This window comes from Microcoleus sp. B4-C1 (genome assembly GCF_036705285.1).
In the GTDB taxonomy this organism is placed as follows: Bacteria; Cyanobacteriota; Cyanobacteriia; order Cyanobacteriales; family Microcoleaceae; genus Microcoleus.
In genome coordinates, this window is record NZ_JAUBUC010000062.1 from 1 (window position 1) to 41,638 (window position 41,638).

The window sequence follows — 41,638 nt, forward strand, 5'->3', positions numbered from 1 at the left end:
TCCCCAACAGAATCCCGTTGAAGATATTTGGCTACAAGCTAAAAACTTTTTAAGAAAGTATTGGTATTTATGTAGATCTTTTAAGATTGTCAAGTTTTTGTTTGAGTTTTTTACTAACGAACATAAATTTGATTTCCCCAAAATACGTCAATATACTTACACAAAGAAAATCATTTAGGATTGATCTAGATAGAGAAAATCATTTAGGATTGCTATAGATGACAAATAAACAAGCTGATGAGTATTGCTGGCAAAAAGATTAAATTGAATCTATAGGGGGTAGGGGCTCACAAAATCAGATTCTTAGTGTGATCAAGGCATTCAACAGCGGACGTAGGGTGCAATAGCAACGTCCGGCAAGAAATTTCGTACTGAGCCAACTTTTTGAAAGGTACCGAATGATTTGGGAGGACAGTGGGTGCAGTTAGCTGTCTTCCAAGTCAAAGCGAGTGATCTACGAACACAACAGCAATAGCATAATTCACCTATTGCTTAACAAAATTATCCAACAATAGCAACGTGCCTAAATTGGCTGCGATTGGAACTGAAATGAGCATTGATTAGACCCCTGCCAATTGACCACACAAATTATTTAATGACCAGGATTATGACCATTCTTAACTACAACGAAAGCACCTATCCGCCAGAAAATCCAGGGGTGGTGGAAGCCGTAGCTTCAGGCATTATTCCCAACAAGTTCTAGCATTGGATAAGGTTTAACTTGATTGGATAAAAAAATTCCCGGATATTCCTGTTAGCCGTTGTAAACCTCTTATACCGAGGGCGGTATCCTGTTCTCCGTTTCTTTGCTGGATTGGGCGTTACGCCTAGGTTTTCTCATTTAGCTTTCCTCAAACTTACGCATTTATACTCGGTTAGGGCAAGCCACCAAATTGCTACTACAAAATTGCCCTCAATGTGACGCTCGCTCTCAGAACTCTCTTATTTGTAATTAAACTTAGACACATGGTAGCTCCTTTAAATAAATCAGAAATTTCAGCATTTAATCCAGAACAGCAACTTAGAAGCGAAGAAACTTTAACAGACGCCGAACGGTATAAGTTATTAGTCGAGTGGAATAACACTACAAGAGAATATCCCCAAGATAAGTGCATCCACCAGCTATTTGAGGAACAGGTAGAACGGACACCTGATGCCATAGCGGTTGTTTTTGAAAGTCAGCAACTCACATACTTAGAATTGAATGCTAAGGCAAACCAACTGGCCCATTATCTACAAGAGTTAGGTGTAGGGCCAGAAGTTTTGGTGGGAATTTGTGTTGAACGCTCCATCGATATGATAGTGGGACTTCTGGGGATTCTCAAAGCTGGGGGCGCATACGTTCCACTCGATGCCGCATACCCGTCTGAGCGCTTGGCCTTCATGCTACAGGACTCTTCTGTGTCGGTGCTGCTCACTCAGTCGAAGCTAATCGAGAAACTTCCTCCACATTCTGCGTATGTCGTCTACTTGGACAAAGACTGGGAAGAAATTGTCCAACAAAGCAAGGAAAATCCTAGTAGCAGTGTAACGCCTGATAACCTAGCCTACGTTATCTACACCTCTGGCTCTACAGGTAGACCAAAAGGAGTTTGTTGCTGTCATACCGGAGTTGTTAACCTATACACAGATTTCCAGAGCAAACAGCCTCTTTCTGTCGGGGATAGGTGTAGTTTATGGACGGGAATTAGTTTTGATGTTTCTGTCTATGAAATATTTTCAGCGTTATTAGCCGGAGGAACGCTCTATATAGTTTCAAACAATGTACGCTCAGACACTCAGACATTTCTTGACTGGTTAAATTTTCATCAAATTCACAGTGCTTACATTCCTCCGTTCATGCTCAATCAGCTTTCTGAAAGAGTTTTGCAAGGAACGCATAAGGTTTCTTTGCGTAGATTGCTCGTAGGAGTAGAACCCATTCCCACTCGGTTGTTGACATCGCTAAGCAAGGAAATTCCGGGATTGTACATTATTAACGGTTACGGGCCAACAGAAGCTACAATTTGTGCCACTCTGTATTCTGTTAGCTCTTTTGAAGTGAGAAGCGGCAATACGCCAATTGGTAAGCCTGTACTGAATACAAAAATCTATTTGCTTAACGAGCAGATGCAACCTGTACCAATTGGCGTTCCGGGAGAACTCCATATCGGGGGTGTTGGTCTAGCAAGAGGATATCTCAACCGTCCCAATTTGACTAAAGAGAAATTTATCTCCAACTCCTTTAGCAATGAACCAGGTGATCGCCTTTATAAAACTGGCGACTTAGCTCGTTATCTCCCAGATGGCAACATCGAATTTATTGGTCGCATCGATAATCAAGTAAAAATTCGCGGATTCCGTATCGAACTCGGCGAAATTGAGGCAGTGTTGTCTCAACACCCAGCAGTTTTAGAAACTGTGGTCGTGGCGCGACAAGATGTTTCAGACCGCAAATATCTGGCAGCCTACATTGTCCCTAGGGACGCTAGGGCGATTTCTCGCAGCAATCTGTGCAGTTTTCTCAAAGAGAAACTGCCCGTTCACATGATTCCAGGAGTGTTCGTGATGTTAGATGCCCTGCCATTAACACCGAATGGCAAGGTAGATCGTCACGCGCTACATGAATATGGTGAAACGATGGAGCTAAATCCATCACAAACTAATATATCTAATCTAAAAATGGATATTAATTCCCCAGCTAAACACAGAGATACCGGATTAAAAACTACACCCTCAGATAGCATTCGCTCAACCTTACGTTCTTTGGTAGCGAAGTTGCTTCAAATAGAAAGCGATGAAATAGATGCCACTGCCACTTTTTTAGAACTGGGGACGGATTCACTCCTTCTTTTAGAAATAATGCAAAGCATTAAAAGTAATTTTGGGGTCAAGGTGGAAGTTCAACAGTTTTTTGAAGAATTAGAAACTATTGAGACTCTAGCTAATTATATCGAGAAAAATGGGTTGGAAGACTCGGAATCATCAACTTTCCCAAATTTTGAATTAAAATTCCTTGATACAATCGAAGAACTCACTTCCAGTAAATCCCCCCAAGAACTAGCTCAAGCCCAAACATTAGATGTAGCAGTAGCCGTCCCCCAATATAAAACAATGAAAAAAGCAAATGAAAATGTAGAATCTGAGACGAGTGTAGAAAGAATTATCGCGCAACAGCTTCAATTAATGTCTCAACAGCTTGAACTTTTACGCAACGATAAGTCACACAAGGATCTTAAGCCTTTAGAAAAAAGAACAGTCACTGAATTCGCCTCCCCCAAGTCATTCGATCGCTCCGCCACAGTTACTAACCCATCTCCCGTGTGTTCTTACAATGAATGGGACCCACTTGAGGAAGTTATTGTTGGCATCGTCGATGGAGCGATGGTTCCCTCCTGGCATACCATTCATCGCGCTACCGTGCTTCCCGGTCAAGAGAAACAAATGGAGAGCTTAGCCAAGCGGACGGAGAAACAGCCGCTCCCCTACCCAGAGTGGCTCGTTCAGGCTGCTACCAAGTGTGTCGATGGATTTGCTCATATTCTTGAATCCGAAGGAGTTATTGTCCGTCGCCCAGATATTGTTGATTACTCTGCCTCTTTCCGCACACCAGATTGGGAAGTCATGAATGGCTTTTGTTCAGCAAATCCCCGCGACGTTTTCTTGGTAATTGGGAATGAAATTATTGAAGCTCCAATGGCCGATCGCAGTCGTTATTTCGAGTCGTGGGCTTACCGCTCCCTACTCAAAGAATACTTAAAGGGAGGAGCCAAGTGGGTCGCTGCACCAAAACCGCAGCTACTCGATACACAATACGACCCAGATTACAAAACTCCCGCTCCAGGTGAGGAAAGGCGCTTTGTAATCACTGAGTTTGAGCCAACGTTTGATGCCGCAGACTTTGTACGCTTTGGACGGGATATTTTTGTACAGAAAAGTCACGTCACTAACAGTCTTGGGATCGAATGGGTGCGCCGACACCTGGGCGATAAATATCGAGTTCACGAGCTTCAGTCACTTTGCCCACAAGCCTTGCATATTGACACCACTCTAGTTCCCCTAGCTCCTGGAAAAGTGTTAGTAAATCCGCTTTTCATAGATGTTGACAATTTGCCTGACTACTTCAAATCTTGGGATATCCTGCTGGCACCTAAACCAAACCGAACGCCGATGACACTTTATGACACAAAAGTGATCAGTCAGTGGGTCAATATGAATGTACTCAGTCTCGATGAAGAGCGAGTAATCGTGGAAAAATCACAGGAATCTACGATTCAAGCATTAAAAGACTGGGGGTTTAAACCGATTCCTTGCGAGTTTGAAAGTTACTATCCTTTCATGGGTTCTTTCCATTGCGCGACGCTGGATGTCCGCAGACGTGGCGAACTACGTTCCTATGAGATGGAGGAGGGCGCACTATGAACCTCAATCAATTTTTAGCTGAACTTGCCGAACGCGGTGTCAAATTGTGGCTAGAGGGCGATACGTTGCGCTTTCGCGCTCCCAAGGGGGTAATGACATCAGAAGATCGGGAATTATTAGTATTGCATAAAGCAAAAGTTATCTCGTTGCTGTCCCAAAGCAACACAAGCGCGAACGATACTAAACAAACCCTTGTACCCGTCTCAGAAAAACGGGACATACCTTTATCTTTTCCCCAAGAACAACTATGGTTTTTGAGCCAGTTAGACCCAAATAACGTTTCTTACAACGAACTATTTGCTTTACGATTCTTGGGCGTACTGAACATCGTTGCACTAGAGCAAAGCCTGAACAAGATCGTCGCTCGCCATGCAGCTTTACGCACAAACTTTACGGTGGTTAATGGGCAGCCAGTTCAGATCATTGCTGAAAGTTTGACTTTGACAGTACCAGTCGTAGACTTAAGCAATCTACCTGCTAGTGACCGAGAAATAGAATTTCAGCGATTAGCAACGGAACAAGCCCACAAGCCCTTTGACTTAGTTAGCGAGCCTTTAATCCAAGGAACTGTACTTAAGCTAACAAAAACAGAACATATATTCTTGCTGAGAACTCACCACATTGTCTGGGATGGTTGGTCATTAGGCATCATGTGGCGGGAGTTAGCAGCTTTCTACAATGACTTATCCCAAGACTTACCTCCACTGCCGGCTGAGTATCCAGACTTTGCGGTTTGGCAGAGGCAATACTTGACAGGTGAGGTATTAGATTCCCTACAAACCTATTGGAAAGAAAAACTATTAGATGCACCACCTTTATTAGAACTACCCACTGACCGAGCGCGAGGAATTACACAAACCTTTGGAGGAAAACATTATAGATTTGTCATTTCAAAGTCACTCACCGAGGCTCTGATCGGTTTAAGTCGGAGGCAAAAAGTGACTATTTTTATGACGCTGTTAGCGGCGTTTCAAACCTTACTTTACCGTTATACTGGGCAAACCGATCTTTGTGTAGGTTCGCCCATTGCGAATCGCGATCGTCCCGAATTTAAAGATTTAATTGGATATTTTGTTAATACGCTAGTATTACGCACTTGTTTGGCAGGAAACCCAAGTTTTGAGGATTTACTGTCCAGGGTGCGAAAAGTAACGCTCGGAGCATACGCTAATCGAGACCTACCCTTTGAAAAATTAGTAGAGATATTGCAGCCAGAACGCTCTTTGAGTTACACACCACTGTTCCAGGTGATGTTTATGCTGCTCGACGAATTACCCGAAATCCAGATGGAAGGCTTAAGAGTAAGTCCATTAGCAGTAGAAACTGGCATAACACACTTTGATTTGGCTTTGTTTATAGAGAAGACTTCATCGGGACTAATTGGAGAATGGGAATACAATACCGACTTGTTTGATGATGCCACGATCGCTCGGATGACAGGCCATTTCCAGATATTACTGGAAGCGATCGCAGTCAATCCTATTCAACCAATTTCAGAATTGCCCCTACTGACACAACCAGAGCGCTACCAGCTATTAATTGAGTGGAATAATACAACGATTGACTATCCCCAGGATAAGTGTATCCATCAGTTATTTGAAGAGCAGGTGGCTCTAACACCTGATGCGGTGGCACTGGTATTTAAAGGGGAACAACTCACATATGGGGAATTAAACCGACGCGCCAACAAATTAGCTCACTACCTGCAAAGCTTGGGAGTAGGGCCAGAAGTGCTAGTGGGGATCTGCGTAGAGCGTTCCTTTGAGATGATTGTGGGAATCTTAGGCGTCCTCAAAGCTGGTGGTGCTTATGTCCCCCTCGACCCAACTTACCCACAAGAACGGTTGGCCTTCATGCTGGAGGACTCCTCGGTGCCGGTGCTGCTCAGCCAGACGCAACTGGTTGAATTGCTTCCCCCAAACTCTGCGCGTGTTGTCTGTGTGGATGGGGACATAGAAAAAAGTGCTTTCCACAGTTCGGAGAACCCCAGCAGCACAGTAACGCCGGATAACCTGGCTTACGTTATCTACACATCAGGGTCTACAGGCAAGCCCAAGGGCGTCTTATTGGCCCACTCTGGACTGTGCAACTTAACCACAGCACAGATCCAGCTATTCAACATACACTCAGACAGTCGAATTCTTCAGTTTGCTTCCATTAGCTTTGACGCTTCTATCTGGGAAATTATCATGGCTCTTTGTGCGGGGGGCAAGCTCTGTCTTGGAACACGAGAACAATTACAATCAGGGCTAACATTGCTCCAGCTATTGAGGGAGCAAAAAATTACCCACGCTAACTTGGTGCCATCTGTGCTAGCGGCTTTGCCTGATGAGGAATTACCCACTTTAGAGAATATTGTCGTAGGGGGAGAGGAGTGTCCTCCTTCCTCGGTTGAACGATGGGCAAATGGACGGCGTTTTTTCAATCTCTACGGGCCAACAGAAGCCACTGTCTGCGCCACCGTTGCCCTTTGCAGTGACGGAAATCAGAAACCGCCCATTGGGCGTCCGATCGCTAACACAAAAATCTATATTCTCGACCCTCACAACCAACCCGTTCCCATCGGTGTTCCCGGAGAACTCCACATTGCGGGTGTGGGACTTGCCAAAGGTTACCTCAACCGTCCCGAGTTGACTGATAAGAAATTCATTCCCAACCCCTTTAGCAATGAACCGGGTTCGCGCCTTTACAAAACAGGGGACTTAGCCCGCTACCTGACCGACGGCAATATCGAATATCTCGGTCGGATAGATGACCAAGTGAAGGTTCGTGGTTTTCGGATCGAACTCGGAGAAATTGAAGCAGCACTGAGTCAACATCCAAACTTACTCTCTGTTGCAGTCGTGCTTCGAGAAGATATTCCCAGCCAAAAGAGTTTAGTCGCTTACGCTGTCCCTCTTCAGAAACCTGCGCCCACCGTTGGTGACCTGCGGCATTTTCTGAAAGAGCGACTACCAGACTATATGGTGCCTAGTGCTTTTGTAACTTTGGAGTCCTTACCGCTGACCCCCAATGGCAAAGTAGACCGCAAATTATTACCAGCACCAGACCTCAATAGTTTAATTCACAAAGGAGATTTTGTAGCTCCTCGGACTCCTACAGAAGAATTACTAGCGTCCATCTGGGCTAAGGTCTTGGGAGTAGAGAAAGTGAGTATAAATGACAATTTTTTTGAATCAGGTGGGCATTCCTTACTGGCAACTCAACTTCTCTCAAAAGTGAGTCATACCTTTGGACTAAATCTGCCTTTATCGAAGTTGTTTGAAGCTCCAACTGTAGCGGATATTTCTAGCTACATTGAAGCAATTTCTTGGGCGACTCAAAATAGCGAAACGAGCAACACAACTATTAATAACCGAGAAGAGGTGGAATTTTGATGAATACAATTGAGTTTATTAATAATCTACGCAAGCTGGATATCAACCTATTTATGGAAGGCGATCGCCTGCGTTGCAACGCTCCTGAAGGGACACTCACCCCTGCTCTCAAGTCAGAAATTAATGGGCGTAAAGCAGAGATAATCTCCTTTTTACACCAAGCCAATAATCAGAAGAATGCTAGTGCGCTCGCTCCTATATCCAGAACAGAAAACAACACCTTCCCTCTTTCTTTTGCCCAACAGCGTCTTTGGTTCCTAAACCAATTGCAGCCGAACAGCGCGTTCTATAATATTCCTCTTGGCTTGCATTTTAGCGGTCAACTCAATATTGCGGCTTTAGAGTCAAGCTTGCAATTACTCATCAATCGCCATGAAATCTTACGCACTAACTTTATTGCTGTAGACGGAGAACCCGTTCAGGCGATCGCTGCCACTAGAGATTTTACGCTGCCAGTCGTGGATTTTCGTCCTCTGCCAGCAAGTGAACGAGAGCTTGAGTATGATAAATTAGCTTCTCAGTCAGTAATGTATGTGTTTAATCTCGCCCAAGAGCCTCTACTCCGAGCACAGTTAGTTCAGCTTACTCCAACAGAAAATGTTCTACTGCTAACAGTTCACCACATTATCTTTGATGGTTGGTCTGTCAATATCTTTGTTCAAGAGTTAACCACAATTTACTCAGCTTTAGTTGAGCATCATACACTAACTCTGCCTGAAATCCACCTTCAATATGTAGACTTTGCTGTGTGGCAACAGCAGTGGTTACAGGGAGAAATTTTACAGTCTCAACTCGCTTACTGGCAACAAAAACTAGCAGGGATGCCAGCGCTGTTAGAAGTGCCAGCCGACCGTCCCCGACCTGCTGTACAATCCTTTCGCGGAGAAACTCAAGTTTTTACCCTTGAGCAAGATATAAGTGAAGCACTCGTAAGTTTGAGTCAGCAGCAGGGGGTCACGCTCTTTATGTTGCTCCTCACAGCATTTAAAATATTACTTTATCGCTACACTAATCAGCCCGATATTGCTGTTGGTTCGAGCGTTGCTAATCGTCAGTACCCTCAAATTCAAGGAATGATTGGATTTTTTGTTAATAATTTAGTGCTACGTACAGATTTATCACAAAACCCTACCTTTCTTCAGTTATTACAACAAGTTAAACAAGTTGTCTTAGAAGCTTACGATCATCAAGACTTACCGTTTGATAAGTTAGTAGAATCACTACACCCAGAGCGTCACTTAAGCTACTCGCCCTTGTTTCAAATAAGTTTCGATATGGAGCATGAATCAACGTCTGATATTACTCTCAAAGATTTAAAACTTAACATATCTGAACCAGGAAGCAATGATACGGCTAAGTTTGATTTAAGCTTATCTTTACAGAAAACCAAGCAGGGATTAACAGGAGCTTTTGAATATAGTACAGACCTCTTTGATACCGCGACCATTGCTCGAATGATAGAGCATTGGCAAACGCTATTGGCAGGTATTGTAGCGAATCCAGAACAAAGACTATCAGATTTACCCATTTTGACAGCAATTGAACAATCCAAGTTATTAGTCGAGTGGAATCAAACTCAACAAGACTATCCTCAGAATCTATGTATTCATCAATTATTTGAAGTGCAGGTAGAACAAACACCAGATGCAGTAGCAGTAATCTTTAAAGAGGAGCACCTAACTTACCGAGAACTAAATGCCAAGGCCAACCAACTAGCACATTATTTACAAACATTAGGACTAAAACCAGAAACACTGGTAGGCATTTGTGTAGAGCGTTCTCTTGAGATGATAGTAGGACTCTTAGGCATCCTCAAAGCGGGCGGTGCTTATGTCCCCATAGATCCTGCCTATCCGTCTGAGCGAAAAACTTTTATGCTCAAAGACTCCTCTGTGCCAGTGCTGCTTACCCAGTTCCGGTTTGTTGAGTCTCTTCCTGAACATCAGGCACGAGTTGTTTGCCTAGACTTTGATTGGGAAGAAATTTCCCGCTCCAGCGAGGAAAACCCTACTAGCAACGTAACGCCCCATAATCTAGCCTATGCCATCTATACATCAGGGTCTACGGGGCAGCCAAAAGGAGTTCTGATTTCGCATCAGGCCTTAGTCAACCACAGCGTCTCCATTGCCAAGCACTATGATTTGCAAGCAACAGATAGGGTTTTACAGTTTACTTCCATTAGCTTTGATGTAGCAGCAGAAGAAGTATTTCCTACTTGGATCGGTGGGGGTACTGTCGTTCTCCGACCAGGTTCAATTTCTCCAACTATTGCAGAGTTTCAAGAATTAATAAACCGGGAAAAGCTGACTGTTCTTAACCTGCCTGCCTCTTACTGGCATGAGTGGGTATCTGTTCTGGAGAGTTCAGAGATTCAATTGCCTGCTTCGTTAAGATTAGTTGTGGTTGGTAATGAGAAAGTTTTACCAGACAAATTGATGGATTGGCAGAAAATAGTAGGGAATCACATCCGTTGGCTCAATGCTTATGGACTGACTGAAACTACAATTACATCTACAATTTATGAACCTGATCTCTGGAAAGAGAAGAACTTGGCAGATGTTAAAGCTGTACCTATAGGTCGTCCTATTGCCAACACGCAAGTATATGTGCTAGACACTCATCTACAGCCTGTTCCTATTGGTGTTCCGGGTGAACTGTATACTGGTGGTGATGGTCTAGCACGAGGCTATTTAAACCGTCCCGATCTAACTCAACAGCGGTTTATTTGCAACCCTTTTAACAATCAACCAGGTTCTTACCTCTACAAAACCGGAGATTTAGTTCGCTACCTGCCCGATGGCAATCTCGAATTAGTGGGTCGTACTGATAATCAGGTAAAAATTCGTGGTTTTCGTATTGAGCTAGGGGAAATTGAGTCAGTTTTGAACCAGCATCTTAACGTGCGAGAAGCTGTGGTCATCGATAGAGAAGATGTGCCGACCAACAAGAATTTAGTAGCTTATATAGTATCTAACCTTTTTCCAGAACGAGTACCTTATCAAATTGAGTGTTTAGTAGAACTGAGTAATGGTACTCAACTTCTATTGCAAACTAGAGATATTTCTTTTGGTGGTGTTGGTTTAATAGGGAAATTAGATGCCACGCCCGGTCAAGAAATCCACTTGCAACTCCAACTACCAAATAATTTGCTACAGTCACCCTTAAAAGGGAGAATTGCTTGGCATCAAGAACAACAAACAGGCGTGCAACTAATACTGACACCCGAAACCCAATCTCTTTGGCATCAAAATTACCAAGATTTACTCGAAAGTAGCGGTATGGTGAAAAGCTTACAAAGAATACTCGCAGGTAATCTCCGTGATTTTATCAAAAAAAAACTACCATCTTACATGGTGCCATCTAGCTTTGTGCTGTTAGAGGCTATGCCATTAACACCCAATGGAAAAGTAGATCGTCGCAAGCTACCAGTACCTACAGGAAATACGAGTGAGATGATAGAGCCTAAGAACATTCCTTGTACTCCTACGGAAATTCTTGTATCCCATATTTTGGCAGGATTACTGGGTTTGAAGCAAGTAGGAGTTAACGATAACTTCTTTGAACTCGGTGGAAATTCTTTATTAGTTATTCGGCTGCTGTCTCAGTTACATGAAGTCTGTGGCATAGATATACCAATACATCGCTTGTTTGAATTTCCGACTGTGGCTGGTATTGCCCAACTTATTGACAAGATTCACCAGGTAGGAACAATCGATAATCTGACCGACAATATTCTCGATTTAAGTGCTGAAGTCTTTCTTGACAAGGAAATCCAGCCTCACTCGCTAGCGTTCAATCCAATTAGCGAACCAAAATGTATTTTTCTAACAGACGCAACAGGATTTTGCGGAAGTTATTTACTCTATGAATTGCTTCTGCAAACGACCGCTGATATATATTGTTTGGTTAATGCCTCTAATTCGGATGAGGGAAAAAACAAGTTGCAAACTCAACTTGCATTTTACACTCTCTGGCAGTCAAGCTTCAGTTCCAGAATTATTCCTGTCATTGGAGATTTATCTCAATCCCGTTTAGGTATTAGCGCAGCGGAGTTTCAAAATTTAGCCCATCGTATTGATGTTATTTATCACAATGGGGAATCCAATAATATTATCTATCCCTACTCTGCCTTAAAAGCAGTTAATGTTACGGCAACTCAAGACGTTCTCAGGTTAGCTAGCCAAATCAAAATCAAGCCTGTACATTTTATTTCTACTCTTGGTGTATTCTATTCACCTCACTATTTTCAGCGTCAGCTAATTGCCGAATCAGACCCTCTCGATAGTAATCAAGGGTTGACTAGCGGCTATGGTCAAAGCAAATGGGTAGCAGAAAAATTAATGAATATCGCTCGTGAAAGGGGAATTCCTGTGTGCATATACAGGCTAGGTCGTTTTGCTGGACACAGCCAGACAGGTGCGGTGGCTACAGATGATTGGCTGTTTAGGACGATTAAAGGTTGTATCCAACTTGGAATGTTCCCTGAGTTAGAAATGATGGTAGAAATGATTCCTGTAGACTATGTGAGCAAAGCTATTGTTTGCATATCACAAGCAAATTCATCCTTGGGACAGGCTTTTCATATCACCAATCATCATCAGATATCTTGGGAATATCTAATTAATTGGATACAAAGCTTTGGTTATCCAGTTAAACAAGTTTCAATTGGAAAGTGGCGTCAAGAACTGATTCATCATCTTAATTATTTCCCCGAAAATGCTCTGCATTCTCTATTACCCATGTTTTCTGAAGAGGCTGACTCTCAAAAAATTGAATTTAAATTTGACAACCAAAATACGCGCGAAGCTTTGTCTGGAACTGAAATTTGTTGCCCGCCTCTCAATGCAGAGTTACTCAATATCTATTTTTCTTATTTCCTGAATATAGGATTTTTGAGTGCACCAGAGCCAACTACTATTGTATAACTATGCGATTCGGTATATTCTACAAAATGCGCGTTTTTCTTCTTGTCTGGTTCGGACAACTGGTATCCCTCATCGGATCAGGTCTGACGAGCTTTGCATTGGGAGTTTGGGTGTACCAGCGTACAGGATCAGTCACCCAATTCTCTCTGATTTTGCTATCGGCCATGCTGCCCAGTATCCTGATTTCCCCGGTAGCAGGTGCCTTAGTTGACCGATGGAACAGACGGTGGTGCATAATTCTATCTGACTCCGGCGCGGCGATAACTACAGTGGCGATGGCCCTATTACTCACCACCGGAAACCTTCAAATCTGGCACATCTACCTAGCTGTCAGCCTCAGTTCCGTCTGCAAAGCGTTTCAGTTGCCCGCTTACACTGCTTCGGCCTCTTCATTAGTGCCGAAAGAATTTCTCCCTCGTGCTAGTGGTATGGTTCAATCAGCAGAAGCGTGCGCCCAGCTAATTTCACCGCTGCTAGCAGGAATCTTGCTAGGAATTATTCAACTTGAAGGTGTCATTATAATTGACTTTGCCACCTTCCTGTTTGCCCTCACCACCCTATTGCTGGTTCGCTTTCCTGACGCTAAGACTGCTGCGGTTCCAGTTAATGGAAAAGCCTCTCTCTGGCGCGAGGCACTTGAAGGCTGGACTTATATTACTGTTAGACCCGGACTTTTAGCTTTGCTAATTGTTTTCGCTATCAATAATTTTGTTTTTGGACTGATTGAAGTTTTATTCCCGCCACTGGTACTTTCTTTTACTTCTGTTACTGTTCTCGGAACCATTCAATCCCTCGGCGGTGCCGGGATGCTGCTGGGTAGTGTAGTTATGAGTATTTGGGGAGGTCCCAGAACTTTAATTCGTGGCGTATTTGGTTTTGCGTTTCTCAGTCAACTGTGCATTTTAGCATTGGGATTACGCGCCGATGCCGCCCTTTTTGCTCTGGCTTTCTTCTTGTTTTTCTTCAGCTTACCTTTCATCAATGGCTGGTGCGATGCCATCTTACTCCGAAAAGTGGCTCCCGATATTCAAGGCCGAGTCTTTGCCACAATTAATATGATTTGTTTCTCGTGCATCCCCCTCGCCTATGTTGTGGCTGGCCCTCTAGCCGAACGAATCTTTGAACCTCTAATGGCGGCTGATGGTTTATTAGCTGGAAGCATCGGTCAAATCATTGGTGTGGGGCCGGGCCGCGGTATTGGCTTGCTATTTATTACGATGCAAATTCTAGTTATAGGTGTGACAGTTGCAGTTTACCGATATCCGCGCTTGCGGTTTGTGGAACGCGAATTACCAGATGCGATTTAGCGCGGCTTGTAAATCTTAATTGATAACAGTAGAAACCATATTTTTTGGGAGATATCCTATGCCAACACTTCCCTTAATCATGTCTGACGAAACCCTCCGAGATGGTGAACAACAAGCTGGGCTTTTCTTTCCTTATGAAACTAAAAGAACTTTAGCCAAACTCATCAGCCAAGCTGGAATCCACCAAATAGCAATAATGCCAGCCGTTCACGAAACCGAAGAACATTTACTAAAAACCTTGGTAGCAGAAGGCTTAGGCAGCACCATGACGGCTTCCACAATGCTTGGTAAACAATTTATCGATCGAGCTAAAGCTTGCGGAATAGAACGAATTATCCTCTTCTATGCCGTTTCAGATCGCCTTTTACTTTTAAGAGATGCAGAAGTCCGCAATTTAACAGCGCACCCAGAGAAAATAGAGGATGACAATCTCCCTAATGCACTTGTCTGCCGCGTCCGTCAGAACATGATTAATAAAGTTGTGGAAAATCTGCGCTATGCTACGAGTGCAGAAGTCGGTTTAAAAGTAGAGTTTGCTGCCGAAGATGCCAGCCGCGCTGATTTTAACTTTTTAGTTCAGTGCATTCGCGAATTTCAACCCTACATCGAACACTTTGTCCTCTGCGACACAATGGGCATCCTCACTCCAGAGAAAACTTATGTATGGGTTCGCGACATTCTAGAATTGGTCAACAATGCAGCTTTAGGAGTGCATTTTCACAATGACTTAGGCATGGCTCTCGAAAATACCCTCCAAGCTGTCATCGCGGGAGCTTCTATGATTTCAGGCACATTCCGAGGCATTGGCGAACGGGCGGGTAATATCCCACTAGAGCAAGTCTTAAATGGACTTAGATTGCGCTTTGGGATAGAAGTAGAGGGCATTAATTATGAAGCCCTCTCCCAAGTCACAGACTACCTCGATTCACTAGGAGTTCGTCCTGCTTCCCCTTACTCCCAAGCTGCCCTTCGTCACGAAAGCGGCATTCACGTTAACGGCTTCTTACGCGACCCAGATAGCTACCATATTTTTCCTCACGCCGCGCCAGAAATTTGGTTTGGCAAATGCAGCGGTTCTAGCAATTTTCAGTACCTGTTTGAAAAGCAACTCAACAAACCGCTTACTCCAGAAGATTACAACCGAATGCGAGACAAAATCAAATCCCTTTCCATTCAAGAGCAGCGGTGCTTTTCCCCAGAAGAAGTTGTCGAGTTATTCGAGGGAGGATTTTTCAATGACTGAGCCGTATCGCGTCGTAGCTCTCCCTGGCGAAGGGATCGGGCCAGAAGTGGTAGACGCTTCCTTAAAAGTTCTCGTGTATTTAGCAAAATTAGAAGGGTTTTCTCTAGTTATAGACTATGCCTTAATTGGACAACCTGCCTTCAATGAATTTGGAAAATTCTTCCCCGACCAAACCGCCAAACTATGCGAAGGTGCTGATGGAATTTTATTCGGAGCCGTCACGAGAGGCGGGATTCTCGAACTTCGCCAACACTTCGACTTTTTTATCAATTTTCGTCCCGTGCGTCCCTTTGAAACTTTATTGGATAAATCCAGCCTTCAGTCGCACAAGATTCAAGGAGCCGATATATTATTTGTTCGAGAGCTCGTAAGCGGAATTTATTTTGGACCATCAGGACGAACAGAAGACGACAGTGGCTATTATGGCTTTCATACAATGAAATACTACGACTGGCAAATCCGCCGCATCGCTAAAGTAGCTCTAGGCAAAGCAAAAGAGCGCCGAGGTTTGCTTACCGTTGCCCATAAAGAAAATGCTCTGCCACAAATCCCTTGGAGCCGTTTAGTGCAGGAGGAAGCCGAACATTTCCCTGATGTTATAGTAGAGCCAATGCTAGTGGATAACTTAGCCATGCAACTCGTGCGGGAGCCTAAGCGATTTGATGTGATTCTAGCAGGAAATTTATTTGGGGATATCCTCAGCGATATCGGAGGAGCATTAGTAGGTTCCATCGGGTTATTACCCTCTGCCAGTCTCAACGAGCGCGGGTTCGGTCTTTATGAAGCCATACACGGCACAGCACCAGATATTGCCGGGAAGGGTATTGCCAATCCTCTAGGAACGATGGGGGCAGTTGTTTTAATGCTTCAGCAGTGGGGGGAAACTCATGCGGCTATCAAGCTAATTCAAGCCATCGAAAAAGTTTTAGCCCTGGGCTACCGCACGGCAGACTTAGCTCCCCAGGGTCAAGAAATCTTAGTCAACGCGGAAACTTTAACCGAGTTGATAGTCCAACAACTCGGTAGTTAACTTTGATAAACAAGCAGTAGGGAGAACTTATGACAACCGAACCGAAAGTGTTGATTTTTGGAGATGATATCAATACAGACGATATTATTCCGGCAAAACGGTGTACTACTGCCGACCCAGAGTATTTAAAGCAGTATGCTTTTGAACATCTGATTGGTGAAGGAAACCTTGTAGGCTATGAAGAAATTGAAGCCGGACGCAATTTCGGCTGCGGTTCTAGCCGAGAAAATGCACCTATTGCCATAAAAGCTGCTGGCATAAAAAAAATACGCGCCCTGTCTTTTGCCGAAATATTTTACCGAAATAGCATCAATATTGGTCTGACTTTAGAAGTTTACTCCCAGCCTAATAATAATCCCGTCGTCGAAGCTATTGTGAGGGCAGGCGGCTTAATTCCCTTTAACCAAAAGCGGCAGAAAGGTGAAATTTCTGTTCCCCAGAGTTCAACTTATGCTAGGGCGATGACTCTGACAGAAAAACTTTTGGCACGGGCGTCTGGCAATGCTTACGTTCAGCCGGGAGAGATGGTTTTTGCTAAAGTCGATTTAGCCATGTCTCACGATGCCGTAGCCGCACCTGTTGCTGATGTCTTTTACCAGAATTTTGGAGAAGAAGCAAAACTTTGGGATGCCAGTCGCGTTGTTTTAGTAGCCGATCACTTTATTCAAGTCAACGACGTGCGAGTAGACCCTAAAGCCACTTCATTATACTCAGAAATGGTGCAGTTTGCCCGCTCGCAAGGCTGCCATTTGTTCGATATGGTTTCCCCAGGAGAAGCTGCTGGCATTTGTCACGTTCTGCTGCCAGAAAAGGGCTTCATTCATCCAGGTACAATTGTAGCGGGTACAGACTCTCACACTTGCACTTACGGAGCCTTTGGATGTTTTTCCACTGGAGTGGGAACAACGGATATGGCGAATATTTTTGCGATGGGGGATATGTGGGTGCGGGTTCCCCCTACCCTACTTTTTAGACTTGAAGGAACTTTGCCCAAATATATTGCTGCCAAAGACATCATCCTATTTATTCTCAGCAAAATTGGCTGTGACGGCGCTGCGGGAAAAGTCATGGAATTCCGAGGCAGTATTATCGACCAGATGCCAATGGAAGAACGCATGACACTCTCGAACATGGCGATTGAGTGCGGTGCAATGTGCGGGGTAATTGCTCCTGATGAAACAACTCGCCAATATCTCCAAAACTGCGGTCAAGATTTATTTGAGGACGTTGGTAGCGACTCCGAGGCATCTTATGAACAAATCTATGAGTTTGATTTGAGCGATTTAGAACCGCAGGTCGCTCGTCCCCCCAAACCAGACCAAGTAATTGGTATTAGCAAGTTAGGAGAAATTCCTATTACCAAGGCTTTTATTGGTTCTTGCACCGGGGGAAAACTTTTCGATCTCGCTCAAGCTGCCGAGGTGCTTGAAGGTCGCCGTATAGCTCCGGGTGTCAGCCTTTTTATCGTACCAGCTTCTTTTGAGGTGCGTCAAAATGCTGAGAATTTAGGGTATATGCAAATATTTGAAGCGGCGGGAGCCACAATTCTCAAATCAGGCTGTGGCGCTTGTATTAATGCCGGACTTGGGATACTCGCTCAAGAAGAGACAGGGGTTTATGCGACCAACCGCAATTTCAAAGGGCGAAGCGGCGATCCAACGGCGAAGAACTATTTAGCTTCTCCCCGCGTGGTAGCTATTTCGGCAGTTGAGGGAAAAATTAGCGATCGCCTTAGCGATGCAAGCGAATGAGGCTCTTTAGGGTTTGATGCTATATTCAGCAGGTAAGAAATAAAAGCTTCTGTCCTTTTTGTACAGCGCTATTCGCGCCTGGGAAAAGCAGTGCAGTTTCGATGCTATTTCCCAGGGGGCGATCGCCTCTGAAAAACTGTTGAGGTTTTCACTTTCCTGCCGGTGATGAGGATGAGAGCGATCGCCAGTTATGTGATCGGCGAAGATTAATGATGCCACGGCCCTTGCCGGTTGAAACGGCTGAGTCCCCACCGCCTCATTTATCTGATACTCTCAAAAAACTATTCCATCACTAGGGCAAGATTTGGGGATACCGTTTAGGGCAACAGTTGGGGTGCGGGCCGTCAGGAGGGCGATCGCTTGTTGAGTGAGCTTGCAGAAAGCGACCTGTAGCTTGCAGCCGTTGGGGGCATAAAGCGATCGTACCTCTGTCACCACTTAAATGCACCCCGAATTCTGGAACTGGCGTTCTTACTTCCTGCGGTAAGCGATCGCAAGACGCTTCAGACGGTATTGTTTGCGAATAGGCGTTAAATTTTTACAGTCTGTAGATTTTCTTAATATAAATAACCAAAAAAATGGGTAAGACCCCCTTGACAAGCATCTATCTAAAGAAATATAGTTTTTATATCGAAAGATAGAAGACAGTTAGCTGGTTCCCAACTAACCGATAAAAGTATTGCCTCTGTCAGCAGGTATTTCATCATTACCAGGTTGAGGATAAAAAATTGAATTCTCACGCATCTATTTTTTCAGAAGGCTGCGATTGCCTGCGGCATAGCTACGCTTACCGCACTTCAAATATGAGCCAAATATTTTGGCAGCACTGACTGTAGGAGCGAGATTATCTTTATCGTTGCTGCATAAAATGGATGGGCAACTCAACTGATGTTGTAAGCGTTGGGTGGCGCGAGCCATAGATGCGCTTTCACGAGCGATGCTCAAGGCTTGGGAAAAGGTGCAAAAGTACGAGGCAGGGGAAATCGCTAATTTGACGGCGTAAGAGGAAGGTTAGATTAATTACGTTCATTACCTAGCTCATATTTCCACCTTTATTCCATACCCCTTATGTGTTTCCAACGAGAAGCTGTTCAGACATAATTTGGAGGTAAATAGTGCATACAGTAAGAATTTTATCGATTGATGGCGGTGGGATTAGAGGTATTATTCCGTTAAAAGTTTTGGCATATATCGAAGAAACAACTGGCAAGAAAACCCACGAATTATTTAACCTAATTGGTGGGACATCAACGGGAGGAATTATTGCACTGGCTTTGAACTCTTATAAACCGGGAACTCAAGAGATATACAAAGCAGAGGACGTGTTAAAATTTTACACAGAGGATGCCGATAAAATCTTTGATTCATGGAACTCTGGAAGTGGTTCAGGAATATTTTCATCTCAGTATTCTCCTCAACATATTGAGGATTATCTCAAAAATAAATTTGGGGAAAATATATCTCTGCATGAGTTGCCGACAACACCAAATTGTGATGTAACAGTATACAGCTATGACCTTCTAAGCAATAAGCCATTTTATTTCAATAATCGGGATAAAGTTAGTGGCTTTCTTTCAGTCTGGCAAGCAGCTAGAGTTACGTCAGCAGCACCAACTTTCTTTCCTGCTTTCAAGTTAAAACATGAAAAAATAGGTTCATTGTTATTAACAGATGGAGGAGTCTACATTAACAACCCAGTAGTGAATCTCCTCATTCGGGCAAGAAAACTTTACCCTCACATTAAGAAACAGAGCCAATTGATCGTTTCTCTTGGAACTGGTCAATTTAGCCCATCTAGAGAAGATTTAGAAAATGTTGGTGTGGTAAATGGGTGGGCCAAAGCTATTTTTAATATAGCTTCAATGGGAACTTCTGCTGAATCTGAGGATCAAATAAATGAACTCCTAGAATACTTAGATCCTATGATATCCCACGACGAACAAGAGTATGAGCAACGATATTACCGTTTTCAGAAGAAGTTTGAGAACGATGTGCCTATGGATGGAAAGAAAACTGAGCAAATTAACCGTCTCAAGCAGCTAGGAGATAAGCTCGTTGAAGAAAGAAAAGATGAGCTAAATCGGTTATGTAAAATTTTAACAACACCTATTGGCAACCATATAGATTCAAGTGAAGTAATTCACTAAAGTTGCCCATAATACTGGGCTGCATGGCAGGAGCCGGATGAGTTTGGTAACTCTCACGTCCGGTTCTAAATAGGAGGAGAGGAAGTGATTTCTCCCTTGACCTTACCTGGAGGGCAGTTGATACTTTCCTATGAAAAGACCTTTGTATTCTCTTGATGGCAGGACGCATTTTTTTATCCGTAGTTCATCTTACAGATGGCTAGAGTTATGGATTTTTGCTTCCCAGTTCCAAGGCGTTAGAGTCGCTTGTAAAACACATTATTATGAAAAAACATATTAGGTTAAAATTAAATAAAAGTTTATCAACGGTGGCAGTCCCTCATTGGCAGGATTTTCTGTCAGACGAAGTGACTGCGCCCAGTAATATACATCCTCATATCGATGCGGTTTTAGCTAAATACAATATTCCTGTCTGGGTAACTAAGGAATATAAGTTCGACGGGGTTGACTGGAAACAGGAAGAATTAGAGAGTGGACTTAATAGAGTCTATCGACTAATTGTTCAGAAAAATATTCCCATTCCTGAGCAAACAATCCTAGAAATTTCTATACTTCCTATCGTAGAAACTATAGAAATTGGTCAACTTGTTGAATCTAATTTACCTGATATTTATGCGAGTGAGATGAGCATGACTATCAATTGTCATGCTCGACAAGCAATTGGTTTAGATATTGCTCACCAGTTATTTACTCGTGGCGATCCGCAGATTATCATTGCAGTTCTGGATACTGGTGTTGAATTAGATCATCCTGAATTAACAGATGCTTTGCTTGCAGGAGATGACTTCGTTCATATTATTGATGGGGCTGGGCAATTTATCGGAAAGCACTTGGGTTACGATCGCTGTCCTGATGATGAAGTTGGTCACGGAACTCATGTAACAGGTATTATCGCTGCTAAGGGAGCAACGGCTCCAGTCGGAATTGTCCCTCAATGTCGAATTTTGCCAGTGCGGGTATTGGGAACGATGAAGTCCGGCAATAAACGGGTGGGGGCGGGGTTGATTGATAACATTAATGCTGGATTGAAATGGGCGATCGACCAAGGGGCCGATGTGATTAATATGAGTCTGGGAATCAAGCACACAGGTGGCGCATTTCCTCATCAAGAAATTGTGGATTATGCCCAGCGCAAAGATGTAACTATTGTTGCCGCATCAGGCAATGACGGTCTTGAAGAGTCATACTACCCCGGTGCTTTCCCCCATGTCATTACTGTGGGTGCAGTTGACGAACGTGGGGAAATAGCCAATTTTTCTAACTACAGCAAAGTGGATATTGTAGCACCAGGAACTAATGTCTTTAGCACTTGGGTAGAAAAAAAATATGCTTTTTCTACCGGGACTTCTCAAGCCGCTCCGTTTGTTACCGGGGCAGTTGCTATGCTAAAATCTTACGCATTGCAAAAGTGGAAACACCGCTTATCTGATAGCCAAGTAAAGCATATTTTGCAGCACACGGCTGACAAAATCGATCCGAAATTTAAGCATCAAAAGGCTGGTTTTGGCAGGTTGAATTTGCCCGATGCTTTACAAATGCTTAATTACAAATTTAATTGATGGAGAACTTCGATGCCAAAAACAGATAAAAGCCAAGGTAATCAGGTACAAAAGCATAGCAACGAGCAGATTCTTTTCCAGAATCTAAGTGAGTTAGAAGCTTCCGATATCAACCCAAATCCAACACCAAAGAAAATAATAGATACAGATGAATCTCAGCGTAAGTCTCAGGAGATTGCACCTGCGATATATATGGGTTCACCTCAAATCAACCAGATAATTACTGAAGGTAGTTTTGTTGTATTAGCTAATTCCCAGCAAGGGACTTATTTTCAAAATTTTTCATCAGGTTCAAGAAAAGTGAGATTTAATGCTCAAGGTAATTGGATTATTGCCTCTAGTAAGTTTTCAGCAAAAGGATCGGGAACTGTTTTCGTAAACGATAGCCCAGTGGGATGCTTATTAATTAGGCGATTCATTATTAATGATAATAGATCAAGACACAGCCTAGAAATCGTAGAGTTTTGTGATAATTCATCTGGTAATGACGATGGTAAAATAGAGAAAGATATCCTATTAAGTCCGATGGAAACGCTTTGTTTTTTTCCTAATTGTGAACAGGGCAACAAAGATAATCAAGGTTATCTCGTAGTTGATTGGACTCTTGTGGAGTAAATTCTTTGAGTGACATTTTCCCAAACAATGTAAATTCAAGGCAATTTTTTTGATAGTAGCTAGGAGCAAAATTTATGAATCTAAATTCTCGGATCGAGACTAATGGCTTGGTATTGGGAACTAATAAACCACTGGAAGAAATTGACAGAATAGCTTTTGAAGCTTTGCAAAATACTGAAAAAGAAATTCAAGATGAATATCCAAACGCCTTAAAGATAATTCGTGCTACTGAGGGATTATCTAGACAAACTAATTTAGTTTCACACCGCCTTAACAGTAACAAGAACCTCGATGCTATTGACCGCCTATTACTTTCTAGAGAAGCTATTTATTCAGCGGTTATTCAATTGGCTAGAGAAAAAGATAAAGTTATTGATGTTGATAGCCTTTATGAGTCAGTTTTAGACCAAGTTCGAGATTTACCGAGAAAAAAATTCTTGCTAAAATTGGCTGCATCTGTTTTTGATAAACAACTCATAAACTTAAATAGTATAACAAGCCAAACTCGTATCAAACGCCTCGTAGACTTGATAGTAAGGGGGAATATTTCTATTAAAAGCGGCGAACTAATTCCTTCTTTTATGAAGCTATTCGAGACTTTCAAAAAAGAAGGAAATATTCCAGAGTATGTCGAACAGTATCTTGAAAAAACTAAATCATCAAATGTGCATAGACCTGTAGTTAAACAGGTAATGATTGATTATCTAATCAAACTAAATTTACCCATTGATAGTGAAAACGAAGTCCAAGATTTTTCCCAGTCAATCTATAGCCCTTATTTGGCTATTGCTTACCAAGAAGCGATAAATTCTGTTAAACCTCCTAACACTAACGATCCTCTAGATATAGCGTTTTGTAATGGGATCATTCCCAAATCTAATTTTGTAGTAGATACTTTTGATGAAGTCGAACATCAAGGGATTATACAGGATAATATCCGTGCAGCGGGAATGCTGGATTATATTTACTACATAGGTGAGTGCTTGCACGTATTTGATGCAACAAATTTACTTATCCTAAAATGGGCAACTGGGGTTTTGGATATTCCTGAAGGTGAGACGGCACAAAAACTTTATCGTTTCCACAAACGACGTGAAAATCGCAGTAGCCCAGAAGAGAGAGCCATATTTTATAAGCGAGTCCTGAATAAAGGTGATGGGCAGGTACTCCAGAACATGGTTGTTAATGAAGCATTCCCCATCTACTGGGAGCAGTTGATGGTGGAAGTTGTTCAGTACATTCAAAAGTCAGAAAATAAATCTCATTGGGACTCGTTAAACAATAATGGGGTTTCCAAAGCTCGGCTTTATCAATTGACTAGAAATTTACAGCAAAATTTGACTGAACACATGACTGGTATGGCGCACTTGCAAGTTCAAGAAGACTATGCCCACTTGCGAGAAGCTATAGAGATTATCAAGAGTGAGGAAATTCGTAACTACTTTGGTGGTCGTCGCCAAAGCTTGTGGGACATTATCGAACGAATTGTTAAGGAAGAATTTGGGGTTCCTATTCAAACCCAAGCCATTAAAACTCTAGCAATTCAAGGAAATAAAATCTTTGAGTGGATTGCTCAGTTTGATGAAGAGACGGTTACGGGAGAGCAGTTTAATGAATTTCGCAAGGCAGCGGAGGCTTGGATTATTGCTCAGGCTTCTCTTTCTTCTGGTCAGCTTGCCTTTGCTCCTATTAGCAGACTGTCTGCCCACAGTCAAACCACTCCCTCTAACAACGGCAGGGGTCTAGCTGGGGCGGGTTCTGTGGATAACGATTTTGACGATTGGTAAATCAGGACAATACTCATCGAAGTTCATCAAGTTTTAGGGAGGAAAAGTACCAATGCCGACAGAGAGAGAAATGGAAGACCAAGCTCGCCAACAAGCTCGCGAGGTGTTAAGCAAACAGCCAAATTTTAGCCAATTAGACCGCGAGCAACAATTTGAACAGTACAAAAATTTAGTTAACACTCTCTATAACCAGTTGGTTGAGCAGGAACGAGCCAAAAAAATACAAAGCCTGGATGGACAATTGGCTGCCCAACAAAGCTTTTCTGGAGCGATGGCAGCAGGTGACATGATTAATGACAACCGCCACTTGAACCGGCGAATTGAACAACAGGGAGAACTGGCTGGTAACACACTGCGGCAAATTGATTTTCCTAAGTTTGTTAAAGATTTGCTCAAGTCGGTTTTCGATGCTAACCTCCAGGTCACCCAAGACCAAATGAATTCCTATGTGGAGTTAGTTAAACAACTGACTAAGCCAGTTTCTGAGTTGATAAAGACTATTGATGACGAATCTGCCAAGCTGTTTTTAGCTGAAAAGTTCAGTGATAAATTCCAGATATTAGCTAGTTCTACTAATTCCGGTGTGATAGGCTTTGATGAAGGGAATAGTGGAAAGATGCAATTGGCTGATAAGGATGGAAATGAAATAGACAAAGCAGAACTTGAAGGCGAGATTGCTAGAGCTAAGTTAGAGATTGTGCGGCAGAATCAACGCTTGCTAGAAGAAATGCTGTTAATGGGCGTGAACCGCATGGTCGTAGAGAACGGTAAAATTAAAGCTTCTGTTGATTTCAATATCACGGCAAAGGAAAACATTAGAAAGTCGGATAACGCCCACGAGCAAAATATTCATTCACAAGGTAGAACTGACAATTATGGAGGAGGTGTTTCATTTCTTTCTTGGTTGGGAGTCAGATTTGATGCTGGGACTCAAACCACTGACACCCACACTAATATTGCTATTTCAACGGCTAATGCAAACAGTACCTCTACAACAGATTCATCCACTAAGGTACATGGGGAAGTAGAAATTAATTTCAAATCCGACTACTTCAAACTTGATAACTTTAAAGATATTTTGCAACCATCAGGGCAGCGGAACCAAGACAAAAAATCGCCCGGAGGTAGCAACGCTGATGGTCAAGCATCAGAATCGGCTGAAACCGTTAGTTGATGGAGTTGCAAGCGATGGCATTAGCGTTTTTGCAATTTCAAAGTAGTGATGAAATTCACAACCGCTTTCAAGTGGATCTGGGTACAAACACATTTTATTTCTATACCATTGGGGACGGGGAATTAGTTCATGCTAAAGGGCTGACGCTGATAAAAAATCCTAAATCTACTTCTCCTTTGATTGGCCCTCTGCCAGAAAGTAATTTAGGACGGACTGTTCTCGAAGTACCAAAAAAAGACTTCGATTGCCAAAACAGATTTATTCAAATCACTTCTTTTAGAACCCAGACGCAAGAGGGACCTGCCGTTTCTGATATTGTGGAAGTGTTGGCAACTAACCCCCCTAATAATGATGATTTGCCTATTATGTCTTCCAGTGAGACTGCTGTGATGGAAACACCAACTGTTACTGATTCCGATCGACGAACAAATCCGCCCGTTGTGGAAACTGTGCCATTTGCTTATCAGGAGCAGACTCCTGTTAGCGAGGCCATGTTTTTGGGTACGCTAGCTAGTGTAGTCTCTGGAGTGGCTAGCAGACTTTTACCTACAGTCGCAAAAGCTTTGCCCCATGTTCTTCCGGCTATTGGCAGCTTTTTAGGTGGGGGGTCTAGCAACGGTAGTGCAGCGGCTCAAACAAATGGTGCTGATAATGGAACGGCTATTTTAGCTAAATTGCTTTCTGACCAGGAAACAATCAAGCAACTGACAAGCTTGTTGCAGAAAAAAGCCAAGAAATCTAAAAGCGATGATTCCGTAACTGAAACCTTAGCTAAATTGCTCAAACAAGCTGCCCAAGTTGCCCAGGGACAATCAGCGGATGCGGATAGCGAAACCGCCGGGGCGATGAGTCTGGATATCAGCGAACAACAGGGGTTGGTTGATGTAGTCCGAGCATTTACGGTTGAGTCGGGGAGTAAATGGGAGGATGCTAACCATCCCCTGCTGCAAAGTTTCTCAGCAATGACCAATTTGATGCTGGAAAACCCTAAATTACTGTCAATGGCGGCTTCATTGGATAGCAACGGGACAAGGACTGTCCATCACAGCGCCCGCCATTTCAGTCAGGGGTTAGCTGCGCCTACCCAAGTGCCGGATTTTGAACGGGTGGATGGGGTGCGGTTGCAATTTGCGGATCTCAGACCTCAGATGATTCGGGGGCGATTGAAGGCGCTGTATCGCTGCGACGCGGATGTGGCATTTCCTTTGATTGTGAATACGCCTCGGACGATTAGCAGAGGGGAACTGCACCTGTTAGTTACCGATGCGACGACTTTGCAAATTTTGATTGAGGATAGATATCAGGTTGAGAATGTTACTTCTGGCAGGTTAGCGGCAGTACCGAGGCTGAGTTGGCGGCAGTTGTCCAGGCTGAAGCCGCATGAAGATTATATTGTTTCTGTGGCTTTGGTGTGGGTGGCGAAATCGAAAACCAGTCAGGTGCAAAAGCAATTGGGCAGCAATGCGACGCAATTGGTTAACTTTACCAGGGAATATTGCTTTGACCGCATGGGCAATGCTGGGGAGGTGATTCCCCTCAACGATGTGGAACAGCACCGCGCCTACTGGCACAAGGTTTGGCACGGCAATTTTACGGAAAATATGCGGCGGATAACCTGGGATTGCAAGTATTACTTTGCCCTGGAACCAGAACGCAACAGCAACGCCAGGATGGAAACAGTCAGCATTATTGACGACCAAGATTTTACCCGTCAATCGGGGCGGATGAAAACGGGGTTAATTATGAGTCCCTATGAATTGAACGATTTAATCGGGAAAATTTCCAGCTATCCCCAACTGGAAGAAGCGGAATTGGCGGCGCTGATATCTTCGGAATTTAAGGATAGTTTTAGTCAAGTGGCACAAAACAAAGTACAATTTGAAGGGCATCGGGGGGATGCGGTGGCACTGTGGGCGTACCCGGAAATGAAGTTGCAGCAAGTGGTACTGAAAAAAGTGGAACAGACAGATGGGAATGGGCAGGTGATGCAATTGTCGGAGCATTTGGTTTATTTTCCTGTTCCTACGGTGGCTCACTTTATTGGAGTGGGTGCATAAAACAAAACTGGTGGTTTATCAAAAATTATATCAGTTAGCTATTTCGTTAACGACTACTAATGATAAGTAATAGGAGGCAGTATGGGTTATCTTTCAGTTCAATTTATTGCATACGAAATTAATACATCACCCAAACATGAATATGACTCAAATATGATAGCTATTGTGCGAAATTCTTATGAGGCATATTTTACAACTCAATTGAGTCAAACCAACAGTTTACACTTACTAGATTTCTATGTAAATTCTTGGACTAATTACTGGTTTCAGTTATATGGTCATTTATATATCAAAAAAAATTATGCAGGATTATCAAATTTACAAGATGACATTCAGGCAAGAATTGCTTTAATTAAGCGAGCTTTAGAGATTGCTTTTTCAAAAGCAAGTACAGATAAATCTGTCCTCAAGGTATTTATGGTTCCTGAATTTTTTTTTCGAGGTTCAGAAGGTGCATATTTAGTAGATAATGTAGAATTAATAGCTAGCAAATTGTCAACATTAGTTGAGGACTCGCAATGGCAAGATTGGTTATTTGTCTTTGGTACAATTCTTGGTTTTTGCGAACAATATAATTCTACAGACAAAATAGTCTTTAACTATTCCCTGATTCAAAAGGGAGGATTGAAAGTGTTTAAAAAAAATTTGCCAAACCTTCAATCACGACTAGGCTCAAACGAAAAAGTATTACGAGAAAATGAGAAAACATTGGAAGGAATTAATAAGCAACTAACAAAAACTATAGAAGAAAAAAATAATAAAAAAATTAAAATATCTAGAAAAACAAGTCTTGAACAAGAAATAAAGCAAATCAATCACTCAATTAAAAATCTTGAGAGGGAAATAAAAAGATATAAAAAATTAGTTTCTTCTGATAAAGAACAAATAAAGCTTATTGACAATAGGTTTAGCCTTATTGTACAAAAAGAATTTAAATCACCTATTGATTTTATACAAAAGAATGAACTTAATTCAAATTCAATAAATAAGCTGAACCATGATGATGTAGTACACGACGACATCTCTTTAGCAGAAGCAAAGCCTCGTTCAGAAGACAAAAAAGTGCCTTACGACCCTTTTTCCGTATTTCAGTACAATAATATCTGTTTTAATGGTACACCCAAACCAATTGTCTTTGGATTAGAGGTTTGTCTAGATCATGCTAAAGGGCGCTTAAAAAACTCACAGCATTCTGCAATTGATATTCACTTAATCACATCCTGTGGCATGACAATTTATGAAAATTCCATCGCCTCTAAATCGGGTGGCTACGTCTTCTTATGCGATGGTGGTGATTACGGTGGCGTTCAAATTACTAAATATAATCCAAGCACTAAGAACTGGGAAAATTTTCTCCGTACAAAGTCCGTCTCCACGAATAATGGGACTACAACCTTTCTAGAAAATATTCCTCAAGGTCTTCAGCCCGAAAATGTGGATCTAAGCCCGCTGACACTGGATGGTTCAAGCAAAAAAGTAGATATTAGAGACATCTACGCCAATGGTGCAGGAAAAGTTTGGATTTGTTTGCCACTGTTTCTTGATGTGCCTCAACCAGTTCAGTCGTTTGGCATCATGCAAAGTTTATTTCCTTATGTAGCATCTAGCTTAACTGTAGCCTTCTCCGACGAACCCATCCTCCTCAACGGTATGAAAGTCCTCTTCGACAACCCCACACCAACCACCCCCGTCACCCTACAACCCAAGCAAAGGGGAACGAACAATGGACACTGAGACAATTGCAAATACCCCACCAGAACCGATCGCTCCTTTAGGTGCAGATTACTCTTTAGGCAGCAGGAAAGCAGGGGAGCAGGAGAGCAGGGGAAGCGAAGAGAGTAACAATATCCTCACCCCCTTAGCCCAGGTCATCGACAAACTGGTAGACTACGGCGACCCCCTAGAAGACCCAATCACCGGACAGGCACTCAAAATTAGCGAAGTCAAAGTCGCCATGCCTCTAGAATTGCGGGTGGAACCCAAAGCAGCCGCAGGAGTTGCCCTCAAAGCCTCCGCACCCACGCAAAAAACCGAGACAACAATCATGCCCGTGTTTCATCGCCTGACATTGCGGATTGTAATTAACGATCGTGAATCCTAAAAATCGCCCCTGGAATTTAAATTCCTTCCTCGATTCCCTGATTGAGGAACTAGAAGACGCTCACGAGATGCTGTCAGTCAAAGGACTCAATCGCAAACTCAGTTACATGGTGCAAGATGTAGCGCTAGATTTGCAACTGTTTCCTGAATTTGACGGCGATAAAGTCTATTTTACCACCGCTAAACCAGGAGAAACCGGAGCAGCAAAACTCTCAGTCAAGCTAGGTTCCATCCGCGACCATCAAATTCGGGAAATGGCAGAACTTGAATACGATGATGGATTCCACATCGATCGCGTCAATTTGCCAGAACCCACTAAAAAAGAACTGAAAAAAATTGGCATTCAATCTGTACGCGAACTGCGGGACACAATTGAAAATCGCCAAGTGAAACTTGACTCAGCTTTGAAACAAACTGTCGATTACCAGCAACTGGCCGCAGCAGTTAATAAATTTTATCGCGGACAACAACCGCCCGCAGTTTCTAAAGCTAGTTTGACCAGGGGGAACGGCAAAGCAGTGATTACTTTGCAAGGGGAAAATTTAGCAGACGTACCGCAATCTATAAAAAATTTAGCAACGGCACAATCTCTAAAGCAGTTTCCCACCGCCACTTTAGACGGGGAAAAAGTCGAGGTGATTTCTGCCAATATTAATGAATTAAAACTGCAACTGGAGGAAAACCAAATTAAAGGCAAAACTCAACAGCTAAAAGTTGCTCTTGACCCTTACGCCGTCATCTCCATGAATCTGAAATCCTGAACGTAAGCCTCTATGCCAGACTTCGATGTTAGCAGCGATCGCCCACCAGCACTCTCTCAAGAGTCGCTAGAGCGATCGCGCCCATCCCTGTCTGATAGCAGCTACCCCCTTCAGTACCGGGGAAACAACCGACTCCTCGCCCTAGAAGCCGAGTTGCGCCAAAAACGACAGGCAATTCAAGATCCGGTTGGTCACTTAACTGATGGGTTTGACTCCTCGCCAACCCCTCCCCTGAGACGAGAGGGGCTTTCCGGCTACTCTTTCCCTGCGAAGGAAGCGGGCTGGGGGGTTAGGGTTTCCGACAGACAAAATTTCCCTCAAGCACAACCAGCAAATCCACCTCAGTACCAGCCAACAGGACGCAATCGGTGGCTGGAATTGGAAAGAGAGTTGCAATCTCGCCGGCAAAATAACAGTCTACCGCAGAGCGATCGCCCCTCCATCCCCGCGCCTCCCAGCCCAAAACCCGCCATCCAAAGACAGGTTTTCGACTACAACGAACCGATTCGCCTGCAATATCATTCCAACAGTTTTCCCCGCGCCGATCCTCCCACTAGCGATCGCGCCCCGCCCCCTCAAGAAGTCCCTGCTGTCAGCCCCACCTGGCAAGTCGCAAATTCTCAGGATGAAGTAAACTCTGAAGCGATATCTACCCTACGGGAACCTCTTCGAGGAACGGTAAGCTTCGCTAACGCGCCTCCTCCAGACAACCAACAGCCCCCAGCCGTCCCAGATACCGAGAAACCGCCCGCCCCCAAATCGCCCACCTTGGAGGAATTAGCCGCTGCATTACTAGAGATTATCAACCAGCAAACCCGCCCACCCGTCGAAGTTTCCACCAGTTCCGCCAGTCCTTCACCCCCCCAACCGGAGATAAATGCTAATTCACGCAACGCTGTTAGTCAACAAATGGGCACAGATATGCCCTATGCTACCGTGTTTGACTTGGGAACGGTTGAATTGGAATTGGAGCAACTGTTTGATACATTCGATCGGGAAATCGAAGAGACAGAACAAGCAAACGTTGTCGATTTGGAACAGCGATTTGATGAATTCGATCGCGCTTTGGACGCACAACAGTCAGACAGCCCGGTTAAATCTAAACCCGCCAGTCAAACTAAGCGATCGGGTTTGGGCTTTGCCCCCAAAAAACCGTAAATATGAAGATAGTTTTGTAAATTTTATGGCATCTGCTTAGACAATATAGAGAGCCAATAAAACTCTCAAAAAAATTACTTTAATTTGAAGACGTTAGAAACTTTAATGGAGGTGCTGTGATGGTGAAATCTAATAAAAAACCTAATCGCCTAGCTGAATTAGCAAAGGAACTGAAAGAGCAACCCGCGCAGCAACAGCCTCCTCCAATATCTGAGCCACAACAACCCTCTACTTCTGGGGGGTTGTTTGGATTGGCTCAACGGCTGGCAGGGCAAACCAAGACACAACCCCAGGCATCGCACCCCGAACCCAGCCAAGCTCTATCTTCTGCCAAGACAAGCAAATTGTTTGCACTAGATAAGCAGTTACACGGCAAGCCAAACCAGCCAGATTCACAACCGCAACCTCAATCTGAAGTCTCTCAAGCCCAAAGCTTCGATCGGAACGAGCCAATTGTAGTGCAGTCTCGCGATCGAGAAACTGTCGAAGCTTTCGATTGGAACGAGCCAATCGTCTTGGAATCTCCCCATCAAGAATCTGCCGAAGCTTTTGATTGGAACGAGCCAATTGTATTGGAATCTCCCAGTCAAGAACCTGATTTATCGGAACTGTCTACCGCCCAAGCTGTTCAACGTTTGCCTCTGGGCAGCTATCTATTAGAAAGTCTGGAAAATCCCACCCAGGCTTTTGCTGTGGAGCCATTTGAATCATTCCAACCTCCTGTTACCTTTGCTGTAGAAACTCAGTTTGGTGCTGAAACTGTCCCTGTCGCTTCACCGTCTGCCCAACCAGAGACAACATCAGAGCCACCTCCATCCCCTCCCTTAACCCACACTCAAGTCACTGAGCCCAAACCGGCTTCTTCTGAGCCAGTGACAAAAGTTTCTCCACCTCCAGAGTCTCCGCAGACTGACGCTAATGCGGTAAGCGTTAGCGAAGTCTGGGGCGATAGCACTATAGCGATGCCGAAGGCGATCGCTCAAAAACCCGTGACGCCAGACAGCGAGGAGCCACAACCGCCAATAGATGCGAAAGCTTTGGCAGTTGAGCTACTCAACCTACTTCAGACTAAACAGGCAAGTCAGGCACAAAACCAATCACCAGCGGCTGCTTTGGGGCTAGAAATGCAGGATTCTATGCCATCGAATCCCCTTAGCGAAGCGACTGAAGAATCTAACCCGGTTTCAGCCATCGTGGTTTCTTGCTTTGATGAGTTAGACAAACGCCTGGAAGCGGAAAAGCATAAGGAAGAGGCGATTTCTTCAGCGCTAGGGGTAACTGAGGCACCGCTTAAACCTACTACCCCTACTGTGGTTTCCCCCTTCGACGAGCTCGATCGACGCTTGGAAAAGGAAAAGCAACGGGAAAAAGCGAGCGATCTGGCCCAAACTGTAACAGAAGCCCCAGCTAAACCTGTTACTGTACCCGTGCTTCCTTTATTTGACGAGTTAGACAAACGCCTGGAAGCAGAAAAGCATAAGGAAGAGGCGATCGCGCAGGCACAAGCTGTAATAGAAGCCGAAGCTAAACCTGTTACTGTTACAGTTCTTCCCTCATTTGACGAGTTAGATAAGCGACTGGAAAAGGAAAAGCAACGGGAAAAAGCGAGCGATCTGGCCCAAACTGTAACGGAAGCCGAAGCTAAACCCGTCATTGTATCCGTGGTTTCTTTATTCGACGAGTTAGACGAACGACTGGAAGCCGAAAAGCAGCGGGAAGCGATCGCGCAGGCACAAGCCGTAACAGAGCCAGAAGCTAAACCCGTCACTGTTACCGTCTTTCCTTCTTTTGACGAGTTAGACGAACCAGTGGAAGTGGAAAAGCACGAGGAGGCGGCGAGCGATAGCCAACAGGCGGTAAATGAGTCAGCACTCAAACCCACCACTATTAATACAGTTGCCCTATCCGACGAATTGGATCAACGTCTGGAAGAGGAAAAGCAGGAGAGCGTTCCGATTCTTCCCCCTGGTGGCGCAGACTTGACCGGCGTGGATTAATTGTCACAGGAAAAATGTATCAGAGAACAGGCGATCGGGTCGAACCCCAGGGGAAGACTATCCTTACTCCATGCGTCAGTATTCTTGTTCTTGTCGGGCATTTTTGATGAGCCTACCCAATGAGATTTTGCACTGCTGCATAATCAGTAGCCAGGAGCGACCCGGTAAAGGGCTTTATTTACGACGAACCAATCGAATTTCAGCTTTGATGATTTCAGTTTGCTCTTTGGTTAAGAGAGTGAAATCTTCTTCTTCGAGCGAAGTGCCTAAAATCACAACTTGACCGTGGATTATGTCTCCATTACAAGTTTTGCAAGTAGAATTTATCTCTTTCCTTAAAAACTCATCCTCACAAATCAACCTAATTGCCTGATCGCTGAAACTGTTATAGGAAGCAACTTCAATGTAAGCAGATTAACCTGGATTTCCTACTAAATTTTGCATTTCTGCAAGAGTCAGCATTTCTGCCGATTCTCTGATTTCAAGCCTTTTCGAGTTCACTAAACAGTAAAACATTTTTAATGACGGAGCGATCGTCAATTATGCTATATCAATCTCACAAACAGGACTTACGCAAGCACACTATATGTAGCGTGCCAAGAAAGAGCGATCGCTGGAGATATTTAATAAAGCGAGCGCCATTGAGGTCGAAAATTTAACTTCTAAAAAATCACCTAATTTGCTGTTAAGCAGGTGTCAGCTTGAGAGTTGGAGTTCTAAGTTCCTTTTCAGATATTCAGACAATAATTCATGCTTTAACTGGTAGAAATTTTTACCTACTAAATAGGGCTTGCTGAATAATCGATCGATTTCTGGCGAGCGGGAGTGATCGATATATTCAAGCAGCGTTAACGATGAGTTTTTCCTGGTTTATTTTGAGTGAGACATAAGCGCAACTTATGTTAAGTCCAAAAACAGGCATTGTTTGATCCGCTCGACATAAAAACACATAAAAAACCCGGCGCCACCAGGTAGAAAGGTTCATGACTAAAAAAGTGATAGCAATAGTTGTTTGTGAAGTATTATCAAGTTTTGCCATGATACGATTGAGACCGAATCTTCGTTTACCTTCCCCGAATTTACCCTCAATCGCATTCCTAATTCTGTCATCTTCCAACGCTTGCCTCTTTTTTTCTTTGCTGACATTTGCTGGGGGTCTCCCTAGGAGTGGTCCACTGATTCTAATGCCTTTTTCATGACACCAAGCTCGGTTTTCTCTGGTTCGATAAATCCGATCTGCATGAACGGACTCTGGATAATATCCTGTGAACCTATGATATGCTTCTACTTGGGCTTTCAAGTCCCCTGATTCGTTAAAGTTATCCCAGCTCATCCGGTCTAAAAATACATATCCTTCAAAACAACTGGCTGATAGTTTAGCTCGCCTCTCTACACTTTTCCCTGCTTTCCCTCTGACAATGGGACGGATATGGGGTTGACTTAAACTTACTATTCTCTCCTCAATGCTCTGTTTATTGTTATCAAATAACCATTGCTGTTGGCGATAGACTTCTGTGAGGACTAGCAAGGTTTTATATTGCTTTTTGTTCAGACCTTCTAAGGTCGCACCTGACTCGATTAGCTGTTCAATATGAGCTAAGTTTCTTTTGATGTATTGAAGTTGTTTTTTAATTGCCTGTCTTCTTTTGTTGCGGGTGGGTCGTCTTTGTTTGGCTACTGCTAAGTAGTCTTTTCTTGCTAGATTACGGTAGGTTCTTGGTTTTTTATGGATTTTTTCTTTGATTTGTTTATACAGGATGTCTAGGATTTTTTCTGTATGAACTCTGGCTCTGTTTAATAGTCCTAAGTCGGTCGGATAGGTAATATCGGCGGGAGCGCAGGTTGCATCTACGATTAGTTTACCGCGATTGGTTGACTCATTTTTGGCGTCCGAATCCTTTTTTTTTTCGGGTTGGATTGGGGTAATTTCTCGCATCTTTTCGACCATGCGTTCGTTGACTTTATTAATTAGGTTGGGACTAATTCTTTGGCGAAAGTGCACTAATAAAGATGGGTCAAATGGTAGTTCGTTGCTGTAGCTCGATTGACCGATGAAGTATTGTAGATAGGGGTTTTCCCGGATCTGTTCTACTACTTCGCGATCGCTAATTCCTAATTTTTCTTTGATAATTAATGCCCCCAATGCCATCCGAAATGATTTAGCCCTTAAGCCTTTTTCTGTGGGGAAGTTGGCCGCATATTCTGATTCAAATTCAGACCACGGGATTATTTGGGCCATTTTTACCCAACGGTTGTCAGCAGACAATTTAGACCCGTTGGCTAGTTCAAAGTCTAAGGCTGGGAGGAGAGCAAGCTCAGCTTTCTTGTACACGATCGCAGGTGGTGATGCACGGGTTTTGACCTATTTTACCTGTTTATCTTGCACTTTACTCTCGATCGCGCGATCGTATAACCGCGCCGTGTAACCTTTCTGCACTTATCCAGCAAGCCCTAAATAGGCGTTTTTTTTAAAGAAAGTCCAGAGTAAAACTGCACAAGCAATATGATTTATTTGTATTTGAGATCGACGACATTGGCAAGACTCAACCCGGTCAATAGTTTTAGTTCACGATGGAATTACTCAATTTTCCAACGCTATGAATTAAACTCTTTTTACCCCCGTTATTGAATTTTGATTTATGTCATTTTTGGCGACATACAGCAGATTGCAAGCTTATAGATGACAGTAATAGCATTTAGTAAACCAGTTTTTTAGATGTTGAGGATTTATTAAATCGAGTGATGCGGCAATTAAGGTATCAATCATTTTTGTTGTAGTTGGAGAAAACCTACGCAGAAAAGATTTAAGTTGCGATCACCATAATTCAATGGGATTAAAATCAGAAGAATACGGTGATAAGTTAATAATACTTGCACCAACTGCTTCAATCATCGGTGCAATAAAAGCCATTTTATATTGGTGGTAAATTATCCATTACTACTACCGCTTTCCCCGAGTTCCAGCAATAAAAACTTTAAGGGTAAACACTTCAAAAGCCTTGCCATCCATTGAGTCATTTATTGTCATTAATGCCACCAGTTTCTTAATACTAATAGCTCCAATTGCGGTTATTTTTACGCCGACCGTAAAATGGTTTTATATCGGATACTCTGGTAACATGAGGCGATCGAGCATATTTGTTAATCAAAAAATAAAAACCTATTTAATCTATAAACACCAGGTTTTCGGGATGTATAGTTTTCACTTTGTCCCAGTATTTTCCTCTTAATTTTTGCACCCGTTCTGTCGCCGCTTGACTGCTTCGTAGCGTCTTTTTTTTGGTTAGTCCCAGCCTTTTTAATTCTCGACACATCGTACTAGGACTTATCCACTGTCCGTAAATATTTCCCCAGTATTCACAATATTCTGACAAAGTGCTATCTGGATATTTTTCTACCAGTTCATGAAGTTGACGCTTAATATCCATTCAACTCACGTTAGAGACTTCCACCTTGACGCAAGGGTTGAATGTCTCCTGTAATTTGTTTGCGTTTTAGCAGTCGTTCGACAATCATATTTACTCACATCAAATCTAGCAGCTAGTTTTCGTGCTTGATGTGTTACCCTGTTCATAAGCTTTGACTACTTTTTCTCGCTTGCTCGATCGGTAATGGTTTCATTACTGCTACTGCTATACTTATTTTAAGTGTACTCTATTTATACCAATTTACTATGAAGCTGCATTTAATATAACGCTAAGGATATAGTTCCAACAACAAAGACATCAGCCTCATTTAGTGTATCTTCATAGTGAATTGGTATTACCTACAATCTGCTGTATTAGTGGCAGTTGTATCTATTCCTACTTCAATACCGTTTAATTTAAAGCGAACATCGGTATTCATATTGCTATAGACGAGCGAGCGAACTGTTATTGTTGTAGGGATTGTGAGAAATTCTCAGATTTATCTAGCAACAAAATTTGTAATTATAATTGATATTTTCACACTTCTGTAAATTAGAGAAATGTGGAATTTTTTGCTCGACAAAACTCTAAGTATGTAAGAGTTATTAGTGCAGCCCATCAACAATTATGTCATAATGAGTTTTGTACAGAACAGAGATATTCCTATGAAACTGCATTTTCCAGGAATGAATCCTTATCTTGAAAATCTTGCTTTGTGGTCAGAAGTTCACTCCTGGCTGATTATCGAGTTGGCCCGATCGCTTAATCCTTCACTCATACCCAAATACCGAGCTGCTGTAGAAAAACGGGTTTACATGGATTCTCTACTGGTCGGTATTCCAGATGCCTCGGTTTTTCAACAAAACCCTGAAACCTCGGGAGCCCCGAATCGTGTAACAACTGGGGTTTTAACTAAACCAATTCGAGTAACATTGCCCCTGACTGAAGAAATCACAGAACGCTATCTAGAGATTCGGGAGGTCAAGACTGGGAAGGTGGTAACGGTTGTAGAAGTTCTCTCACCCAAGAATAAACGAGTGGGTGAAGGTCGAGACAAATACCTAACCAAGCGACAAAAAGTTCTCAACAGTGCTACTCATTTGGTTGAAATCGATCTGCTGAGAACGGGAAACTTTATGCCAATGACAGAAGGGATTCTCACGGACTACCGGATTCTAGTCAGTCGCGCTAATCTCCGTCCTGAAGCTGAACTTTACCCGTTTAATGTAACCGAACCGATTCCCCAATTCTTGTTTCCTTTGCAGCCACCAGATGAAGAACCTGTTGTGAATTTAGCTGAGATTTTGGAACAGGTTTATCAGGAGGCGGCTCTAGATTTGGCAATCGATTATTCCGTACAGCCCGTCCCACCGCTGAGTGAGAGTGACTTTCTTTTTGTGCAGTCTTTGGCAGAATCATCGGAAAGCTAACGCTTTTCGACGCTGTTGTGCTTTTGCAGCCCCCTGTGTGGCATCCGCTTCCTCGCTAGCCTGGTTATCGCTATAGCTTTTTCGAGCTTTTTCAATTTACGAAAGTTGCTTAAATTCACAAGTGAATTTTCTTAGTAATAGCAAGCTGTTGGTTGTGAAAGTTTCATTCTCAATGGCCGACTGTTAATATCCTGATTGAAGCAGCGCTCCAGAGAGCAAATCTGTTAGTTTGAGTGTAACAGCCCACTGGTTTAAGTAAGCGAGATCGAGTCGTTCCCCTTGCACCTTCAAAACTCCCAACACATCCCTCCACTGCTTTTGGGAACCGCCAGGAATTAGTTTGTACCAACTGAGTTTTTGCAGGACGATATCTTCGGGCGAATAAATGTAGATTCCCTCCTCTGTTAAGCCACTAACAGGGTAAAGTTGGCGACGACTCATCACCGAAGTGGAAAAAGGGTCATCGCTGCCCATCACAAAAATATCCGCTTTCTCCATAGAAGGCAAATATATCACATTGAAAGATGATTCGCGGGGCGATATTCTTGACTTAGCAATTGCTTCATTCACAGCAGACTCGCTGATGTAAAACTCGCCTGACATCGCATCAATTAGTCTCCGTGCTGTTTGCGCTTCCAGGTCAATCACTAAGTCCAAATCTTGCGTAGACCTGTTCTCTCCCAGCAGCGAACTTGCCACCGAACCGCCCACCACATAGGGAATATTCAGCGGTAGCAAGATGCTGGCTATTTTTTGCGCTAATTCGATCGGATCTGCAATCACGAGTTCACCCCAATCTTTACTGTCTGATAAAACTTCTATCCACTCAGCACCCAAGCACCTTTTAATAAATTGTTGCCGAACTTTTGCCTCAGTAGCATTGGGATACTGGCTCTCTATTCCTAATATTGCCAACCTTCGCACCGCTTGATTGAAAGCGCAAGTCCGTTGTACTTTTTGTTGGGGCGTTAACTGCCGCAATAGCTGAAACATCAACACGTCAGCCTCAATGCTGGTATCGATTGATTGTGGCTTGTATCCTGACTTAACTGTGACTGTTGGTATTGGCGGCATGATGCAATGGAGATCGAGGGTATAGATTCCACAATTGTATTACAAAGTAAAAGTTTTTCATGCCGTGCAAAAAAAGTGATATCTTTGATGTACGAACTGGTGCAACAACAGGTATATGCGATCGCAAGACGTAATTAATTTAATTTCTGTTCTAAATTAAAAGAAATTCCACAAACTGCATTTTCGATGTTCTCCTGTGAAGGCGTCCGTATTTCAAATCCATGCTTCTTGTACCATTTGACAAGGTTGGGATTGTTGTTGATGTTTTCTTGAGTTAGAGAACCGCAGATTCGCCTAATTCCCCGCTGACGAGCTTTCTTTATCGCAAACTGCAACAGGTGAGTTCCCAGCCCCCTGCGACGGTAATCGATTGATTTGGGTTCAACTAGCAGCCTCAAAAGAGCTGCCCCTAAGTGTTCTGGAGTGTGAATTACATCGTCGCGAATCAAGATATCGCCTATCACCAATTTATCGGGCGGATACAAAACGCATTGAAGCATACCAATTGCGGTGTTGCGGTACAGGAGTTTGGCAGTGAAATATTGGTCTTCGTCCGGGTCTACTTGCAGTCGGTATTCTCGTCTGCAGGCGATCGCGAACCATCATTCGAGCGATGTTTTTCGATGAACTTTCCAACATTATTTATTTTTAGAGTCCCTGAACCGATTATCCCTCACCTCGGATGCGATCGCCTTTTCTTTCTCTTTGACCCCGTTCACCCGCCGCATTAAGAAATACCCCCGACGGATGCAGTAATGCAGTATTTGTGGCAAACTCTCAGGTGTCGGGTCGGTATAGAACCCATTTGACATCTTTTCTTAAAAAATAAGGCAGACAAACAAGTCGTCTCACATAACTCAATAGCCACAAGACGAGAAATCATGGGGCAATGGTGGCAAAAGATCCCAAATCGATATCGCACAGGGCTTACGCTTACAGCAATAGATCTCAAATGGGTTCTATAAGCGTAAGTTCCGCTCGCGTGACAAAACTAAATACTTTATTTTTGATGAAAATGTAAATTCTCCGTCTCCCAATTACCCCACTGCAAACTCAGTAAATTGACGCACGTAAGGGGCTTTAAAAGCTAAAACAATATCTTCCTTGGGAACTCCGGCGGCTACTAACTCATTCGCTATTCCCGCTTCCGTTCTATCCCTCTGAATCCAAAATTTACCATCTTTTATATCGACGTGAATCACACAGCCGTAAACCCGTTTTTGCTCGTCCCAGCCCAAATGAACTACATGATAATGCTCCCGTTCGGTATCAAAAAGTAATTGAACTTCTGTTTCAGTATCCAAGTCATTCCTTGAGTGTTGAGACAGAATTGTTTGGATTAATTCTCTGTAGTTTACTCTTTCCATAAAAGTATCCCCTCTTGAATAGCATCAAAAATGAGTAATTTGAGCTGATGCTCTGCGATTAATTCTTGAATAAAACGATTGCTGAAAAAATCATTATACACATCTTGGTTTATTGCTAAATACAAAATTCTGTTCGGTTGTTTTTTTCTCAGGGCAGAACGATAGCTGAGAAATTGACCCAAAGCTATATAAAAGCTGGCTAAATCAGATGCACCGATAAAAGACTTAATCTCTACAGCAATTTTGAAGCCATCTTTCTCTGCTGCTAAAATTTTCTCCCCTGCTAAGTCGATAAAAAAATCAAGTTCCTCTACCTTGATAAAAAGAGGATCGTGAGTGATGATCCATCCCTCTTTTTCTAAAGCTGAACGAACAGCATTGTGAAAAATATCTTTAGCTGACATATCATAGCCACGAAAATGCTTAACCGAGCAGTATTGATTGCCATTCCGCCATCATATCATTACAGCCATTGGCGATCGCACTCCCCAAAAATTCCCCCCACTTCGCATAACTCTCCCACCCACCAGCTATAAAGCAATATCAGGCGATTCCACAGCAAGTAGCCCAAAAAAACAGACTAAAGCTGCATAAAGGTGTTCTTCTTCTACGAACAGGAGCAAACACACGAGTCCGTTCCCAGACGGCGAGGGCTCTCCGAGGGAGGAGCCAAATCGATCGATATTTTGCGCCGTTAAAGGCGTAAAATTTAGTATTTATAATATCACTTTGAAAGAGTAAATGCTCAACTTACTTGGAGAGCAACAGCCCGAAACCTTGAATCTGCGCTGTCCAGTACCCCTGACTCAGCATCCAGCAGCAGTGTACCTCGACAGTTTGGGGAGCGAACGGTCAAAGGCAACCATGAGAGAAGGACTCAATATCATGGCCCGGATGCTGACGGGCTCTGAGTGTGACGCAATGACTTTGAATTGGGCGGCATTGCGCTACAGACATACGGCGGCTCTGCG

27 protein-coding genes and 3 pseudogenes are annotated in these 41,638 nt (G+C 43.3%); 21 read left to right on the forward strand and 9 right to left on the reverse strand.

The annotated features are described in order from the left end of the window. The 8 genes and pseudogenes from QUB26_RS22200 to QUB26_RS22235 all read left to right on the forward strand — a co-directional run. Positions 1-178 (forward strand): annotated as a pseudogene (locus QUB26_RS22200) (IS630 family transposase); the annotation flags it as partial. Positions 179-966: 788 nt separating this feature from the next. After that, positions 967-4,401, forward strand: a pseudogene (locus tag QUB26_RS22205) (amino acid adenylation domain-containing protein); the annotation flags it as partial. Then, on the forward strand, positions 4,398-7,778 hold the full coding sequence (locus tag QUB26_RS22210; RefSeq protein WP_333319753.1) for an amino acid adenylation domain-containing protein: 3,381 nt from the start codon (positions 4,398-4,400) through the stop codon (positions 7,776-7,778). The pseudogene QUB26_RS22205 and the gene QUB26_RS22210, both read left to right, overlap by 4 nt. Beyond that, on the forward strand, positions 7,778-12,703 hold the full coding sequence (locus tag QUB26_RS22215; protein WP_333319755.1) for an amino acid adenylation domain-containing protein: 4,926 nt from the start codon (positions 7,778-7,780) through the stop codon (positions 12,701-12,703). The genes QUB26_RS22210 and QUB26_RS22215 overlap by 1 nt, the downstream gene beginning before the upstream one ends. A gap of 26 nt (positions 12,704-12,729) precedes the next feature. Further along, the gene (locus QUB26_RS22220; protein WP_333319803.1) at positions 12,730-14,010 is read left to right on the forward strand and encodes an MFS transporter; all 1,281 of its coding nucleotides are present in this window, start codon (positions 12,730-12,732) and stop codon (positions 14,008-14,010) included. 58 nt (positions 14,011-14,068) lie between these two features. Beyond that, positions 14,069-15,253 carry a 2-isopropylmalate synthase gene (locus tag QUB26_RS22225; RefSeq protein ID WP_333319757.1) on the forward strand — a complete coding sequence of 395 codons (1,185 nt, stop codon included), beginning with the start codon at positions 14,069-14,071 and terminating at the stop codon, positions 15,251-15,253. Then, positions 15,246-16,283, forward strand: coding sequence for a 3-isopropylmalate dehydrogenase (gene leuB, locus QUB26_RS22230; protein WP_333319760.1), 1,038 nt, complete (start codon positions 15,246-15,248; stop codon positions 16,281-16,283). The genes QUB26_RS22225 and leuB overlap by 8 nt, the downstream gene beginning before the upstream one ends. 29 nt (positions 16,284-16,312) lie before the next feature. Then, positions 16,313-18,034, forward strand: coding sequence for an aconitase/3-isopropylmalate dehydratase large subunit family protein (locus QUB26_RS22235; RefSeq protein ID WP_333319762.1), 1,722 nt, complete (start codon positions 16,313-16,315; stop codon positions 18,032-18,034). Between the two features lie 6 nt (positions 18,035-18,040). Here the strand turns inward: QUB26_RS22235 and QUB26_RS22240 are convergent, their stop codons facing one another. Together QUB26_RS22240 and QUB26_RS22245 are read right to left on the reverse strand one after the other, a co-directional pair. Next, on the reverse strand, positions 18,041-18,253 hold the full coding sequence (locus QUB26_RS22240; RefSeq protein WP_333319764.1) for a hypothetical protein: 213 nt from the start codon (positions 18,251-18,253) through the stop codon (positions 18,041-18,043). 54 nt (positions 18,254-18,307) lie between these two features. Beyond that, positions 18,308-18,472: a hypothetical protein gene (locus QUB26_RS22245; RefSeq protein ID WP_333319766.1), complete on the reverse strand. Its 165-nt coding sequence runs from the start codon at positions 18,470-18,472 to the stop codon at positions 18,308-18,310. Positions 18,473-19,149: 677 nt separating this feature from the next. On the opposite strand from QUB26_RS22245, the gene QUB26_RS22250 reads away from it, so the two are divergent. The 11 genes from QUB26_RS22250 (at position 19,150) to QUB26_RS22300 (ending at position 33,389) form a co-directional block, all read left to right on the forward strand. Next, on the forward strand, positions 19,150-20,181 hold the full coding sequence (locus QUB26_RS22250) for a patatin-like phospholipase family protein (protein ID WP_333319768.1): 1,032 nt from the start codon (positions 19,150-19,152) through the stop codon (positions 20,179-20,181). A 263-nt stretch (positions 20,182-20,444) separates the two neighbouring features. Further along, positions 20,445-21,740, forward strand: a complete 1,296-nt coding sequence (locus QUB26_RS22255; protein WP_333319771.1) for a S8 family serine peptidase — start codon at positions 20,445-20,447, stop codon at positions 21,738-21,740. Positions 21,741-21,752: 12 nt separating this feature from the next. Further along, positions 21,753-22,355, forward strand: a complete 603-nt coding sequence (locus QUB26_RS22260; protein ID WP_333319773.1) for a hypothetical protein — start codon at positions 21,753-21,755, stop codon at positions 22,353-22,355. A 74-nt stretch (positions 22,356-22,429) separates the two neighbouring features. Beyond that, on the forward strand, positions 22,430-24,142 hold the full coding sequence (locus tag QUB26_RS22265) for a hypothetical protein (RefSeq protein WP_333319775.1): 1,713 nt from the start codon (positions 22,430-22,432) through the stop codon (positions 24,140-24,142). A 52-nt stretch (positions 24,143-24,194) separates the two neighbouring features. Then, positions 24,195-25,316, forward strand: a complete 1,122-nt coding sequence (locus QUB26_RS22270; RefSeq protein ID WP_333319777.1) for a hypothetical protein — start codon at positions 24,195-24,197, stop codon at positions 25,314-25,316. A gap of 14 nt (positions 25,317-25,330) precedes the next feature. Beyond that, positions 25,331-27,373: a hypothetical protein gene (locus QUB26_RS22275; protein WP_333319779.1), complete on the forward strand. Its 2,043-nt coding sequence runs from the start codon at positions 25,331-25,333 to the stop codon at positions 27,371-27,373. An 81-nt stretch (positions 27,374-27,454) separates the two neighbouring features. Beyond that, positions 27,455-29,107, forward strand: a complete 1,653-nt coding sequence (locus QUB26_RS22280) for a hypothetical protein (RefSeq protein WP_333319781.1) — start codon at positions 27,455-27,457, stop codon at positions 29,105-29,107. After that, positions 29,097-29,474 (forward strand): hypothetical protein, encoded by a 378-nt coding sequence (locus tag QUB26_RS22285; protein ID WP_333319783.1) that lies wholly within the window; start codon positions 29,097-29,099, stop codon positions 29,472-29,474. Before QUB26_RS22280 ends, QUB26_RS22285 begins: the two co-directional genes overlap by 11 nt. Then, the gene (locus QUB26_RS22290) at positions 29,464-30,234 is read left to right on the forward strand and encodes a hypothetical protein (protein WP_333319785.1); all 771 of its coding nucleotides are present in this window, start codon (positions 29,464-29,466) and stop codon (positions 30,232-30,234) included. The genes QUB26_RS22285 and QUB26_RS22290 overlap by 11 nt, the downstream gene beginning before the upstream one ends. A 12-nt stretch (positions 30,235-30,246) precedes the next feature. Further along, a complete protein-coding gene (locus QUB26_RS22295) occupies positions 30,247-31,392 on the forward strand; it encodes a hypothetical protein (protein ID WP_333319788.1) in 1,146 nt (381 codons plus the stop codon). A gap of 119 nt (positions 31,393-31,511) precedes the next feature. After that, a complete protein-coding gene (locus QUB26_RS22300) occupies positions 31,512-33,389 on the forward strand; it encodes a hypothetical protein (protein ID WP_333319791.1) in 1,878 nt (625 codons plus the stop codon). 174 nt (positions 33,390-33,563) lie between these two features. Here QUB26_RS22300 and QUB26_RS32085 read toward each other — a convergent pair whose 3' ends face one another. The 3 genes from QUB26_RS32085 to QUB26_RS22310 form a co-directional block, all read right to left on the reverse strand. Beyond that, positions 33,564-33,794, reverse strand: coding sequence for a DUF3846 domain-containing protein (locus QUB26_RS32085; RefSeq protein ID WP_445299632.1), 231 nt, complete (start codon positions 33,792-33,794; stop codon positions 33,564-33,566). A 433-nt stretch (positions 33,795-34,227) separates the two neighbouring features. Further along, a complete protein-coding gene (locus tag QUB26_RS22305) occupies positions 34,228-35,721 on the reverse strand; it encodes an IS5 family transposase (protein WP_333319793.1) in 1,494 nt (497 codons plus the stop codon). 832 nt (positions 35,722-36,553) lie between these two features. Continuing rightward, on the reverse strand, positions 36,554-36,817 hold the full coding sequence (locus QUB26_RS22310) for a hypothetical protein (RefSeq protein WP_333319795.1): 264 nt from the start codon (positions 36,815-36,817) through the stop codon (positions 36,554-36,556). 644 nt (positions 36,818-37,461) lie between these two features. On the opposite strand from QUB26_RS22310, the gene QUB26_RS22315 reads away from it, so the two are divergent. Continuing rightward, positions 37,462-38,226 carry a DUF4058 family protein gene (locus QUB26_RS22315; RefSeq protein ID WP_333319797.1) on the forward strand — a complete coding sequence of 255 codons (765 nt, stop codon included), beginning with the start codon at positions 37,462-37,464 and terminating at the stop codon, positions 38,224-38,226. Positions 38,227-38,409: 183 nt separating this feature from the next. Here the strand turns inward: QUB26_RS22315 and QUB26_RS22320 are convergent, their stop codons facing one another. The 4 genes from QUB26_RS22320 to QUB26_RS22335 all read right to left on the reverse strand — a co-directional run bounded on the left by QUB26_RS22320 (position 38,410) and on the right by QUB26_RS22335 (position 41,071). Continuing rightward, entirely contained in the window at positions 38,410-39,300 is an 891-nt protein-coding gene (locus QUB26_RS22320) for a hypothetical protein (protein ID WP_333319799.1), read from the reverse strand. A 134-nt stretch (positions 39,301-39,434) separates the two neighbouring features. After that, the gene (locus tag QUB26_RS22325; protein ID WP_333319801.1) at positions 39,435-39,800 is read right to left on the reverse strand and encodes a GNAT family N-acetyltransferase; all 366 of its coding nucleotides are present in this window, start codon (positions 39,798-39,800) and stop codon (positions 39,435-39,437) included. A gap of 537 nt (positions 39,801-40,337) precedes the next feature. Next, positions 40,338-40,667, reverse strand: a complete 330-nt coding sequence (locus QUB26_RS22330; protein WP_106332496.1) for a XisI protein — start codon at positions 40,665-40,667, stop codon at positions 40,338-40,340. Next, complete coding sequence (locus QUB26_RS22335) at positions 40,655-41,071, reverse strand: XisH family protein (protein WP_106332495.1); 417 nt, start codon at positions 41,069-41,071, stop codon at positions 40,655-40,657. The genes QUB26_RS22330 and QUB26_RS22335 overlap by 13 nt, the downstream gene beginning before the upstream one ends. Positions 41,072-41,408: 337 nt before the next feature. Between QUB26_RS22335 and QUB26_RS22340 the strand changes: the two are divergent. Then, positions 41,409-41,638 (forward strand): annotated as a pseudogene (locus tag QUB26_RS22340) (integrase); the annotation flags it as partial.

Coding starts and splice junctions, on each gene's coding strand:
- QUB26_RS22220 (WP_333319803.1), top strand. CDS start 12,730: ATGCGCGTTTTTCTTCTTGTCTGGTTCGGACAACTGGTATCCCTCATC.
- QUB26_RS22210 (WP_333319753.1), top strand. CDS start 4,398: ATGAACCTCAATCAATTTTTAGCTGAACTTGCCGAACGCGGTGTCAAA.
- QUB26_RS22330 (WP_106332496.1), bottom strand. CDS start 40,667: ATGGAAAGAGTAAACTACAGAGAATTAATCCAAACAATTCTGTCTCAA.
- QUB26_RS22270 (WP_333319777.1), top strand. CDS start 24,195: ATGCCGACAGAGAGAGAAATGGAAGACCAAGCTCGCCAACAAGCTCGC.
- QUB26_RS22275 (WP_333319779.1), top strand. CDS start 25,331: ATGGCATTAGCGTTTTTGCAATTTCAAAGTAGTGATGAAATTCACAAC.
- QUB26_RS22320 (WP_333319799.1), bottom strand. CDS start 39,300: ATGCCGCCAATACCAACAGTCACAGTTAAGTCAGGATACAAGCCACAA.
- QUB26_RS22235 (WP_333319762.1), top strand. CDS start 16,313: ATGACAACCGAACCGAAAGTGTTGATTTTTGGAGATGATATCAATACA.
- QUB26_RS22225 (WP_333319757.1), top strand. CDS start 14,069: ATGCCAACACTTCCCTTAATCATGTCTGACGAAACCCTCCGAGATGGT.
- QUB26_RS22325 (WP_333319801.1), bottom strand. CDS start 39,800: ATGCTTCAATGCGTTTTGTATCCGCCCGATAAATTGGTGATAGGCGAT.
- QUB26_RS22335 (WP_106332495.1), bottom strand. CDS start 41,071: ATGTCAGCTAAAGATATTTTTCACAATGCTGTTCGTTCAGCTTTAGAA.
- QUB26_RS22315 (WP_333319797.1), top strand. CDS start 37,462: ATGAAACTGCATTTTCCAGGAATGAATCCTTATCTTGAAAATCTTGCT.
- QUB26_RS22260 (WP_333319773.1), top strand. CDS start 21,753: ATGCCAAAAACAGATAAAAGCCAAGGTAATCAGGTACAAAAGCATAGC.
- leuB (WP_333319760.1), top strand. CDS start 15,246: ATGACTGAGCCGTATCGCGTCGTAGCTCTCCCTGGCGAAGGGATCGGG.
- QUB26_RS22310 (WP_333319795.1), bottom strand. CDS start 36,817: ATGGATATTAAGCGTCAACTTCATGAACTGGTAGAAAAATATCCAGAT.
- QUB26_RS22300 (WP_333319791.1), top strand. CDS start 31,512: ATGGTGAAATCTAATAAAAAACCTAATCGCCTAGCTGAATTAGCAAAG.
- QUB26_RS22295 (WP_333319788.1), top strand. CDS start 30,247: ATGCCAGACTTCGATGTTAGCAGCGATCGCCCACCAGCACTCTCTCAA.
- QUB26_RS22255 (WP_333319771.1), top strand. CDS start 20,445: ATGAAAAAACATATTAGGTTAAAATTAAATAAAAGTTTATCAACGGTG.
- QUB26_RS22280 (WP_333319781.1), top strand. CDS start 27,455: ATGGGTTATCTTTCAGTTCAATTTATTGCATACGAAATTAATACATCA.
- QUB26_RS22215 (WP_333319755.1), top strand. CDS start 7,778: ATGAATACAATTGAGTTTATTAATAATCTACGCAAGCTGGATATCAAC.
- QUB26_RS22285 (WP_333319783.1), top strand. CDS start 29,097: ATGGACACTGAGACAATTGCAAATACCCCACCAGAACCGATCGCTCCT.
- QUB26_RS22265 (WP_333319775.1), top strand. CDS start 22,430: ATGAATCTAAATTCTCGGATCGAGACTAATGGCTTGGTATTGGGAACT.